The sequence below is a fragment of the Sphingobium sufflavum genome, assembly GCF_021403115.1.
Lineage (GTDB): Bacteria > Pseudomonadota > Alphaproteobacteria > Sphingomonadales > Sphingomonadaceae > Sphingobium > Sphingobium sufflavum.
Map to the genome: position 1 here is coordinate 57,672 of NZ_JAJSSH010000011.1, position 56,783 is coordinate 114,454.

Sequence of the window (56,783 nt, forward strand, 5' to 3'; positions counted from 1 at the left end):
TCCCGCACGGACAGCTACTCGCTGATGAGCGTCGCGGCGGACTTTGGCGTGACGCAGGTCGTGGACGGCACGCAGGGCATCCATTGCCGCATCGAACGTCGCATCTTCCCGGATCGGGGCAGTGTCCTCGATCCTGATTGACGGGCCACCCTGTCCCTCCCGTCGCACAAGGACTAAACCATGACTTATGAACTACTGGACGTGCGGCCGATGACCAAGCGGATCGGTGCCGAGATTTTCGGGGTCGATCTCAGCCAGCCGCTGGGCAATCAGGCCTATAGCGAAATCCATACGGCACTGATGCAGCATCAAGTGATCTTCTTCCGCGATCAGGCCCTGACACATGATGCCCATAAGGCGTTCGCGCGCTCGTTCGGCGACCTTGCGATTCATTCAGGCGTGAAGGGACTGGACGATCATCCCGAAGTGGTCGCCATTCATGCAGATGAGAACAGCAAGTTCGTCGCGGGCGAGAAATGGCATTCCGATCTCAGTTGTGATCCCGAACCGCCGATGGGCAGTATCCTGCACATGCATACCCTGCCCGATCATGGTGGGGACACATTGTTCGCCAGCATGTACGCCGCCTATGACGCTCTTTCGCCGGCGATGAAGCGGTTTCTGGAACCGTTGACGGCGGTCCATGACGGAAACCATGTCTATAAGGCTATCTTCCCGGATTCCACCAAGACCTATCCTTGCAACTCACATCCGGTTGTCCGCACCCACCCGGTGACGGGGCGCAAGCTGCTGTTCGTAAACTCATCCTATACGACCAGGGTCAACGAGTTGTCGAAGGAGGAGAGTCAGGCGATCCTGGCCTTCCTGTTCCAGCATGTGCAAAATCCCAACTTCCATGTCCGTTTTCGCTGGCAGCGGGACAGTCTGGCTTTCTGGGATAACCGTTGCACACAGCATTTCGCGGTATGGGATTATTTTCCCGATGTGCGGTCAGGCTATAGGGTGACGGTGGCTGGCGACAAGCCCTTTTGAGATGACGATGGTGAATCGTCGGGCCATGCTAGGCGCAATCCTATCCTTTCCCGCTCTAGGGGGCGGCAGCAGGACATGGGCAAAGTCCGCACCTTTGTCAGACGCGAGCGAGTCTTTGCACCGGCAATTGTCGGCCATGGTGGACAAAAGGGAAATCCCCAATGCCATCGTTCTGGTGGTGCAGGATGGCCAGCCCCTCCTGTCCGTCCGGGTCGGCTATAGCGATGTCGAGGCCAAGGTGCCCGTAGCCGATGATGCGATCTTCCGTCTCTACTCGATGACGAAACCCATCACCAGTGTCGCCATCCTGATGCTGGTCGAGCAAGGTCGGCTGTCGCTTGGCGATCCGGTGGAGCAATATCTGCCCGAGCTGAGCGCATTGCGCGTCTACAAGAGTGGGGCAGACGAGCGGCTGGAGACAAGCGCCCTCACCCGCTCCGTTACGATCGAGGATCTTCTGCTTCATCGATCTGGGATGAGCTATGAATTCATGGGCAACACGCCGGTCCATTGCTACTATCGGCGCCATGGCGTCAGTCGCTCCACGGCAGTTGCCAGTGGCGCGGATCAGGCCGCTCCGGCGCGTACTTTGGATGAACTGGTCGCACGTCTTGGTCCTGCGCCACTTCTGCATCAGCCGGGGGAACGGTTCAGCTATGGCTTTTCCACGACAGTGTTGGGGGCTGTGGTCGAACATGTGTCGGGCGAAAAACTGGATCAGTTCCTTCACCGGCATATCTTCGATCCGCTAGCAATGCGGGACACCGGATTCGTGGTGGACGAGGCCCGTCTGCCGCGCCTCGTTACAAACTATGTCGCGGCGGAAGGCGGTCTTCAACCCGTCGATCGGCCTGGCTTGTCCGAATATCGCGACACAGGCCGTTTGCTCGACGGCGGTGGTGGTCTGGTGAGCACAATGGAGGACTATCGCCATTTTGCCGAGATGCTGGCAAATAGAGGCCACTGGAATGGGCGCCATATCCTCAAGGCGAGTAGCGTCGATGCGATGTTCACGCCACGCCTGAGAACCGGCGGGTCATCGCAGGAGGATACGCCTTTTGGTTACGGCCTCGCCATAGGAGACGCAGAAACGGAGGCCAGAGGGCTGCTGCCGGTCGGTGCGGGAAGCTGGGGCGGCTCGGCCAACAGCTTCTTCTTTGCCGATCCGGCTCACAGGGCCGTCGCGATCCTGATGACGAACGTGCTGACGCCGGGGTCGTTCAGCGCCCGCACTTATGCCTTGCGAAGGATGCTGACCAGCGCAACTCTCACCGTCATTCGACGATAGCGGCCCTAGCTGGTGAACAGTCCCTTGCGGATGATCGCATGCACGCCGAAATTGCCATTCACCACCTGCGATACGCCAAAGTCCACGCCGACCGAGAGCAATGAGATTGCCTCGTCCTCGCTGAGCCTCTTGGCGGTCATCAGGAAGCGTCGGGCCTTGCGAAAGGCGTCACGCATGGCAGAATCTATAGAGGATTGCTTGTAGACTTCACTTTGTGCGTCCTCTCCCAGTTCCTTCAGATAGTCCGGGTGGCTGAAGCCCATGATAACCCATTCGGTCTCTGTTTCGATCAGCGGGTAATCCAGGTCACGCAAAGGGTCCATGACCGTCGCGGCGCGATGATGGATGATCTGGATCAACCCGGTCATGGAGCATTCGATTGCGGTTCCGCACAACTCAGAATCGCCCTGCGACGCATGGGGGTCGCCCAGAGACAATAATGCCCCGGCAACCTGTACGGGCAGGAAGATGCGCGACCCCGGCCCTGTCCGCCAATTATCCAGATTTCCGCCATAGGCCGCAGGGGGAACACTATCCACCAGCCCGTTATAGGCCGGGGCCAAGGCGATGACGCCGAAATGGGGGCGGATCGGGATTTCCACGTTTCGCAGCACGTCATAATTGCGTTCGATGGTGGCCGGATCGACCGGAACGCCGGGATAGTCGTATCGTGCATGGCGCACACCGGATGGGTCCACCTGCTCGGTCCAGCGATAGGAATAGACCGCATGGGCCGTGGGCGGCCGACCGCCCGCAGCCTCCACCTCATAGATGGTGATGACCTCCCGCTGCTTGGGTTCGGTCAGCAGGTCCTGGTAATGGAAGCCCCAATAGGTCGCGGCATTGCTGCCGAATGTCTTGCCGGCAAAGCGAGGGTTGCCGCTGGGCCGTGGTTTCAGGTCCAATATTCGCACTTCAATCAGGTCGCCAGGCATGGCCCCTTCAATCGCGATGGGACCGGTGCAGATATGAACGCCAAAGCCCTCCCCCGGCCCACGTCCGAAGGCGCTGGCGTCCATAGGTCCAGCCCCGCGCCGATCGACAGCTTTGCCGGTTTCATCCCAGCGGTAAACGCTTTCCGTGCCAGCATCGCCCTCAACCATCCGTTCGGGATCGTCATTGGCGTGGTGGGTCAGTGTCTCGATAGTGACGAAGTCGCCTGACCGTACCTGAAGGACGGGTTTGAGGGAGCGGCTGAAATAGCCCCAGTGGACGCTTTCCGGGCTGGCGGGGAGATGATGATGCCGAACCGGCTGACTGACATCCATGCCATCATAGTCGATGGCGGCGACTTCGCTGTCCGCTTCCTGTTCGCCTTCCAGCAGCGCGGGAAGAGACGGCTCCGCCTGGACGATAGCCCGTTCTGCCTTGGCGGGGCGGCCACGACGCAGCAAGATGGTCTCGTCATTGTCCTGCGGCGGAGCCTTGCGATATTCGCGCGGGGAAATGCCATATTGCTCGCGAAAGGCGCGACTGAAGGAGGCGCTGTCGTTGAAGCCCCATTCGAACAATATGTCCGAAATTGACTTCTGGACATGCAGCGGGCTGCGCAGGTCAAGGCGGCAGCGTTCCAGACGCCGGACCTTCACATAATGGCCGAAGCTGTCCGTGATCGATTCGAACAGTTTCTGGAGGTAGCGGGGTGAAATGCCATGTTCGGCCGCGACCTGCTGATAATTGAGATCGGGATCGCTGAGCCGGATTTCGATGGTTTGGAAGATGCGTTCCAACAATGCGGCGCGCATGCCCGCCGCACCGCCCAGCGCTTTGACCGGGGCATTGTCGAGCAGGCTGGTGACGAGAAATTCGGGGAAAGCCAGTTCGACCGGGCGGGCCTGATCCGTCGTGATGTCGGGCAGCGTGTCCGCCAGCGAGCGCAGCATGCCGGAGAATATCCGCGCCGCGCCCGCATCCGTGGCGATCTTGCGGGAGGCACCCGCGATAGGGGTCTTGAGGCGCTGGCTCAGAACGCTCTGCGGCACCCGCACCACCAGGCTGCGATTGTCACCGGCAAAGGTCAGGTTAGCGGCGCTGTCACCCCTGCCACAGATCATCTCTCCATCCGCCAGCGTCAGTGTCTGCTGCGTATCGCGCATGGTCGCCGACCCGTCGAGGACCATGGCGAGCCAGTAGGAGCCGGGCTGTTCCCGGAAATCGACCGACCAGCCCTGCGGCGTGCCGGTCACGCGGATGAAATCGATCCCGGTGCTGCTGCGGAACTGGATCAGTTCGCCATAGAGCGATGTCTCGTCAGCCTCGTCGAGGGTGAGCGACAATCGCTTCAGTGCGAAGCGCCAGGCGTCCCGCCGTTGTTCCTTGGGATAGGCATTTGTCGTGAAGCGCAAGAGAGACCACCTTGAAACAGAGGGTGGCACCCTTTCCCCGTTTTCCGATCTCTGTCTTGTCGGATACCGTCCAAGCTATTGACGGAACAGGGGAGCGTCAATCGACGCAATCGGGGGACAGGCCGCCCGGATCAAAAGGGTGTCTCATCTCCATACACACTGGTCGCCCCGCTCGCCGCCCCGACATCCGACCCCCGCCCGCATATGGCGAGCATGGTGAGGGCGTAGATCAGCGCGCTTTGCGTCATATCTGCCGGGGTCGGACGCCAGCGCGGCATGCCGGTGGTGACGGCGGGCACGCGGTGCATGTTGAACACATTATGGTCGCGCCACATGCTGGAATAAACGGGATGGGCCCGTTCCAGCGGGGTGCCGCCGGTCGCGAGCCGGGTCGCGGCGTCCACCGCGCCCACGAGGGGGGCGACGGCGTTCGGATCCGCCTCGAAACCATGGCGCACGACCATGGCCTCGACGTCGAACGCCTCCACGTCGACGTCGCGCATCGCGGCCATGATGCCATGATAGGCGTCGGCAGCCTTCTGCCGGGGGTTGAGGTTTACGTCGATGTAGAGTGCGCAAACCTCCGTCCCCGCGCCAAAGTCGAAAGGCATGCCACCGCGCACGGAGGCGATCTGCACCTTGGGAACGGACCGGCCGCCGGGCGTGTCGAGGATGGAATCACGTTCGAACGCCAGGCTCCAGGCGTGGAGAGCGTCGATCACGGGGCCGAGCCGATAGATGGGATTGGGGTGGGCGCGGGCGTCGGCGGGCGCGTCGAGGATGGGGGTGAAGACCCCGCGCCCGAAGAGGCGGACGCGGAACAGCGCATAGCCGCATCCCTGCCATGTGAGGCCGAAATCCGTGCCCTCCGCCGCGATGGCATAATCGGGCGCGACGCCGCCATGGTGGAAGAGATAATGGGCGCCGATGTCCTTGCCATTATAGCCGATGCCGGAAAATTCCTCGATCGGTTCCGGCCCAATCTCGCCGGGGCAGGCGGTCAGCCATGTCTTGCCGGCGAGGCCGATGCCGGCTTTCTTCAGCGCCTTGGCCGCGATCAGGAAGCAGGACATCGGGCCGCGATCATTCGAGATGGGGTAGCCGCGCAACGCGCCATCCTCGATCCAGCATTGCGTCCACTCGGGATCGGCGAGGGTGGAGTCCCGATAGCGGAAGGCGTTCTGCTCCGGCAGGGCGCTGGGGCTTTCGGTGTCGAGGTGGCGGTGAAGAGGAGATTGGCGCCGGGCGCGGTGCCGCCATATTCGCCGATGATATTGGGACGCTCCGGGGTCGCGCCGATGCGGCGGGGGCGGAAGCCCTCCACCGCCATCCAGTCATGGACGAAGGCGGCGGCGGCGGCTTCCTCTCGCGAGCGGCTGGGGATGTTGCCCAGCGTCAGGGCAAGCTGCACCAGTTCGTCGGTGTCGATGGCGGCGGCGATGGCGTCACGCTCCGCCGCGCTGACCGCATAGGGCGCGTGGGCAGGGTCGGAGAAGGCCGGTTCGGGCGCGATTGAGGGCAAGGATGGGGCGCGGTCCGCCATGGTTTTTCTCCCGAAGGTTTTTCAACTGTTACAACCGAATGGGTGTTTTGAACGTGGGGGCGAAGGGGCGGGCGGTTTGGGGGTGGAATGGGGGCCGGAACCGGGGCTGGCTGTTGGATCGGGGCCTGTTGGATCAGTGGGTGGGAAGGATCATCCCCTCCGCCATGGACGCGGTCCGGGCGCCGTAGCGGGGCAGCAGCAGGAGCAGCAGCGCGCCGATGGCGAGGCAGATGCCCGCGACGACCAGCGCATGGCGATAGCTGTGGTGGGCGTCATAGGAGGCGTCCAGCAGGATGGGGGTGATGCCCTGCGCGGCGATGACGGCGGAATAGAGGACGCCGATGATCGCCCCGAACGCCCGCATCCCGAAGTAGCGCGCGACGAAGAAGGGCAGCGCCCCGAACTGCGTGCCCAGCGCAATGCCCAGCAGCGCGCCGCCCAGCATCAGCGCAGGCACCGACCCGCCAAATTCCAGCAGGGCCAGCCCCGCGATGGCCATGGCGTAGAGGGGCACGGCGATGCGCGGCGTGGGGATGACGTCCATGATCCGCCCCATCGCGACCTGCCAGCCCGACGTCACCAGCGCGAAGACGCCGATGACCATGGTGCCGGTCGCCACGCCATGGCCCCGGTCGCCCAGAATGGGCACGACATGGCTGAAGATGGCGGTGGTGACGCCCGCACCCGTGGCGATAGCGACGAGGAGGAGCCAGAAGGTCGGGGTCCGCATCGCCTCCGCCAGGGTCAGCTCGGTCAGGGTCGGGCCGCCCTGCCCCTCCCCCATCGCCGCGCCGCCGACGCCCGCCCGGTCGTGCAGCAGAAACCACAGGATCGGCAGGGCGACCAGCAGCATGACCGCACCGATCCCCAGATAGCCCGCCCGCCAGCCCAGATGGGAGACGAGCGCCGCCGCAATGACCGGGAGCACGATGGAGCCGACGCCGCAGCCCACCCCGCCGCTGATACCCAAGGCGGTCCCCCTGCCCTCCTCAAACCAGTCGGCCACCAGTTTTTGAAAGATGGGGGTTCCGGCCATCGCCCCGAAGGAGGCGATTACCGCGAAGGTCAGGTAGAACTGGATCAGGCTGCCGTTGGTCAGGGCCAGCGCGGCGATGGACAGGGCCAGACCGACCACCCCGACCAGCAGCGTGGGGCGCGCACCATGCCGGTCGATATGGCGGCCGACCAGCGGATAAAGGATCGCGCCGACGACCGCGACGATGCCCAGCGCGACGGAGATGCTGGCCCGCGACCAGCCGAACCCCTGCGACAGGGGCAGCAGGAACAGGCCGAACACGGCATGGACGGCGGGCGTCACGCTGACACCATTGCCGATGGTGCAGGCGAGCAGCACGGCGCCACGACCGGACGCAGGGGCAACGACGGATGGCGGGGCAGAAGACCGGGAGGACGTCAGGACACTGGCCATAGGGAGGGCACCTTCATTCCCGCGCGGGCGAGCACCGCCGCACCGGCGGCCTCCACCTCGGCATAGAGTTTTTCCTCGTCGATCAGGGTCGAGCGATAGTTGTCGACCACCCGCCGGCCATCGACCCAGACGCTGTGCACGCCCCGGCCATCGGCGGAATAGACGAGCTGATTCACGACATTCAGCAGGGGCCGCCATTCGGGCCGGTTGCGGTCGTGGAGGACGAAATCGGCGCGCTTGCCCGGCTCCAGCGAGCCGATGGCATGACCAAGCTGCGCGCCGCGTGCGCCGTTGATCGTCGCCATTTCCAGCACGCGGGTGGCGGGAAACAGGCTGGCGTCGCGCCGGGCATCCTTGAACAGGCCCGCCGTGGCGAACATGGCGCGCATCATATCCGCGCTGTTGCCATTATTGTTGCCGTCGGTGCCGAACTGGATGTTCACCCCCGCCGCCGCCATTTCGGGAAAGAGGCCCGCCGCGCTGGCGCCATAGGCCCCCTTCATCGCGGTCATCGGGCAGTGCGTGATGGTGGTGCCGGACGCGGCGATCATCCCCGCCTCCTCCCCATCCAGAAAGATGGCGTGGGTGAGGGAAAGGTGGCCGCCCAGCACGCCGAGGTCGGCCAGATGGGCGATGGGCCTGCGCCCGGTGGTGGCCAGATAATAGTCGGGATCGGCGGGGTCCGCGCTCATATGGGCGGTGACCCCGGTGCCGGTTTCGCGAGCGAGCGCGGTCGCTTCCCGCCACAGATCGTCGGTCGCGGTGTTGTGGCCGACGAGGCAAGGCCATGCGGCGAGCAGCGGATCGCCCGTCGCCGGATAACGCGCCATCTGCCCCTCCAGCCGGGCGATGGCGGCGGTGGTCAGCGCGGCCTGATCCTCATCGGGCGCGAAGGCCCGGTCCTGTACCCATTGGCCCAGCCGTCCCCGGATGCCGGTGGCGGCCAGCGCGTCCGTCACCGCGCCAAGGTCGAGTATGGTCCCCGCCTCCACGAAGCAGGTGGTGCCGGTCCGCAGCATCTCCAGCGCGGCGAAGGTGGCGGACACGGCCTCCTCCTGCGGGGTCTGGACCATATAGGTGGGGATCAGCCAGTCGAAGACATTGGTGCGCCAGTCGGTGTCGTCGGGCACCACGCCGCGCGTGATCGGCTCCCCGGTGATATGGACATGGCCGTTGACGAAGCCCGGCGTGACGACGAAGCGGTCGCGCCCGTCGATCACCTCCCGCGCGACGACAGCCTGTTCGACCATGTCCGACGGGCCGACCGCGATGATCCGGTCGCCCGCGATCGCCAGTCCGCCGTCGCGGTAGATGCGGCGCTGGTCGTCCATGGTGACGATCCAGGCATGGGTGATGAGCAGGTCGGCGGTCAGCACCGCCGCCCCATCGCCGGGCCGGGCGACTATCGTGTCCATGCGGCCTCGACCGCCGGGGTGGTGGTGAGGAGGACGCAATTCTTCTCCAGCGCGTTCAGGGCGCTTTCGTGCAGTCCCGGCTCATAGGCGGCGCAGGCGTCCGAGACGATGAACACGTCATAGTCATGATGGAAGGCGGCCCGTGCGGTCTGGTCGACGCAGCAATCGGTGCTGAGGCCGCAGACGACCAGCGTGTCGATGCCGCGCGCCTGCAATTGCGCGTCGAAATCGGTGCCGTGGAAGCTGTCGTAGAGCCGCTTTTGCACCTCTATGTCGCCCGGTTCGGGAAAGATGCGGTAGTAATCGGCCCCGGCCTCGTCCGCGCGGCAGATCGCCTCCCCGCCGGGACGACCGCGGCGAGCCATCAGCGTTCTGAGTGCGCGGGAGTCCGTGTCCGCCCGTGTCACCACGCGCATCAGGGCGACGGTGGCGCCCGCAAAGCGCGCGGCGGCGACGAGGCGTTCGCAGCGGTCGATGGCGGCCTCCGCCTCCGACAGGTCCACGCCGACCCGGCCGAGCAGACCCTCCGGCGCGGCGAAATCCACCTGTATGTCCACCACCACCAGCGCGGTGCGGGCGGGGTCGATCATCGGCGGCAGGCTGGCCGCATCGACATGCGGCAGGGCGACGGTCTCCATCAGCTCAGCCATTGGCCATCACCTTGACCTTGCCGGGAAAGCGGTCGCGCAGGACGGGCAGCACCTCGTTACCGAAAATGGGGATGCCGGTCAGATAGTCGGGGAAGATCAGCATCAGGCCGTCGGTCTGCGACACCTCGAACAACTCCGTCAGTTGCTCGATCACCGTGGCGGGCGAGCCGAGGATGTTGGCGGCCATGAAGCCCGACCGGCTCTTCTCGACAAAGGCGTTCTCCTTGCCGATCTCCGCGTCGAGGAAGCCATAGGCGCGCATCATGCCGCGCAGGGCACCCTCGTCCAGCCCCGCGCGATAATGGTCGGCCGTCGCCCTTGCCTCCGCATCCGTCTTGCCAAAGACGATGGTGAGCATGGAGTAAGTGCGGATGGTGCGGCCATATTCGGCGGCGATGTCCTTGGCCCGGCGGCTGGCGGCGGCCAGTTCCACCGCGTTGCCGCCCGACAGGAAGATGGCGTCCAGCTCCTCCGATGTCAGGCGCATCCCCTTTTCGGACGTGCCCGCGCAGACGAGGAAGGGCTTGGTTTCCGGCTTGGGCCAGGACTGGCAGTCGTCCAGCGTGAAATAGTCGCCGTGGCGGGTGACGCTGTCCTGCGTCCACAGCGCCTTGATCGCGCGGATCCATTCATAGGCGAGGTCGTATCGCTGGTCATGGTCGACATGCTCCGGCCAGGCGCCCATCTGCGCGAATTCGCCCTTGTAGGAGCCGGTGACGATGTTGAGGCCCGCGCGGCCGCCGCTGACCTCCTGCAACGTCGCCAGCATCTTGGCCGCGACGCCGGGATTTTGCAGGAGCGTGTGGAGGGTGGTCCAGACCTTCACCCGGCTCGTCACCTCGGCCAGCGCGGCCATCAGGACGATGGGGTCGAGCGAGCTGTTCCAATGGTCCGTCTCGCCGCCATAACCGCGGAATTTCGACATGGACATGATGAAGTCCAGCCCCGCCTCCTCCGCCAGCACGGCGCATTGGCGGTTGTAGGCGTAGGAGCCGTCCAGCACCGGCTTGTTCTTCGAGAGTATCCAGCCGCCGTTGGCGATGGGCAGGAAGATGCCGAGATCCTTGCCGCCGGTGTCGGATGGCAATCCAAAGGGGGCCGGTTGAAACACTGTCATCATCTACTCCTCGTCGGGCATCCCCAGCTTATGGAAGCGTGGCGCGGGGTCTTGATTGCGGGCGCATGTTATGTTGCGGCCCCGGCGAAGCCGGGCGCCAGGCTGGCCTCCACATCCGCGCGGTCGGGCATGGCGGGGGCGGCGCCATGGCCGAGGGTGCAGAGCGCAGCGGCGGCGTTGGCGCGGTGCAGAGCAGGCTCGATCGCCATGCCCTCGTCCAGCAGGGCGGCGAGCGCACCGCAGAAGCAATCGCCCGCGCCGATGGTGTCCACCGGCGTCACGGGCATGGCGGGGATATGGAGGTGCCGGTCGGGCCAGACGGCCACCACGCCGCCCGCGCCCAGCGTGACGATGAGCAACTGGCCGGGACGGACGAGGCGCAGGGCGTGGCCGACGACCGCATCGAGGCCGGCGGGAACCTGCGCCACGCCCGCGAAGATTGCGAGTTCGTGCTGGTTGACGATGAGGATGTCGACATGGTCGAGCAGCGCCGTCGCGGCCAGCACCGGCGGCGCGGCGTTGAGGATGCGCCGCGCGTGCGAGCCGGCGAAGAGCGGCGCGAGAGTCGCCACCGGCACCTCCAGCTGAGCGAGGAGGACGCCGCTCGCGAGGGGTTCGACGGCTGGCAGGTCGGCGTTCGCGCCGGGGGCGACGATGATCTGGTTCTCGCCATGGGCATCGACGGCGATGAAGGCGGTGCCGGTCTGCGCGCCGGGCACCGCGACGACCCCGCCGACCTCCACGCCGGAGGCCGCGAGCTGGCCGCGCATCCATGCCCCCGCCTCATCGTCGCCGACAGCGCCGACCATATGGGTGGCCGCGCCCATGCGGGCCGCCGCCACCGCCTGATTACCACCCTTGCCGCCGGGCAATCGCTCCGTGCGCAGGGCGAGGATCGTCTCGCCGGGCGAAGGCAGCCGCTCCACCGACGCGATGATGTCCACATTGATGGAGCCGACCACATGAACCGCCATCGCTCTCTCCTCCCGTCCCGAACCGGCCGCTACCCAGCATCCAACGCGCCGCCCGATCAAGCGGCATCCGCGCCCATGCGCCAGACGGCAAGAATTGCGACCGTCAGCACCAAGAGCCGCAGCCGTCCCGCCACCTAAGCTGCGCGACGAGGGAGAATGACATGACGACATGGCTTATTACCGGCATCGGCGGCGGGTTCGGGCGCGCGATTGCAACGGCGGCGCTGGCGCGGGGCGACACGGTCGTCGGCACGACGCGCGCGGCGGGCGATGCAGGGTTCGAGGCGCTGGCGCCGGGCCGCGCCCATGCGATCAGCGTCGACCTGCGCGACGAGGCGTCCGTCACCGCCGCCGTCGCCAAGGCGGAGGAACTGACCGGCGGGATCGACCGGTTGGTCAATAATGCGGGCTATGGTCTGGTCGGCGCGATCGAGGAGGTGACGCTGGACGAGGTGAAAGCCCTGTTCGAGATCAACCTGTTCGGCGGGATACGGATGATACAGGCGGCCCTGCCCTTCCTGCGCGCGCGCGGTGCGGGGCATATCGTCAACATCACCTCCGTCAGCGGCCTTGCCCCATGGTCGGGCACGGCGATCTATGGCGCGAGCAAATATGCCATGGAGTGCATCGGCCAGACATTGGCGCAGGAGGTCGCGCCGTTCGGCGTCCGGGTCACCAATGTCGCGCCCGGCGGCTTTCGCACCGGTTTTGCCGAGACGGGGCTGAACATCGCGGCCCGTGAGATCGCGGCCTATGACGGCGGTGCGCATTTCGCGCGGCAGAGCCTGACCGACGGGGCGGGCAAGGAAAAGGGCGACCCCGCGCTGGCCGCCGCCGCGATCCTGACCGTGCTGGACGCGCCGGAGCCGCCGCTGCACTTCCTGCTGGGCGCGGATGCGCTCCATTATGCGCGGGACCAGATGGCATTGCTGGAATCCCAGATTGCGACGTGGGAGGAGCTGTCCCTCTCCACCGCCTATGAACCCGCCTGATGCATAACGTCATGCTGCCCCGCTGGGCCATCGAGCGGGGCAGCGGGGCGAACAGCTTTGGCGCGATAGATCCGGCGACGACGGCGCTGGTGGTGATCGACATGCAGTCCGCCTTTGTCGCGGAGGGTGAGGTGTTCGGCAATGGCCACGCCCGCGACATTGTAGAGCCGATCAACCGGCTGGCGGCGGCGATGCGGGATGCGGGTGCGACGGTGATCTGGACGCGCCAGACGGTGAGCGACACGCCGCCGCTGGCCATGCCGCCCTGGCAATATGACCTGTCCATCCCGCTCGTCCGGCGGGCGGTGGAAACGATGCGGCCGGGCACGTCCACCCATGGGCTGTATCCCGCGATGGCCGTGGACCCCGGCGACCTGCTGATCGACAAATATCGTTATGGGGCGTTCGTCTGCCCGGCGGGAGAACTGCGTGCGGCGCTGGAGGCGCGGGGCGTGGAGATGCTGGTGATGGCGGGGACGCTGACCAATGTGTGCGTGGAGTCCACCGCGCGGGACGGCAATATGCTGGGTTACAAGGTGATCGTGCTGTCCGACGCCACCGCCACGGTAACGGACGAGGAACAGGCGGCGGCCCTGCTGAACCTGCGGCTGCACTTTGCCGATGTGCGCGATGTGGCGGAGGTGGTGGGGATGCTGGCCTCTCGTCCGGGGTGAAGCGGTTTGAGGTGTGGCCCTTCGACAGGTTCACAGTGAACGGTTTTGAGCGCGGGCGATGCCGGCCTCCACCGGGGGCGGAAAGAGGGCAGGTTTCTCGCCCGCCCCCTTGCCTTCGCCCCCTTGCCTTCTTCCGCCCTAGGCCAGCAGCCTCGGCACCGCGCAGGCGCTCACGCTGAAGCGGGCGTCGGGATGCTCCGCCTTGCCATCGCGCGGCGCGATGCGGTGCTGGACCACGCCATTCTTGCCGAAGCCCGGCACCACGGGACGCCCGGAATCCCGGCTGAGCCAGAGGCGGAGCAGGTGGCGGCGGCGCTGCGGTTCCGGATAGTCGTGGAACAGGGTGCGGGAATGGAGCGCGGCATAGTTAGACAGCCACTGGATATCACCGGGCCGGAAATCCATCTCGATCGCCATGCCGGGTTCGTAGGTGATCTGGTCGAACAGCTCCAGCACCTCGATCTGCTGCGGCGTGAGTTGCGGCACGCCGGGATAGGCCTGCGCCGTCAATATATAGAGCGACCCGGCATACATGGAGAAGACGCCGTCGATCAGGCTGACGATGGGCGAGCTGTAGGTGAAGGCGGGCGAATTATGGTCCTGCCGCCGCCAGTCCCAGTGGAAGGGTTCCAGCAGCAGCGGCGCGAGGTCGGGGCGGCGGCGCAATATCTCATTATAGATTTCCGCGCCGGAGACGAGGCAGGACGCGCCGCCGGAGCGGGCGGGGCGCAGGCACATCAGGGCCACGATGTCGGAACTGTCGCTGTGATACACCAGCTTGTCCCGCACCTTGGAGGACAGGGCGGTGGGATCGTCCATCATCTTGTCCGACGTCGCATAGACATGGTCGATGACGTCGCCCATCTCATTCTGGCGGATGGGGTCGCCCATGTGCAGGCCGAGGATATAGTAGATCGCCGCCGACAGCGCGTCGGAATAGAGATGGGTGCGCAGGCCGCGCGCCAGCACGAAGCCCCGGCCATAGTCCACGTCCTGCCCCCAGGCGGCGATGGCGTCGGCGCAGGCGAGCAGAGGATAGTCGGACGCCTGCACGGTGCGAAGGTCCGGGTCATCCTCCACGAAGCGGCGGCCCAGCGCCTCCAGCTCCGCGACCTGCTCCTCCGACAAGCGGTATATCCACTCGTCGGACTGGACGAGCCGGTCGCCCCGCCACGCCGCCTGCGTCGTGACGGGCGGCAAGGCCTCTATAGCGGATGCGCGGGGAAGACCTGCCATGTCGGGTTCCTTCATCTGGGCGTGTGTCATGGCGACAGGCTAGGCCAGGCATCGCGCGATGACTTGTCGTCCAGTGCCGAAACAGTTTCCCAGTCGCGAACGCGCGCGCCCTGCAATCAGGTGGCGGAGGCCGGTTCGGCGCCCTCCTCCCGCTCCGCCGCGGCGGCGTAGCGGCGGGCAAGGACCGCGCAGACCATCAACTGAATCTGGTGGAAGAACATCAGCGGCAGGATGATCGCGCCGACCTGCGCCGCGGGGAACAGCACACCGGCCATGGGCACGCCGGAGGCCAAGCTCTTCTTCGAACCGCAGAATTGCAGGACGATGCTGTCCGCCCGGTTGAAGCCCATGAGGCGCGCGGTCGCATGGCTGGCGAAGAGGACGATGGTGAGCAACAGGCCGGACAGCAGGCCGATCAGGAGGAGGTCGGTAAGCGACACCCGCTGCCACAGCCCCCCCACCACCGCCGCGCCAAAGGCGGTGTAGACGACCAGCAGGATGGAGCCGCGATCCACGACGGTCAGCATGCGCTTCTGGCGCGCCACCCATGCCCCAATCCACGGGCGCAGCAGATGCCCGGTGAGGAAGGGGAGCAGCAGTTGCGCGGCGATCGTCACCACCGAATCCGTCGAGAAACCGCCGGTCTTGCCGGTTATCAGCAAGGCGGTGAGCGCGGGGCTGATGACGATGCCCGCCAGATTGGAGAAGGATGCGCTGCACACCGCCGCCGCCACATTCCCCTGCGCCACGGCGGTGAAGGCGATGGACGACTGCACGGTGGAGGGCAGCAGGGTGAGGAACAGCATGCCGGTGCCCAGAGCCGGGTCCAGCCCCGGAATGGCGCGGATCGCGAGGCCCAGCAGGGGAAAGAGCAGGAAGGTGATGCAGGCGACCGCGAGATGAAGGCGCCAGTGCCGCGCCCCGTCGATCACCGCCTGACGCGACAGGCGCGCGCCGTGGAGGAAGAAGAGCAGGACGATGGCTGCGTCGGCGATCCACCCCACGACCGTCGCCGCCATGCCGCGCGCGGGCAGGATCGAGGCGAGCACGACCATGCCCACGATCATCAGCACATAGGGGTCGATGTTGAAGCGCGCGAGCAGGCGGCCCATGAGATTTCCTTCGTTGCGGCTCCCCTGTCAGGGGACTTGCGCAGCAACAGCGCCTTTGCGGCCCGAAGGCAAGGCCCCACATCGCCTGCCCGGCAAACATGCGCAGGGTGTCAACAAAGCGGGCGTCGATAAGACGGCGATGTTTACTGCGGCTGCTACTGCGGGGTCGTGATCGCGCGCAGTGCGGGAAGGAGGCGTCGATAGGCCTGATCCTTCGGCACGAAGGGATGGTCGCCCGCGCGCGCCGCCATGCTGCCCTGCGGCGGCAGGCCGGAGCACAGCACATAGGGAATGTCGTACAGGTCCAGATCGTCCGCCAGCAGGCCGACGGTCTGGCGGTCGAGTTTCACGTCCAGCACGGCGCAATCGGGAAAATGGTCGGCCAGCGCCGCCACCCCGTCCGACAGGGTGCGGTGGGGACCGTCCACCTCATAATCCGCATCCTCCAGCATTTCGGCAAGGACCGCGCCGACGAGCGGATCATCCTCCACCAGCAGCACCCGCTTGTGCGGATGGGCGTCCGTCGGCGGTTGTGCGGTTGTCGGTATCGTCATCACGCCACGCCCAGATGGGCGCGATAGCGGGCAAAACAGCGTTCGCCACACCGCAGGCGGATCAGCGCACCCTCCGCCATGGCGGTCGCGCGGGCGGGGTCTTCGGTGACGAGGGGCAGGATCGCCTCCGCATTCCAGTCCTGGCTATGCTTGACGTCGAGGACGGCATGCAGGTCGAAATAGCGCCGTTGCGACCCGGACAGGCCGATGCGGCGCAGGCCCGCCGCAGTGGCCGCCGATCGGCCGGGCGCCGTAAGTTCGATGACGCCCAGAGCGCCCACGCTATGCCAGGCATAACGGCGCGCGGTCGCCATCGCGGTCATCGCATTGGCAAGCGCGAGACTTTCCCAGACGGTGGTTTCGATGCGGGAGGCGAGGTCGAGAATATCCACCAGTTGCCCCAACATCGGGCCATGCATCCCCTTGATATTGCCGCGCCCCATCTCGTCCCAATAGTTGCGGGCCAGTTCCAGCTTGGCACGGTCGGGCATCTTGACCTGCGTATAGGCGACAAGATCGTCGAAGCCCGCCTCCCCCGCGGCCTCTTGTCGCAGGAACCAGCGGATGTCGTCGCGGGCTGCATGATCGCGCAGCCATGGGAAAAGCGGATCGCCCTGCCCCGGCCCGGTCTGCTTCAACCCTTCGAACCAGTCGATGAAGCCATGCGGATCGGTGGGAGCGGCGGCGGCTTCTTCCACGACGTCGGCACGCAATTCCTCGATGAAGCGTCCTTCGAGGCGGAGCATCCGATGGTCCCGGTCGAGCGTGTCGAGCCAGCCCTCATCGGGCAGCGCGGGCGCAAGGCGGGTACGGTTCCAATGGCTGAGCGCCTGCTGGAACGACGGTTGGAGAAACTGGGAAACGGGAGCGACGTGAACGGGGTTGGAAGCCATGGATGGAGTCCCTGCATGATCTTCCCTAACAAGCCCCGGCGGTGCCAACCGTTCCCGACAAACTGGCTGATCGAGATCAGTCCGGTGCGGGTGGCGCAGGGCCTTCCACGCCCGTCCCGCCCCTGTTCAGCGCGGTTTTCAGGTGGTGAACATGCCCGTTCCCACGATGGCGATGAAGGCGATGATGACGAGTATCAGGCTGATACCCAACACATAGCGGGTGACATGGGTCGATGCGCCGCTGCGCGCCTCCTCACGCGAGACATGGGTGACGACTTCACCATCTTCGATTTCCTTGTGCATATCATGCTCCTTCTGCGGTTCAGAACGGGGCGGTCACACCACAAGTTCCCGGAGGGGCGGCCGGGGCGGCAGGCTGGTGGAGAACATCCCATGTTTCTACTGCATAAGCCTGATCGAAATTGGTATTAGACAGCATAGCATGTGGCTCCCACTCTTGCGCGACGAGTGAGGGAGGAGATTTGAAAGGCGGTCAGGGACCATGCCCGCGCGGCATCCTGTGATGGGGTGGTATGCGTGTGGCGGCATCCATCCGGCGGGACGTACAGTCCCCGCCTATCCCCGGATTCCCCTGCCCCTTCCCCCTTCCCCGCGCGATCCGCCCCGTCGGCATCCCCGTCCAACGACCTTGGAATAGCAACATGCTCAAACAAATATGTTTTTTCCGCAAGAATCCCAATATGACCATGGACGAGTTCATGGACTATTATGAGAACCAGCATAGTCAGCTGTCCAAGAAGATGGGTCGTTCGCCGTCCATCCCCAACGCGGTGCGCTATGTCCGCCGCTACCTGACGCCGGAGCGTAACCCGGTGACGGGCGAGGTGATCGACCCCGGTTTCGACTGCATCATGGAAATCTGGTGGAACAGCCGCGAGGATTTCGAAAATTCGCAGAAGGTGATCGGCGACCCCGCCCGCCTGCCCGCGATCAAGGAAGACGAGGCCCGGCTGTTCGCCTCCCACAGCAATCCGGTGTGCACCGTGGTCGAATATGACTCGCCCATGGGTCCGAATGGCGAGGCCACGCGGGTCGAAATCGCCCATGGGGACCATGTGGCGTAAAGGAACGGGGGTGGGGTCGCGGTCTGCGACCCCGTTTCGTCAGAAGGCGCTGGCTGTCAAAAGGCGCTGGTGCGGATGACGGGTTCGGCCCCGATCAGATAGCCATAGTTGGCGAGGCCGACACGGGTGCGGCGGATGTGCAGGACAAGCGCCGCCTGCGCCATCTCGACCTCCCGCCGTTCAATGGCGCTGAAGATCATCTGATGCTCCGCCCGCATCACCTTGCCACCGTTGGTCAGCGCCAGCTTGGCATAGGCGCGGCGATAGCTTTGCGTGGTGTCCCAGAGGCGTTCGACGATCTGGGCAAGCTGGGGCACTTCATGCCCGCGATAGGCGATCCAGTGGAATTGCCGGTCCAGCGGCAGGAACGCCTCCACATCGTCCACCTCGACCAGTTGGGTGAGGACGTCGCGCATCTCCTCTATGTCCATGTCGGTGAGGTTGGGGATGCTCTCCGCCAGCAGCATCGGCTCCAGTTGCTCGCGGATGCGGTAGGACATTTCCATGTCGCGCACCGTGACCGCGCTGACCCGCGCGCCCAGGTTGGGCTTGAAGGAGATAAGGCCGCGCGTCGCCAATATGCGCAGCCCGTCGCGCACGGGGATGCGGCTGATGTTCAGCTCGGTGGCCAGCTCGTCCTGCTTGATACGGGTTCCGGGCTTTAACTGGCCCGCCAATATGCGTTCCGCCACGATGTCGGCGACACGCTCGCTGGCGACGCCCGATTGTTCGTTCTGCTTCATTGATGCCCCATGGTTGCCCCGTATCTAGCAAAGATGCGGGGCAAGTCCAACCGCACGCAGCGGGAGCGGGCGCGAAATGGCCGTGCCGGCTTTCTGGACCGCGCTCCCATGATGAGCATGAGCAAAAGAGGCAGGCCCCCGGATCAAGTCCGGGGCGACGATGCCACCCGCCGCTATGCCGCCAGCGGCTTGGCGACGACGGCGGCCTCGCTCCAGTCGATGGCGTCGTGCGCCTCCGCGCCGGACGCGTCGCTCTCCACCATCACATGGCCGCTGCGCTCCAGCTTGCCCCAGCCGACGCGCGGGCCGCTGAGCGCCGAGAAGATTGCGCGGATCACCACGGCGTATAGCAACTGGCGGTAGCCGAACCGCTGCATCAACAGGCGCAGAGCGGGGAAATTCTTCTCCCGCCCGTCGAGGCGATAGGCGATCCAGCCGCAGGCGAGGTCGATGACCGTGAAGGCCAGCCAGAAGCCGAGCATGGTGGCAAGGCTGCCCTGCATGATCGCAAAGCCATGGTTGACCGTCCGCAGCACCATGTCCGCGATGCTGGCGACCAGGGCGAGGTCGATGAGGGGCGAGATGAGGCTGAACAGGATCTGGAACAGCCATGCCTGCGGCATGCCGACACGCGCCAGACCGCGCGGCTGGCCGGTCCAGAGGGCGGCGCGATGCTTCCACAGGCATTGCAGCGTGCCGAACGCCCAGCGATAGCGTTGCTTGAACAGGGCGCGGAACGTCTCCGGTGCTTCGGTCCAGGCGATGGCGTCGATGTCGCAGGCGACCTTCCACCCCGCGCGCTGGATGGCGATGGTCAAATCCTGATCCTCCGCCAGCGTATCGGCGGGATAGCCGCCCACCGCGTCCAGCGCGGCGCGGCGCCAGGCGCCGACCGCGCCCGGAACCACGGTGATCGCGTCGAGCGCCGACAGGGCGCGGCGTTCCAGTCCCTGCGCGGTGATATATTCGACGGCCTGCCAGCGGGTGACGAGATTGACGCGGTTGCCGATCTTGGCATTGCCCGCGACCGCACCGATGCGCGGGTCTGCGAACCAGCGGTTCAGTTTCGCGATGGTGTCCGGTTCGAACTGCGTATCGGCGTCGAGCGCGATGACGATGTCGCCCCGCGCGATGCGCAGGCCCCGGTTGAGCGCCCGCGCCTTGCCCCCATTCTCGACCGTCAGCAACGTCACGCGCGGGTCGATCGCGAAGGCGCGGGACACGATGGCGGAGGTCGCGTCCGACGATCCGTCGTCGATCACGATCACCTCGATACGCGGTCCCGTGCTGGCGAGGATGTGGCGGACCGATGCCTCGATCACCCGTTCCTCGTTGAAGGCGGGGATGAGGACGGAGACGAAGTTCGGCACCAGATGCGCCGGCGGCGTGGGCGCGCGGGCGGTGCGCGCGTTGCGGCAGGCGAGGATGGTGAGGAGGACCGAACGGGCAATGCCGATCAGGATCGCCGCGACGAAGAGCAGGCCGAGGACGCGCCAGCCGCCCGACAGGGTGAGGAACAAGGTGCCCGCCCCCTCCGCCGCGACCTGCTGCGTCCCGGCCAGCGGCGGCATGACCGCATCCCGGCTCAGCCCCGCCAGCCGCGAGACGGTGACGAATTCATAGCCCCTGCCCCGCAATTCGCGGATGATGGCCGGGAGCGCGGCGATGGTCGCGCTGCGGTCGCCGCCGGAATCGTGGAGCAGCACGATCTGGGTAGAACGGTCGCTGGTGCCGGACTCCACCTGCGCCACGGTTTTCGCGACGATGGAGCGGGCGTCGGTGGCGGACCAGTCGAGCGGATCGACGTTGAGGCCGACGGAGAGATAGCCCATCTCCGCCGCGACCCGCGCGGCGCGCAGTTCCTGCGGCGTGTTGGGATCGGCGTCGCCTAGATAGGGCGCGCGGAACAGGCGCATAGACCGGCCGGTATAGCTTTCCACCAGCCGCTGCGTCGTGTTCAGCTCCAGCCGGATCGCCGCTTCGGGCAGGCGGTCGAGGTCGGGATGGGTGGTGGAGTGGTTGCCCAGTTCCGACCCCTCGTCCAGGATACGGCGCAGCAGGTCGGCCTCGCCCAGCGCGCTGGCGCCGGTGACGAAGAAGGTGGCGGGCGCGCCCTGCGCCTTGAGGATGTCGAGTATCCGGGGCGTCCATTTGGGGTCGGGACCATCGTCGAAGGTCAGGGCGACCATGCGGCGATTATTGCCCGCGCGCTGGACGAGGTTGGTGGTGGGCAACGCGGTGTAGCTGGCGGAGCGGATCAGATGATCCGGGCCGGGCACGGCGTCGCGCAGGCCCGGCTGTGCCGCGCTGGCGAGGCGCAGCACCTCCCCCTTGCCCAGAAGCTGGACATTGTCCTGCGTGGGCAGGGTGGCGAATTGCGGGGCCGACCCCTGCGGCGCGGAGAGCGCAGCCCAGAAGCCGGGATCTTCGCTGCCCAGTCGCCACAGGGCGATCCCACCCGCGCCAAGCTGGCGGGCGACCTGCAACTGGTTCCAGCTGCTGATCGCATCCAGCATCCAGACATGATGGCGCACGCCGCCCTGCTCATAGGAGAAATGGCTGTTGCCGCTGGCCTTGTCGAAGACCGGGGCCGAACCGGCGGCGGACGCCTTTGCCCATGCCTGCGCCACGGTCAGCGGTTCCGCCTGCCCCGCGCCCCAGTCATAGGCATAGTTGCCCAGCGCCACGATCGCCTTGTCCGGCCCCACGGCGCGCACGGCGTCGGACAGGGTGCGGGCGAACCATGGCTGGGACGCGATGGCCCCAGCCTCTCCGCCCGGCCAATGCTCGTCATAGGCCATCAGGAAGATGCGGTCGGTCACCGCCGCATAGGCCGCCAGATCCCATGCCGGGTCGCTGACCGGCGCGGCGATGGTGACGAGGAGACCGCGGCTGGCGAAGCGCGTGCGCGCCTCCCGCAGGAAATCCAGATAGGCCGGATGGGCGGCCTCCGGCAGATTTTCCATGTCGAGCACGATACCGGCGGCCCGTTCGGCCAGCGCGGTACGCTCGACCTTGCCGAGGAACTGGCGGCGGGCGGCGGGGTCCGCGAAGAGACGCGCGCTGTTGCGGCCGTCCCAGCGCCCCTGCACATCGACATTCTGGATCATCAGGAGGAGGCGGGCATCGCCCTCCCCCTTGTCGAGAACCTGGCGCAGATGCGCGTCCGGCTCATAGCTCCAGCGATGATCGCGCCCCTCGACACGGGCCAGACCGGCGGCGACCCAGTCCAGTTCCGCGGCATGCGCCTCCAGCGAGCGGCGTCCGGCCTCGTCCCATGGCATGTAGAAACCGACGCTCTCCGCCCTGTGGATTGTCGGGCCAGTCGCGGTCATGGCTATGGCGGCGGGAAGCCATGCGGCGTCACCGGGCGCTGCGGTTCCGGCTGACAGGGCCACGGGCGTCAGCTTCTCGGCCGGTTCGAACCCCTTCAGCGCGGGGGCGACATGATGCTCCATGACGAAGATCGCCGTGAGAAGGACGGCGCAGGCCGCGGCGACCAGCAGGCCGACGGTCCATAGTGTGATACGCACCCGGCTGGCGCGACGGCCGCTCGGATCATGAAAGATCTGGGAATCCACGCGTCCGCCATTCTGCTTTGTTCGTTAAGGCGCGCAATAGGCGAATAATGGATAACGAAGCCCTAACCATAAGCGGAAATGCGCGGATTTTTGCGAAAGAAGCGGTCCAGCGGGACGGAAATCGTCGGGGTTAGCGGGCCTCCTCCGGCCAATAGAGGCGCATCGGATTGTCGATCAGCAATTTGCGCTGCAATTGCGCAGTCGGAGCGATGCGCGGGATCATGTCGACCAGCGCGCCATCGTCGGGGATCGCATCCTGCATATTGGGATGCGGCCAGTCGGTGCCCCACAGCACCCGGTCCGCATAGTCGACGACCAGCGGCGCGACGGTGCGGGCGAAATCATCCCATGGTGAACCCGCCGGATCGAGCCGGTCTGGGCATGTCACCTTCGTCCAGATGTCCGGGCGGCTGTCGAGCAGGGCGCGGAAGGCGCGCATGTCGATACCGTCCGGCCCCTGCGCCACGTCCGGCCGCCCCATATGGTCGATGACCAGCAGCGTGGGGATGGCGTCGAGGAAGGGGCGCAGTTCCGCCAATATACCCGCCTCGAAATAGACGACGACATGCCAGCCCAGCGCCTTGATCCGATGGGCGATTTCGATGAACTTATCCTTGGGCGCGTCATCGACGAGGCGCTTGAGGAAATTGAAGCGCACGCCGCGGATGCCGCCCGCGTGGAGCGTTTCAAGTTCTATGTCGGTGATCGCGGGATCGACCACCGCGACGCCGCGCGCGCGGCCAGCGGAGCGGGCGATAGCGTGGAGCGTCGCGCTGTTGTCCGTGCCATGGCAACTGGCCTGCACGATGACATTGCGGGACAGGCCAAGCCGGTCGCGCAGGGCGAACAGCCGGTCCGGCCCGGCGTCCTGCGGCAGATATTTGGCCTTTGCGCTGAACGGGAACTGCGCCATCGGGCCGAAGACATGGCAATGGGCGTCCACCGCCCCGGCGGGCGGCACGAAGCGCGGCACGGACGGGTCGGCGTGCCAGCTGACGATACGGTCGGTGGTGTCGGCGGTCATGCGAAAATCTCTCCATCCATCAGCTTGCGCGCGGTGCGCAGCATGGCCGCGCTGGTGACATTGCCCGCCGCATCCAGTTCGATGATACAGCTCGTCTCGCCGGTGGAATGCTCGACCGAGAGGGTCTTGCGCGTGCCATCCGGCACCGTGGCGACATCGGCGGCGGGCGATCCCGCGATCAGGCAGGCGGTGGCGACGCTGACCGCGCCCAGCACGCCGATGGAGGCATGGGCGCGGTGCGGGATGAAGCTGCGCACGGTGATGGCGCCGCCGTTGCGGGGTGGCGCGACCAGCATCATCTTGGGCACCGACTTGTCGCACACGTCGCCGAGGTTCATGCGCGCGCCGACGGCCAGCCGGATCGCCTCGATCCGGGCCTTGAGCGCGGTGTCGTTGTCCAGCGTCTCGCGATCCTCATAGCCGGTGATGCCGACGTCCGCCGCCCGCATCACCACGCAGGGCATGCCATTGTCGATCAGGGTGACGGCGACGCCCTCCACCACGTCCACCGCATGGCCGGTGGGGAGCAGCGCGCCGCAGGAGGAACCGGCGGTGTCTCGAAACTCCAGCGGAATGGGCGCGGCGGTGCCGGGCACGCCGTCGATGCGCGCGTCCCCGTCATAGCGCACGATACCGCCGGGGGTGTGGACGGTGGCGACGGCGATCTGGCCGGTGTTCTCCATGAAGATGGTGACGCGAGTTTCGCCATCCGTGGCGGCGACCAGTCCCCGCTCAATGGCGAAGGGGCCGACCCCCGCGAGGATATTGCCGCAATTCTGGGCGTCGCTCACCAGCGACTGATCGACGAAGACCTGAAGGAAGAGATAGTCGATGTCGATCCCCTCCCGCACCGACTTTGCGACCACGGCGACCTTGCTGGTCAGCGGGTCCGCGCCGCCCATGCCGTCGATCTGGCGGGGGTCGGGCGACCCCATGGCGCGCAGCAAGAAGGCATCGCGCGCGGCAGGATCGGCGGGCAGGTCGGCGGCGAGGAAATAGCCGCCCTTCGACGTGCCGCCGCGCATCCACATCACGCGGGCGCAGGGGGTGGAGGGCAGCGGGCGGGCCTCAGACATATTTCAGGCCCATCTCCGCAAGGCGGGGCCGCATGTCATAGATGTCGAGGCCGAGGTCGCCCGCGGCGAGACGGCGGCGCTTGGCCTCCTCATTCGCCTCGCGCGCCTGCGCTATGGCGAGGACCGCTTCGGCATCGGCGCGGGGGACGACGCAGACGCCGTCATCGTCCGCGATCACCACGTCGCCCGGATGGACGAGGGCGCCGGCGCAGACGATGGGCACATTGACCGAACCCAGCGTGTTCTTGACCGTGCCCTGCGCGTGGACAGCCTTCGACCAGACGGGAAAGTCCATTTCCTTCAGGTCGCGGATGTCGCGCACGCCCGCGTCGATGATGAGGCCCCGGCAACCGCGCGCCTGCGCGGAGGTGGCCAGGAGGTCGCCGAAATAACCGTCGGTGCAGGGGCTGGTGGGCGCGAGGATCAGCACGTCGCCCGCCTGCAATTGTTCGATGGCGACGTGGATCATCCAGTTGTCGCCCGGCGCGGCGGAGATGGTGACGGCATTGCCCGCGATGCGCGCGCCGGGATAGATGGGGCGCATATGAGGGGCGAGCAGGCCGGTGCGCCCCTGCGCCTCATGCACTGTCGCCACGCCGCAATGGGCGAGGCCGTCGACGATGGCGAGCGGGGCGCGCTCGATAGTCTGAACCACGATGTTCGCCATGCGCCGATCCTTCTCATGCCGCTGCGTTACAAGATTACCAACCGAACGGGGATGCGCGTTCGACCCGTGGCGGGGCAAATCCGAACTATGCCATGCCCATAAATTTTTGCTAATGAAGGGTCATGCAGGCCGACCAGTTCAATATCCGCCATCTTGCCGCCATGGTCGCGGTTATCGATCAGGGCAGCGTCAATCTGGCGACGCAGACGGTCAACCTGACCCAGCCCGCGATCACGCAGGGCATCGCCAAGCTGGAGGCGCAACTGGGCCTGTCGCTGTTCGAGCGGCGGCCCGGCGGGATGCACCCTACCGACGCCGCGCTGCGCCTGAAACCGCGGGTGGAGGCGGCGCTGCGCCTGATCGGCAGCAACCGGGCGACCGCCGCGCAGATCCGCGCCTTCGTCGCGCTGGCGCGGGCGGGCAGCTATGTCGGCGCGGCGGAGGGAACGGGGATCGCCGTCCCCTCCCTCCACCGGGCGGTCGCGGACCTGAGCCTGGCTCTGGGCTATCGGCTGGTGGACCGGCGGGGGCGCAGCCTGGTGCTGACGCGGCAGGGTGCGGCGCTGGCCCAGCGATTGCGGCTGGCGCTGGCGGAACTGCGCGCGGGGCTGGACGATCTGGCGGAATTGCAGGGGCGCGAGGCGAGCCGGCTGGTGGTGGGGGCGATGCCCCTGTCGCGGGCGCGGCTGTTGCCCGACGCGATCATCGGCTTTCGCGCCCGCCACCCGGAGGTGGACATCGTCATCATCGAAGGGTCGCATGCCGAGCTGGTCGGGCCGCTGCGCGACGGGGAGATCGACATGATGGTGGGGGCGCTGCGCGACCCGGCAACCCATCAGGATCTGGCGCAGCAGGCGCTGTTCATCGACCATCCCACGATCATCGCGCGCGCCGGGCATCCACTGGCGCGTGACGGAACGGCGAGTGGCGGAAACGTGGGGAGCGGAGAAGCGAAGGGCGCAGCGGCGGGCCGGATCACCGCCAGCGACCTCGCCCGCTATGAATGGATATTGCCGCCGGAGGGGACGCCGCTGCGCCAGTTATGGGCGCGGATGGGGGCCGCCCTGCCCGGCCCGCCCGCCGCCGTGCCCATCGAGTGCGGGTCGGTGATGACGATCCGGCAATTGCTGATTCAGGGCGATTTCCTGACCCTGTTGTCGCGCGATCAGGTGGCGCTGGAGCTGGATGCGGGCCTGCTGGCGGAGATCGGCCCCGCGCCGGGCGACGTCAGCCGCACCATCGGCATCACCACGCGCGCCGACTGGCGACCCACCCGGATGCAGGCGGCGCTGCAACAGGCCATCGCGGACAGCGCAAAATCGCTCTATTCGTAATTTCTTATAACATGGCCGGGGATATGATTGGCCCCGCCAAACGCCATGGGCCATTCCATCCGGCATGGAGCAGGATGTCGGACTGATCGGATTTGGCGAGGCGGGCGCGACATTCGCCCGTGCGGGCCGCTGGGCGGCCTCCGCCCGCGTCTTCGACTGCAAGACGGACAGCGCGGCCGAGCGCGCCGCCATGCTGGCCGCCTATGCGGAGGCGGGCGTCTCCCCCGCCCGTTTCATCGAGGATGCGCTGGTCTCCGTACCCATCGTCCTGTCGCTCGTGACCGCCGACCAGGTGCTGGCCGTGGCGCGGATGGCGGCGGACCATATCCCGGCAGGCGCGCTGTATTGCGACTGCAACAGCGTCGCGCCGCAGACCAAGCGGGAGGCCGCGCAGATGGTGGAGGCGGCGGGCGCCCATTATGTCGATGTCGCGGTCATGGCACCGGTGAACCCCGCGCGCATGGCGGTGCCGCTGCTGCTGAGCGGCGGCCAGGCGGACGCGGCGGCGGGCGTGCTGGCCGGGCTGGGTTTTACCCATGTGCGGGTCGTGGGCGATACGGTGGGCCGCGCGTCCGCGATCAAGATGATCCGGTCGGTGATGGTCAAGGGGCTGGAGGCGCTGACCGCCGAATGTGTGCTGGCGGCGGCGGCGGCGGGCGTGCTGGACGAGGTTCTCGCCTCCCTCGACGCCAGCGAGAGGCCCAAGCCGTGGGCGGAACGGGCCGACTATAATCTCGACCGGATGCTGGTGCATGGCCTGCGCCGCGCCGCCGAGATGGAGGAGGTCGTGCGGACGCTCGACGACATCGGCACCGGGGCGGAGATGACGCGCGGGACGGTGTGGCGGCAGCGGTGCATCGGCGCGCTGGGCATCGCCACGCCGCCGGACGGACTGGCGGCCAAGATCGGCGCGATCAACGACAGCAAGACAGACAGAAAGGCCGATGCGGCATGAGCCTGATTATCGACTGCCATGGCCATTATACGGTCCTGCCCAAGGGGCATGACGCCTGGCGCGAGGCGCAGAAGGCGGCGCACAAGGCGGGCGAGGCCGCCCCACCCTACCCCGATATTTCCGACGACGAGATCCGCGAGACCATCGAGGGTAACCAGTTGCGCCTGATCAAGGAGCGCGGCGCGGATATGACCATCTTCTCCCCTCGCGCGTCCGCCATGGCGCCGCATTTGGGCGACGAGGGCGTCGCGATGGAATGGGCGATCCGCTGCAACGACCTGATCGCGCGGGTGGTGGCGATGTACCCCGATGTGTTCGCCGGCGTGTGCATGTTGCCGCAATCGCCCAGGGCCGACATGGCGAACAGCATCGCGGAGCTGGAGCGGTGCGTCGGCATGGGCTTCATCGGGTGCAACCTGAACCCCGATCCGGGCGGCGGCCATTTCACCCATCCGCCGCTGACCGACCGTTACTGGTATCCCTTCTACGAGAAGATGGTCGAGCTGGACGTGCCCGCGATGATCCATGTGTCGGGCAGTTGCAACCGGGCGATGCACGCGACCGGCGGCTATTATATCGCGGCGGACACCATCGCCTTCATGCAGTTGCTGGAGGGCGACCTGTTCGCGGATTTCCCGACGCTGCGCTTCATCATCCCGCATGGCGGCGGCGCGGTCCCCTATCATTGGGGGCGCTATCGCGGGCTGGCGGACATGCTGAAGAAGCCGGACCTTTCCACGCACCTGATGAACAATATCTTCTTCGACACCTGCGTCTATCATCAGCCGGGCATCGACCTGCTGGCGGATGTGATCGACACCAAGAACATCCTGTTCGGGTCGGAGATGGTCGGCGCTGTGCGCGGGATCGACCCAACGACGGGGCAGTATTTCGACGACACCAAACGCTATGTCGATGCGCTGGAGATCAGCGATGCGGCGCGCCATGCGATCTTCGAGGGCAATGCGCGCCGGGTCTTTCCCCGCCTCGACGCCCGGTTGCGGGCGCGGGGCCGGTGATGGCGCAGGGGGATGAACCACAGGGAGGGGAGCCGCAGGGCATCCACGACTATCTGGCCGCGTTCGAGGATATTCCGGGCACGCGCGTCTTTACGGCGGCGCGGGCGCGGCAGGGCTATCACCTCAACCAGTTCGCGATGAGCCTGATGACGGCGCAGAACCGGGAGCGATGGAAGGCGGACGAGGCGGCCTATCTGGCGGACTGGCCGCTGACGGAGGCGCAGAAGGCCGCCGTGCTGGCGCGCGACTATAATGCGCTGCTCGATCTGGGCGGCAATATCTATTTCCTGGCGAAGGTGTTTGCGACCGACGGGCTGAGCTTTGTGCAGGCGGTCAGCACGATGACCGGCCTGTCGGTGGAGGACTATCAGGCGATGATGAACGGCGGCGGGCGATCGCCCAATGGCGTCCGCTCCATCCGGGAGGGGCGCTGACATGGCGCGCATCACCGCCGGCGTCGCGTCGAGCCATGTGCCCCTGCTGGGCGTCGCGCATGACATGGGCAAGGATCGCGACGACTATTTCGGGCCGATCTTCGCCGGATACGACTGGACGCGGGAATGGGAGAAAGCGCAAAAGCCGGACGTGGTGATACTGGTCTATAACGACCATGCCTCCGCCTTCGACATGAAGATCATCCCGACCTTCGCCATCGGGTGCGGGGAACGCTATCGCCCCGCCGACGAGGGATGGGGACCGCGCAAGGTGCCGGATGTGATCGGCCACCCCGACCTGGCCTGGCATGTCGCGCAGAGCCTGATCCTCGACGAGTTCGACATGACGATCATCAACGAGATGGACGTCGACCATGGCCTGACCGTGCCGCTGTCCATGATGTTCGGTTCTGTGGAGCAATGGCCGTGCAGGGTCATCCCGCTGGCGGTCAATGTCGTCACATACCCCCCGCCATCGGGCAACCGCTGCTGGGCGCTGGGCGAGGCGATCGCGCGGGCGGTGGCGAGCTTCCCCGAAGACCTCAACGTGCAGGTGTGGGGCACGGGCGGCATGAGCCACCAGTTACAGGGACCGCGCGCGGGCCTGATCAACGCGCCATGGGACAATGACTTCCTTGACGGCATGATCGGCGACAGCGACCGGCTGCGCCATATCCCGCACATCGAGTATCTGCGCGAGACCGGGTCCGAGGGCATCGAGATGGTCATGTGGCTCATCATGCGCGGCGCGATGGGCCGGGCCACGCGCGCGCTCCACCGCCATTATCACGTCCCCTGCAGCAACACGGCGATCGGGCATCTGGTGCTCGAACCCGTCAGCTGACATCCACAAGGAGAATATCCATGCGTATTGCCCTCGCCGGCGCGGGTGCCTTTGGCGAAAAGCATCTCGACGGCCTGAAGCTGATCGACGGGGTGACGGTCACGTCGCTGGTCGGTCGCGACCGGGAGCCGACGCAGGCCATCGCCGCCAAATATGGCATCGGCCATATCACCACCGACCTGAACGAGACGCTGGCGCGCGACGATGTGGACGCCGTGATCCTGTGCACCCCCACGCCGATGCACGCGGAGCAGGCCATCGCCTGCATGAACGCGGGCAAGCATGTGGAGGTGGAGATACCGCTGGCCGACAGCTGGGCCGACGCGCAGGCGGTGCTGGCGAAGCAAAAGGAGACGGGGCTGGTCTGCATGGTCGGTCACACCCGCCGCTTCAACCCCAGCCACCAGTTCGTCCATAACCGCATCAAGGCGGGCGAAATCGCCGTCCAGCAGATGGATGTGCAGACCTATTTCTTTCGCCGCAAGAATATCAACGCCAAGGGCGAGCCGCGCAGCTGGACCGACCATCTGCTGTGGCATCATGCCGCGCACACGGTCGACCTGTTCGCCTATCAGGCCGGGCGGATCGTGGACGCCCATGCGGTGCAGGGACCGATCCATCCTGACCTTGGCATCGCGATGGACATGTCGATCCAGTTGAAGAGCGAGACGGGCGCGATCTGCACCCTCTCCCTCTCCTTCAACAATGACGGGCCGCTGGGCACCTTCTTCCGCTATATCTGCGACAATGGCACCTATATCGCGCGCTACGACGATCTGGTGAACGGCAAGGAAGAGCCGGTGGACGTTAGCCATGTCGATGTGTCGATGAACGGCATCGAATTGCAGGACCGCGAATTCATCAGCGCCATCCGCGAAGGCCGCGAACCCAACAGCAGCGTCGCCAAGGTGTTCGATTGCTATCGCGTGCTGGGCGAACTGGAAACGCAACTGGCGCGCTGAGCGACAGGACCGGGGCGCGGGACGCGGTGCCCGGCCCCAAGGGTGGAGAGGATCATGAAGACACAGGTTGCCGTCATCGGCGCGGGACCGGCGGGGCTGCTGCTCGCCCATCTGCTGCGGGCGGAGGGCGTGGAGGTGATCGTGGTCGAGCGGTCCTCCGCCGACCATGTGCTGGGCCGCATCCGGGCGGGCGTGCTGGAGCGCACGACGACCGACCTGATGGACCGGCTGGGCCTGGGCGCGCGCATGCATGCCGAGGGACTGCCGCACGACGGATTTCATCTGGCCGATGGCGAGCGGCTGATCCGCATCGACATCGCCAAGCTGACCGGCCAGCAGGTGATGGTCTATGGCCAGACGGAGCTGACCCGCGACCTGATGGCGGCCGCGCCCGAACGGGGCGTCGAGATCATCTATGAGGCCGCCGACGTGGCGCTGCACGATGTGGAGGGCGATGCGCCCTATGTCACCTTCGTACAGGATGGGCAGGAACGCCGCATCGATGCGCGCTTCATCGGCGGATGCGATGGCTTCCACGGGCCGTCCCGCCGGGCGATACCGGAGACGGTCGCGCGCCATTTCGAGCGGGTCTATCCGTTCGGCTGGCTGGGGATATTGGCGGACGTGCCGCCGTGCAACCATGAGCTGATCTATGCGAACCATGCGCGGGGGTTCGCGCTGGCGTCAATGCGGTCGCCCACGCGCAGCCGCTATTATGTGCAGGTGCCGCTTGACGAACGGGTGGAGGACTGGCCGGACGAGCGATTGTGGGACGAGCTGGCGATCCGCCTCGGCCCGGAGGCGGCGGCGCATATGGTGCGCGGCCCCGCCATCGAGAAATCCATCGCGCCGCTGCGATCCTATGTGTTCGAGCCGATGCGCCATGGCAGCCTGCTGCTGGCCGGGGACAGCGCGCATATCGTGCCGCCCACCGGCGCGAAGGGGCTGAACCTGGCGGCGTCGGATGTGGCCTATCTGTCCGACGCGCTGATCCGTTTCTTCATGGCGGGCGACGGGGATGGGGTCGCGGGCTATTCGGACAAGGCGCTGGCGCGGGTGTGGAAGGCGGAACGCTTTTCCTGGCAACTGACCCGGCTGATGCATCGCTTTCCGGAGAATGATGCCTTCGACCGGCGGATGCAACTGGCCGACCTGGACTATATCGCGTCCTCCGTCGCGGCGCAGACGACGATCGCGGAAAATTATGTGGGCCTGCCGCTTTAGATATGGCCCCGGTGATACTGCCCCCGTGGTATTGCCGCTGTGATGCGGTGACGGCGGCGCGGCCTGTTGCGCGCCGCCTTCCGTTGCCGGTCACTCCCCCGACAGCAAGGTGACCGGCCCGATCAGGCCGGAGGGACGCAACGGCGCATCCGGCTGATAGGTGGGCGCCGCGGTGAAGGTGATTTTTTGCGCGCCCGGCTGCGCATCGCCGATCAGGCGGTTGACCCACAGGTTGGCGACCTTCACCTCGATGGTGTTGCGCGCTGCCTTTACGAAGGGCGCGATGTCGAGGCGATAGGGCGCGAACCAGCTCGTCCCCGCCAACCGGCCATTGATGCGGACTTCGGCCACGTCGCCCACCTTGCCGAGATCGAGCCACAGCGGCGCGCCGGGTCGGGCCGTGCGCGGCGCGGTGAAGCTGCTGCTGTAGGTCGCGATGCCGGAGAAATAGCGCACGCCCCGGTCCGCATGGCGGTCCAGCGGCGCGAGGGTGGGCAGGACGATCCGGGGCGGGGCGCCGCGACCCGCCTGAAAGCGGACCGTCCAGGGGGCGGTGAGCGTGGCGACCGGCGTGGGCGACGGGGTGACCACCATTCGGGCGGGCGCGGCGGCGGGTTTGCGGAACAGGATGAAGACGGCATCCTCCGCCCCCATGTCGAGCGGGACGACGGTCTCCGGCCCCTCCGTACGGTAGGAGAGCGGTTCCGCCGTGCCGGTCATGGCGCGCCAGAGTTCCGGCTGGCGGCCCGTCACGCGAAAACGGGCCTCCACCTTCTCCGCCCGGTTGTGGCGGTTGGTGACGAAATAGATGTCGCCGTCCGCCAGTTTGCGATGGACGAAGCGATAGTCGCTGTCCGCCGCGCCGCCAGTGATATGGAAGTCCGGGCCGAGGCCAATCGTCGCCAGCGCGGCTTCCACGTCGGTTCCGGCGATCACCCTGCCCTTGCCGACCGGCGCGCCGCTCCAGAGACGGTCGGCCAGGGCGCGAAACGCCGCAGGGTCATCGCGCAGGCCGGGGCTGCGCTCCGGCTTCGTCCCGATCAGCGTCGCCCCGTCCTCGACCAGCGCGGCGATGCGGTGCAGGGTGGCGAGCGTCATCACCCGTGAGGAACCACCGAGGTAGAGCGCCCGGTAGCGCGCGCCGCCGGTGGCGACCAGTTCGCCATCCTCCACCCGGATGCGGTTGGCGAGGATGTCGGCGTTGACGAAATCATAGGCGTAACGGGTGGGGATGCCGGGCGGCACCCCCTGTTCAAACAGGGCGGTGATCGGCGCATCCTCGCCATGGAAGAAGGCGATGTCGGCGTGGTCGCGGCCCTGCTGGAGCAGGAAGCCGGTGCGCGCCATATAATCGACCCATGGCCGGGCCATCTCCGCCCAGCTTTCATGCCGGTTGAAATATTGGCCAAAGACCATGAGGCTGAGGCCGGGCACCTTGTCATCCACCGGCTGGTGGACGGAGGTGTGGATGATCGGACGGTTGACGCCCGATGCGAACTCCAGGTCGATGACCCGTTTCAGGTCGGAAGGCGCAAAGGCCCATGGGCTGAAGGCGGAGGTCAGGGATTCCGCCGAAACGATATTCTGCCCATAGATATGCGCGACGGAGGCCGCGCCCTTCATGTCGCCGATCAGGGTCGGGCGCGGGGCCGCGCCACGATTATAGGTCCACATCGCCGCCATCGGCACATCGGCATGGGCGCGCAGGGCCAGATCGTCGCCCAGCACGGGGCGGCCATTCTCCAGCGCCTCGCCATAGACGATCAGCCCCTGCTCATGCGCGACCTTGGCGATGGTGCCATAATGGGCGTCGGCCAGCAGGTCGGCCAGCGTCTGGCGGAAATCATGGAGGAAGGCGTCGCTGCGCCGGGCCGATCCCACCAGCGCGCCGGTCAGCGTGGGGAGAAAGGGCGTGGGATCATAGCCGCGCCGCTGGCGAAACTGCGCCACCAGTTGCGGGGTCCAGTTGGACGCCCCCACCTCGATACTGTCGGTCAGCAGGGCGCGGATGCCCTTCTGCCCCATCCATTCCGCGCCCACGGTGTCCCGATACTGGGCCAGATAGGTTTCGAGATAGCGGCGTACGGCGGCGGGGTCATATTTGTCGACCTCCAGCCCCGTCGCCTCCGGCGTGGCGGGGTGGTTGGTCTTGCCGGTCAGCGAATAGCCGAGCCGCAGGATGCGCCAGTCGCTGCCCCTGGGCGCGGTCCAGTCGAGCGTGCCGTCGGGGCGGAGGTGGCCGGTGAGGTCGATGACGCGGGCCGGGTCGATGGCGGCGTCGATGGTGGGGACGTCCTGCATCGTGCCGTCGCTCAGCCGGTTATAGTCGGGGGCGATCGCAAAGCCTGCCTTGGCCTCGAACTGGTCGATCCGCGCCTCCGCGGAAAGGCGCAGGTCACCGATGGCGAGGGTGTCGCTGGCCGGGCGGGCAAAGACGTTCATCATCGTCGCGCCGGGCGCGCCGTCGCCAAGGCCGGGGGATTTGGGGCCGGTGTTGGGCGCGAGGACAAGACGGAACCGCCGTGCGGTGACGGGGGCGAAGGCGATAGTGGTCGCCACCTCCGTCAGGGGCAGCGCGCCGATGCGTTGCCAGCCGCCGGGCGTCTCCGCCTCCAGCAGGGGCCGATAGTCCGGGTCGCCGAAGGGCGGGCGGGCATGGGGGATGAAGAGGCTGGCGGAACGGACGGTGACGGGCTTGCCATAGTCGAGGATCAGCCCGCCGGGCTGCGTGGGCGTGCCCTTGGCGACGGCCGCCGCGCTGTCGAGGCTGGCATCGCCCAGCGGGGCGGCGTCGATGGGTCGGCCGTCCGTCTGCGTCACCACCGGCACCGGCAGGACGCGGGCGACGACCGGATAGGCTAGGACCAGCGCATCGCCGTAGAAGGTGGGACCAGCGGGCACCGGCGCGTCGCCGGCGAGGGGATCGCTATAGGCCACGCTCTGGAACGGGCCGGTGATGGAGGGCGGGACCGGCAGCGCGCCCGTCCACCGCTGTCCCCCGCGCAGGTCCGCCTGCGCCCAGACCAGCTTCTTCATCGCGTGCTGCGGCTTGACCCAGGGGCCGCCCGTCTCGCTCCAGCCGGGGGAGGCGGCGATGGCGAACTCCAGCCCCTTTGCATCCGCCTGCTTCACCGCATGGCGAAAGGCGTCCTTCCAGCCATCCGTCATATAGATCAGCCGTTCCGGCACGATCTGCGGCGTCATCAGGCTGGCGTCGAAATTCTGGACGCCGCCGATGCCCATGCGGGCGAGCCAGTCGAGATCCTTGTCGATCCCGTCCTTCGTCACATTGCCGTTCATCCAGTGCCACCACACGCGCGGGCGGGCGCTTTGCGGCGGGGCGCGGAAGCCGTCGGCCAGATCGTCGGCGCGCAGCGGCGTGGCGAAGGCGGTGCAGGCCAGCAGGGCGGCGAGACGGAAAGAACGCCGGAAACGGGGGGAACGGGGGGTCATCGAAGGATCATCCTCCTGAGCGCGAGGGTCGCGACGGATGCGCCGAGTGCGCCGCCGTAGAAAAGCTTCAAGAGCAATGCCGGGGTCCAGCCGATGGGCGGCGGGGCGGCCATCGTCGCCACCCCGGCGAGCAGCGCGCCGAGCGCCCCTCCCCCCATGGCGAAGGCGAGCGCGCGCAGCAGGACGGTCCGTACCGAGGGCGGCGCGGCCAGCCTGCCCCGCGCGATCAGGCAGGGCACCAGCGCGCTCATCAGGCAGACGGCGAGCGACTGGGGGATGAAGTCCAGCGCCAGACCGCCCGGTGCGCCCCAGTGCAGCGGGCGCGAAGTCAGGCCGAACAGGGCGAGGAAGAAGGCGAGGCTGAGCAGCGCATTGATGCCGAAGCTGATCGCCGCCTCCCGCCGGATGGACAGGCCCGCGCGGGTCGTCATGGCGCGGTCTTCGTGCCAAGCAGGCCGCGCATCGCCATCCAGTCGCGGAACTGCGGCAGCAGGCCCATGGTCGTCGTGCCCGGCTTGCCCATGCCGAAACCATGGTCGCCGCGTTCATAGGCGTGGAACTCGACCGGGCGGCGGGCGGTGCGCCAGGATTCGATGATCGCATAGCTATGGTTGGAGAACAGCGCGTCGTCATTGGCGATGGCGGCGAACATCGGTGGGGCGTCGGCGGGGACATCACGCGCCAGCAACGGCCCATAGATATAACCGATGAAGGCGGGACGGTCGGCCCCCTTCCCCTCCAGCGCGGCGTTCATGGTGGTCATCGCGCCCGCCGAAAAACCGATCATGCCGACGCGGGCGGGATCGACGCCCCATTGCGCCGCGCCCGACCGGATCAGGCGCAGCGCGGCGAGCGCGTCCTGCGTCGCGCGCGGTTCCGTGATGGCCGGCGCGGCATTGGGGTCGCGCAGGGACTCCGCCATGCGCTGGCCCATATAGGCGGCGGCCTGCCCGCTGTCCGCCGGGGTCGGGTTGAGCCGGTATTTCAGGATGAAGGCGGCAATACCATGGTCCGCGAACCAGCGGGCGACCTTCCACCCCTCATGCTCCATCGCCAGCAGCATGAACGCCCCGCCGGGCGCGACGACGACCGCCGCGCCGGTCGCCTTTGCCGGATCGGGCAGGACGGGCGTCAGGGTCGGCACGGTGACGTTGCGGACGACGAGGTCGGGACCGAAACGCATCCAGTTTTCGGTGGAGGCCTTCGGGGCCTTAATCGCCGGATAGAGGGGGAGCGCGTTGGGTTCTGCGGGTGCCTCGGCGGGAACCGGGGCTGGCATCTGCGCCGCGACGGGCGCGGTCAGGAGCAGCGCGGCGGCGAGGGTCAGGCGGCGCAGGGGGATACGGATCATAGCGCGTTCCTCCGCGCGATAGCGGCATAGACGGCGGCGCTGGGCTTCGCCGTACGGGCGAAGGTGACGGGATCGACGCTGTGCAGGCCGAAGGTGGGCTTGTAGCCGAAGATCCATTCGAAATTGTCGAGCAGCGACCAGTGGCAATAGCCCAGCACGGGCACGCCATCGTCCATCGCCGTCTTCAACTCCGCCAGCGCAGCGGGGATGAAGGCCGCGCGGATGCTGTCGTCGGGGGTGCCGACGCCATGTTCGGAGACGAGGATAGGCACGCCGGTCGCGGCATGGGCGAAGCGGACCGCCCCGGCGAGCGAGGGCGCCCATACCTCCGTCCCCGACCAGTTGACCACCGATCCGGGGGGCGTGGGCAGCCGCCCCTTGTCATCCCACAGTGCGCGCTCATAATTCTGCACGCCCAGGAAATCGTCCGCCTTCGCGATCTCCAGCCAGTTGCCGTAAAGCTCCTTGCGCATCCGGTCGCGGATGGAATTCTTCCCCACCGCATGATCGTCCATCATGGCCAGCGACAGGCCGACGGGCAGGTCGGGACGCACCGCCTTGATCGCGGCCTTGCCCGCCTTGTGCGCGGCCTCCAGACCCTGTTGCAGTGCGGGCAGGTCGGCAATGTCCGCCACATTGGCGCTGATGAACTTGGGGACGCCCAGCCGCTTGGCCGCGGTGTCCAGCGTCAGCTTCTGGATAGCCCATACCGGCGGCGGCAGCATGGGCTTGAGCAGCAGCAGGATATTGGGTTCGTTGAAGGTGATGACGCTGTGGACCCCGTCGCCCAGCGCGCGGGTCAGCCGGTCGCAATAGCGGGCGAACAGACTGGCGGACTCCGGGTTGGTCCAGCCGCCCTGCGCGCTGAACCAGCGGGGCGAGGTGAAATGGCTGTAGGTGACGATGGGGGTCAGGCCGCGCGCCCGGCACCCGTCCACGATGGCGCGGTAATGGGCCAGCATCGCCTGTGAGAAGAGGCCCTTTTCCGGCTCAATCCGCGCCCACTCCACGCCGAAGCGATAGGCGTTGAGGCCGAGATTTTTGGACAGGTCGAGATCGGTTTCCCACATCAGGAAACTGTTGCAGGCGTCGCGGGACGGCTGGGCAAAGACGGTGGGCTGCTGGTTCTCCAGATACCAGAGGTCGCTGGCGATATTATTGCCCTCTATCTGGTGTGGGGCCGTGGCGGTGCCCCACAGAAAGCCGTTGGGAAAGGCGGGGCTGGCGGTGGCGCGGCGCGCAGCGTGGGCGGGCGCGGCCATCATCATCGCGCCGGTCGCCATTCCGGTCGCCAGCAAAGTCCTGCGGTCCAACATCCGTCTCTCTCCCGATATGCCTGTGTGTCTGGTGCCCTGTGGGGGCTTATGTGTGTTCGCGCACGAAGGCGCATATCTCGTCAGCCAGCCGCCGGTCGGCGGTGCCCAGATGCATGGGCAGCGAATAATGATTATGGCCGGGCAGGATCAGCGCGCGAGGCAAAGCGCCATGCCGCGTCAGCCGGTCCTGCAACAGGCCGAGGAACTCCGCCTGAAAGCGTGGCGGGTCATGCTCCGCGCAGGCGATCAGCAGGGGCAGGCCGGTCGCCGCCACCGCGTCGCGCGGCATACGGTCTGGGTAGAGGGCGGTATCGCCATAATAGGCGGTGTCGCGCGGATCGAGCGGGGTGTAGCCATAGAGACCTGAGAGCAGGATGGCGGCGCGAACGGTGCCGGCTGCGCCCTCCCCCGCTTCGTCCCCCGCCAGCTTCAGAAAGGCCGCGACATGCACCGCCCCGGCGGAGGTGCCGGCCAGTACGATCCGGTCGGGATCGCCGCCATGGTCGGCGGCATGAGCGCGCAGCCATGCGACGGCGGCGGCGACATCCTGCGCCCCGGCGGGCCAGCCATGGTCGGGCGCGAGGCGGTAGTTGACGACGACGCCGAGGAAGCCCGCCTCCGCCGCCATCCGGCCGACATTGGCGTTGGGCCACTCCGCCGCCGCATCGCCGCCCTTGTCCCCTTTCAGAAAGCCGCCGCCATGGACGAAGACGAGGACAGGCGCCGGGCCGCCTGCGCCGATGGGCGCGTAAAGGTCGAGCCGGTGGCGCTGATGCGGACCATAGACAAGGTCGCGGGCGGCGGGAGGGATGCGGGCGACCAGGGCCTGTTGTTCATCATCGAACAGCGCCTTGCACCGGGTCAGCACGTCCGGGCCAAGGTCTGTACCGATGGCGGCGATCGCATCGCGGATCGACGCCGTGCGGGCCAAGCTGTCCATCATCCTCTCCCCATTGCCGGGACCGCGCACAGGGGGAGGCGCGCGGTCCCGAACATGCGTCAGAAGCGCCCTTCGAGCGACACGCCGAAGGTACGCGCGGCTTCCCGCGTGCGCCAGTTCACATAACCGCCGTCCGAGAAGGGCAGGCCGAGGATCGCCGAGTTGAAATCGACGTCGAACAGGTTGCGCACGAACGCCCCGATCCGCCATGCGCCATCCGCATCGCCCAGCCCGACGTTGAGGTTCACCACCTCATAGCCCGGCTGCACCGTGTTGAGGTCGCCCACCGCATTCTGCGCCTTGCTGCGGTGGGAGATGTTGGCGGAAGCGTCGAAGGTCAGCGTCTCCGTGATCGGCTGTTCCCAGTTGCCGCCGACCACGACGCTATATTTCGGCGAACCGGGCAGAACCTGCCCGGCGGCCTGATAGAGCTGGCCCGCCGTCGCCCCGGCATTGCAGACGCTGTTCGCCGTTCCCGCCTGCACGAACACGCCGGGGCAGGCCGTCAGATAGTCGGTGAATTTGGCGTCGGAATAGGTGAAGGAGGCGTTGAACGAGAGGCCCTTTGTAGGCCGGGCGACCATCTCGACCTCAAAGCCCTTCACTTCCGCGCCACCCGCATTTTCGGTCAGGAATTCCTGGCCGTTGAACACGCTGGTCTGGAGATCCTTATATTTGTCCCAGAAACCGTTGACGTTGACGGTCAGCGTGCGGTTGAGGAACTGCATCTTCGCGCCCACGGTCACGTCGTTCACGGTCTGCGGCGCGACCGAGCTTTTCGTGCCGGTCAGGCCGGAGAAGGTGACGGTCGGGCCGAGATAGCCGCGCGCGTAGGTGGCGTAGAAGAGCAGGTCGCGGCTGGGCTTATATTCCAGGCCCGCACGGCCGGAGATGTCGGTCTTTTTCGCCTGCCCGGTTTGCAGCGCGCGTGCGGTATAGGGTGCCGTTCCCGATGGCGTGAAGCCATTGGCCGGGGACGGCGCGACGAAGGGCGCGAGGTCCGGGTCGACATAGGAATAGTTGCTGGCCTCCACGCTGTCGCGCGTCAAACGACCGCCGCCGATCAGGCTCAACGTGTCGGTCAGATGATATTTGCCGTCGAAGAAGAGCGCCGCGCTGTCCGACCGGGTGCGGGTGACATTATAGCCCGCCGTGATGGAGACGGTGGGGAAGACCGCATAGGGCGCGGCGGGGCGCAGGATGGCGCTCTGGCCACCGCCCAGCCCCGTCTCCTGCCGGGACAGGTAGATGCCCGCGATATATTCCAGCGGACGGCCCGACGGCGAGGTCAGGCGCAGTTCCTGCGAATAGAAACGCTTCGTCTCGCCCTTCGATTTGGCGAAGAATTTGGTGTAGGGCAGGCCGTCGATGGCGTAGGTGAAGGGCTGCTCCCTGAACTGGCGGAACGCGGTGATCGAAGACAGCGTATAGTCGCCCAGCGTCAGGTCCGCCTGCAACGACACGCCATAATTTTCAACGTCGTAGAAGCCTGCCCCATCCTCGATGGACTTGTCATTGTGCAAGCCCGGCGTCACGCCCAGCGCGGCAAGATTGACGAAGGGGACGCCCACGATGCCGCCAGGGGCGGTCTGCGCCGCCGACAGCTTGTTGAGGGTCCAGGTCTGGCCCGGTCCCTTCTGCTTCTGGCGCGAATAATCGCCGATCACATAGAGGGAGAGATTGTCGCTGGCCTCGAACAGCAATTTGGCGCGGGTGCCGTAGAAATGCTGGCCGCCCCAATCCTCGTTGCGGGTGACGTTACGGATGAAGCCGTCATAGGCCCGGTCGAAGGCATAGATGTTGAGCGCGGCCTTCTCGCCCAGCGGGACGTTGACCGCGCCATGGATGTCCCGCTCGTTCAGCGAGGCGTAGGAGCCGAAGATATTGCCGTGGAGCTCGCCCAGTTTGGGCTTTTGCGTGGTGATGTTGATAACGCCGGAGGAGGCGTTCTTGCCGAACTGGGTGCCCTGCGGTCCCTTCAGCACTTCGATCCGCTCCAGATCGCCCAGGCTGTTCACCGGGCTGCCGAAGCCGACGACGACATTGTCCACCACGAGGCCGACGGGCGCTTCGGAAGCGCTGCTGAAGCCGCCCAGCGTGCCGACGCCGCGGACGCGGAAGCCCGCGTCATTGGGCGTGGTGCCGAACTGCACACCGGAGAAAGTGTAGGCGATGTTGGTCAGATCCTTGAAGCCCGTGGCGGCAAGCTGCTCCGCCCCGATGGCCGACACCGCCAGCGGCACGTCCTGCAGGCGTTCCGACCGCCGCGTCGCGGTGACGACGATGTCCTGATTGCTGATCGTGTCGGCGGCCTGTTGCGGCGCGGCTGTCTCCTGCGCCTGGGCGGGTATGGCGAGCGCCGTGGCGCTGACGCTTGCGAGCATCGCAATCGAATGATGGAACCTGTGCATGATAATCCTCCCCTTATGGCTGGGTTTGTTGGTTCGGCTGGTTGTTACGGCTCGTTATTGCTCGTCGATAATCCGGTTGGTGAGGGTGCCGATGGCGCCGATGTCCACCTCCACCTTGTCCCCCGCCTTCATGTAGAGCGGCGGAGTTCGCTTATCGCCCACGCCGCCGGGGGTGCCGGTGGCGATGACGTCGCCCGGCGCCAATGGTGTGAAGGCGGAGATATATTCGATGACGAAGGCCAGATCCCAGATCATGTCCGCGATCGGCTGGTCCTGCACCACCACGCCGTTCAGGCGGGCCTGGACATGGATGGCGCCCAGATCGGCAATCTCGTCCGGCGTCACCAGCGCGGGGCCGAAGCCGCCGGTGCCCACGAAGGTCTTGCCCGGCGTGAACTGGATATTGTGACGCTGCCAGTCGCGGATCGACCCGTCGTTGAACGCGGCATAGCCCGCGATGTGGGACAGGGCGTCGGCCCGCGAAACCTTGTGGCAGGGCTTGCCGATGACGATGGCCAGTTCGCCCTCATAGTCGAACCGATCGCTGACGGCGGGTTTCACCATCGGCTGGCCATCCGCGACGAGACTGTCGGCGTAACGGGTGAAGATGGCAGGATATTCTTTCTGCTCGCGCCCCGTTTCCTTGACATGATCGGCATAGTTGAGGCCGACGCACAGGATCTTGGCCGGGTCGGGAATGACGGGCAGCAACACGATGTCGGCGGCGGCGAAGGCGGCCCCGTCCGGCAGTGTCGCCAGGCTGCCGTCGGTCAGCGCCGCCTTAAGGCTTTGTGGGCCGGCGGGGCTGGCCAGTTCCACGATCCGCGCCCCGTCGAGGCGGCCGAAGCTGGGGGTGCCGTCGGGGCGGCGGAAGCTGACGTAACGCATCAGTGATTATCCTCGGTCAGGGCGTCGAGCGGCTGGGGCTGCCAGTCGCGGCGGTGGCGGAATTTCTGTTCGGCTTCGCGCAGGGCAGCATTGTCCTTGTCGGACAGGCCCCACTGGTCGATGCGGCCGGCCGGCCAGGTCCAGTCCTCCGGCGCGCCGACCCGATAATCCTCCGCCACCTTCTCCACCGCCGTCGAAAATTCGATGACGGGGCCGAAGGGGGCGATGAAATAGGCGAAGACATTGGCGCCGGGACCATGGCGGCCCGGACCCCATGCAGGGGCCATGCCCTGATCGCGCAGGCGGCCGATGCCGCGCATCACGGCGTCCATGTCCGCCATCTCGAACGCGATATGGTTGAGGCTGGCGAAGCCCGCGCGGGCGAAGGCGGTGCTGTGGTGGCTGTCGTTGCAGCGCACGAACACCATCGCCTTTGTCCGGTCGGACACGCGAAATCCCAGCGCGTCCTCCGCCAGATGGCCGGTCGCCTCCGCATCGGCGGCGTTGAACACGACATGGGTCAGCTTGACCGGCAGGTCGGGACCGGCGATCGGCGCGACCTCGCCCGCATCCATAAGGAAGCGCAGCAGTTCGCCCTCCGCCAGTTCGACGATGATGCCATGGCCGGCGCCGGGATCGGTCGATGTGACGGGCGCGGCGACAAGGCCCGCCGCCGTCACGCTGCGCCGAAGCTGGTCCAGACGCTGCGCGGTGCAGGTGAAGGTGGTGGAGCGGACATAGGGTTCCGCCGATTCCTCCAGAGCGACCAGATAGGGAAAGCTGCCCGACCCGCGCAGATAATGGATGTCCCCCTCCACCGCGGCGGGGGCCATGCCCCAGATGTCGGTGAGAAAGGCCGCCGCCTCCGCAGCGTTGGGCAGGGCAAGTTCGATGCTGCGCAATTTCATGCGTTCACTCCATGGGAAAGACCGGCGGCGGCGATGCCGGCCACGGCGCACGCTTCGTCATAATCGCCGGTGTCTCCGCTGATGCCGACCGCGCCGATCACCGCGCCGCCCGCATCGCGGATCAGGACGCCGCCGGGGGAAAAGGCGATGCGACCGCCGGTGACGGCGACGACGCTCTGGAAAAAAGTCGGGTTCTTTTCGGCACGGGCGGCGATGACCCGGCTGTCCGCGCCCAGGCCGAGCGCACCGGTCGCCTTTGCCTGCGCAATGTCGAAGCGGAACAGGCTGGCCCCATCTTCCCGCGCGAAGGCGACGGGGTGCGCGCCGGCATCGAGGATGACGATAGCGAGCGGTTGCGCTTCATGGGCGCGGGCATGGACGAGCGCCGCGTCGAGGATGGTTTGGGCGTGTGACAGGAGGAGGGTCATGCCGCGACCTCCCGGTGGGTGTCGGCAATCAGGGCGTCCCGGCAGGCGATGAGGTCCGCCCCCTCCCCGGTGCCGAACACATAATGATCCGGGCGGACGAGGACGGCATCGGCGCCCCGTGCATCCAGCCATGCCGCGATCGCGCCGTCGTCGGCCAACGTGTCGAGCGGGACGGTGATGACGTCTGCGTCTGTCTCCACCGGACGGCGGGTGAACAGTCGCCAGCCTGCGCCGGTCACATCGTCGAGCAGCCGGTCACCGACGCGCGGCTGGATGAAGCGTTCGCCCGCCCCGGCCGTGCCCCGCGCGACGATGCCGGTGGCGATGGCGGGGATCAGGTCAGCGGCGGTGCCCTGCGGCACGGCCTGCGCCTGCGCCCGCATCCGGCTGTCGCGGGCGGCGGCGGCGGCGGGATCGAGCAGGCAGATATAGCGGCCGGCCTCCACGGCGGAGGAGATGACGGCGCGGACATGGGGGTCGCGTTCCGGCTGATAGGTGGCGAGAAGCGCTTCGGGCGCCGTGCCCCGCGTCACCCTCTCCAGCTTCCACGCCAGATTGGCGACATCGCGCAGGCCGTGGCACATGCCCTGCCCGAAGAAGGGCGGCGTCTGGTGCGCGGCGTCCCCGGCCAGGAAGACGCGGCCCCGCTGCCACTGGCGCGCGATCAGGCCGTGAAAGCGATAGGTGGCGGCGCGCAGGATGCGGTGCGGCACGCCGTCCAGATAGGGCGCGACGAGGGTGGCGACCACATTGGGGGCCATCATCGCCTGATCGTCCTCACCGGGCAGCAGCATGAACTCCCAGCGGCGATGATTGCCGCGCCCCGGTACGACGGTCGTGGGGCGGGCGGGGTCGCAGACCATGACGGACAGGGTCTGGAGATTGGCGGCCGCAGGGACGCCGGACAGGTCGGGGAAGCGGACGGGGCCGTCCACCTCCGCATCGACCACCAGCCAGGGTTCCTCGAAATCCAGGTCGTCCAGCGCGATGTCCAGCGCCTTGCGCACCGCGCTGCGCGCACCGTCGCAGGCGATGACATGGCGGGCGCGGACGGTATCGGTCCCGGCCACTCCGGACAGGTGGAGGGTCACGCCCTCCCCATCCTGCGTCAGGCCCGCAAAGGCGGTGCCGAGGCGCAGTTCGACATGGGGATAGACGCCGAGGGCGTCGCGCAGATGCGCCTCCAGTTCCGGCTGGTAGAAGAAATAATCGTTGGACCAGCTGAACGGGCGGGCGCGGCCGACCGTGCCCATGTAGCGGATGACGCCATGGTCCGCGCCGACGTGCAGATGCCCCTCCGTATCGCGCATGTCCCCGGCGACCCGGTCGATGACACCCGCCGACTGGAACAGGCGCATCATCTCATGGTCCAGATGCACCGCGCGCGGCAGGGGATAGGGCCGCGCCTCCTGCTCGACCACCAGGACCGAGAGGCCGGACTTTCCCAGAAGATTGGCCGCAAAGGCCCCCACCGGCCCGCAGCCGATGATCGCAACGTCGAACATGAGCACGTCTTTCCGGTCAGGCGGCCACGGATTGCGGTGTCGGCGCCTTGTGCATCCGCCCGCCTTGCATAATCATGGTGATAGTGTCGGGGTTCTGGAGGATCGTGACGTCCCGCGTGGGATCACCGTCGATCAGCAGCAGGTCGGCGATATAACCTTCGCGCACCAGCCCCAGTTCATCGCCCTGCCCCATCAACTGCCCGCCCAGCATGGTCGCGGCGCTGAGCGCCTCCGCCGGAGTGAAGCCGAAATGGGTGACGAAATGCTCCAGATCGCGGGCGTTTCGGCCATGGGGGTTGAAGGGAAAGCCATAGTCGCCACCGATCAGCACGCGCACGCCGCGCCGCCGCAGTTCCGGCACCAGTTTCCCCTCCAGCTCCATGCGCTGCGCCGCGCTCGCCTTCATCGCGCCCATGTCGATATGGGGCGGCGGCGTGGCCTCCAGCGCGGCGATGGAGACGCCGGGGCCGGGGGCGTAGAAAATCCGGTCCCGCTGCGCGACCATGGCGTCAATGGCGGCCGCGTCCGCGAAGGAACAATGATAGAGGATGCGGACGCCCGCTTCGAGCGCGAGGTCGATAGCGCGGGGCGTGTAGGCATGGGCGGCGATCCACAGGCCCGCATCCTTTGCCGCCTCGCCCGCCGCCTGCATCTCCGCATCGGTGTACAGGATGTCCTGCGCCGATCCGGGCTTCAGCGCATCCTCACCGGAGATGACCAGCTTGACTGACTTGACGCCTTCAGCGGCGCAATAGGCGATGAAGGCGCGCATGGCCTCCGGGCCGCGACCGTTGAAGACGTCTCCCGTCTCGACACCCTCCTCTCCCTCCGGGCTGCGTTCCAGCGTGGAAGGGATGAGGCGTGGGCCGGGCGTTTCGCCCGCGGCCAGCGCACGGGCGAGATCCGTCTCGATACCGTCGCCGAGCGCGCCCGCCGAATAGAGGCTGGTGAAGCCATGGTCGAGAAGCACCCGCGCGTTGCGCCAGGCGGCGACCTTCAGCTCCTCCGGCGGGAGGATGAACTGATGATAGATTTTCTCGACCGACGAACCCCAGGTGAGATGGGTGTGGGCGTCGACCATGCCGGGCATCAGCGTGCCGCCCTGTCCGTCGATCCGCTCGTCGGCGGCGATGGCCGCGATGGCGAACTCGTCATGCAGCACGGCAGCGATCCGGCTGCCCTCGACGAGCACCGCGCCCGCGACAGGGGCGGCGCCGGTGCCGTCGAATATCGCGATGTTATGGATCAGCTTTCGCACGCGCCTCTCCCAAAGGCTGTAGTTTGTGCGTCAGCTTATGCGCTCGTTTCGGACCCAAGAAAAATAATCATTTTTGGCAACGTCATAGGCTGGGGCTATGCTTGAGGATATCGATCAGCGCCTCGCCCAGCCGGGACTGGCGTGCGCCGACCAGCCTGCGGATGCCGATGCTGCGCTGGAAACCGGCCTCCTTGATGGCGATGGCGCGCAGCACGCCAATGGACAGTTCGGCGGAGGCGACCTGCATCGGCAGGATGGTGACGCGACCGCTGCCCCGCACGATGGCCTTTGTGGTCAGCAGGGAGTCGCAACGGATCGCGTCCTGCGGCACGGAAACGTCGGCGGACATGAACAGGGCGTCGATCTGGCGGCGGAAGGCGCCGCGCGCCTCCGGCAAGACCCAGCGCATGGTCATCATGTCGCGGAGCGAAATTTCATTGGGCAGATGGTCGTTGCGGCGACCGACGATCAGGGCGAAAGGATCGCGCGAGAACGTCATCTCCTCAATCCCCTCCGGCGGCTGTTCTATGCCGGTGGTGACGAAGGCCAGTTCGATCTCCCCCTGATGCAGCATCGCGGTGAGGTCATGATCGGGACGCTCGACCGCGTGGAGGGTGAAGCGGCCCACCTTCTCCTCCAGCACACGAACGGCTGCGGGCAACAGGCTGACCAGCGCGCCAGGGGTGCCGCCGACGCGCAACGGGCCGACCACGCCGGTGCTGGCGAGGCGCATCTCCTCCTCCGCATCGCGCAGCAGGCTGTCGATGGCCTCCGCCCGGCGCAGCAGCACCTGCCCCTCCGGCGTCAGGACGATGCCGGTGCGCGATCGTTCGAAGAGGCTGGTGGCCAGCGTGCCCTCCAACTGGGCGATGGCGTTGGAGACGGACGGCTGGGAGATATTGAGCAAGCGCGCGCCGCCGCTGATCGTGCCGGCGCGGCAGACGGCGAGAAAGACTTTGAGCGACCGGGGATCAATCATCGAAAACCCCTGTGGCGGGCGGACCTGTCCCCCTCCATCGGGGCTGCGGCGCGGGATCGCAAGATTTTTGAGCGGCGGAGCGTCGTGCCGATCGTGCCGTGGAGGTGGTGCCTTATGTCCGGGAGGCAGGCGGATGTTTCGTCATGGAGCACGGCAGGCCCCATCAAGCATCGTCTTTTCAAAATGTTAGGCCCATCACTCCGCTGCAATAGCCTGTCCATGACGCAGACCTGTTCGACACATGCGGCTGGCGGCTGGCGATGTGACCCGACTTATGACGCGGACCGAACGGGGCAGGACTGGCCGCCCTGCCCCGTTCAGGCCGTAACCTGCCTATCCGCGGGCATAGACTCCCAGCGACCGGATACGCCCGGCGTCGTCGAACCGATAATGGTTGGTGGTATGCCGCTCGCTCCCGTCGGGAAGCTGGGCGACGATCTCCACCGCAATGCCCTCCGCCCCGGCAAAGCGCGCGCCAGGATTGGGAAAGGGCGAGCCCGCCGCAAAGACGCTGAGGTGGACCGCGCGAATATCCTCCTTGCCGTTGAAGCTCTTGCCGTTGGGCAGGGTGAAGCGGGCGTCCTCGGCATAAAGAGCCATCAGCGCGTCAATATCCTTGCGCCGCACGGCGTCGAAATAGCCATCCACGGTTTTGTGCGGATCGACCGGCGTCGCGCCGCCCTCCGCCTCCGTGGCGGCGCGGCGGATGCGGGCCAGCATCAGGTCGCAGGACGCGATCAGGCCGGACAGGGCCAGCGTCTCCTGAACGGGCAGGTGGCGGCAATGATCGACATCCTTCTGCAACAGGTCGTGCAGCCCGGAGAAGCTGCCCGTCGCCCCCGTTCCCGTGCGGGGCTGCACCATGCGCGGCCCGACACCCAGCGCATAGCTTTGCGCGGAGCCGGCCATGAAGGCGTCGACAAGCGGCTGCCGGTCGAAGCCCAGGTCCACGCCAACGTCGATGATCGCCGCCGACATGCCATAATTGGCGATGGAGATGAGGTTGTTGAGCAGCTTACCCTCCTGCCCGCGACCGACGGGGCCGAGATGCGACAGCTTGTGGCTGATCGCCTCCAGCCAGGGACGCGCGCGGTCGAGATCGTCGTCCTCGGCGCCCACGAACAGCGACAGCTTGCCCTCGATCGCGGCAGGCCCGCCGCCGGACACGCCGACATCCACGAAGCCGACGCCATAGCCCTTTGCCCGCGCCGCCAGATCCTGCGCCAGCGCCGGGGAGACGGTGGAATGGAGGATGACGGTGCCGCCGTCGCCCAGCGCCTCGAACAGTCGGCCATCCCCGGCGAGGCGCTCCAACTGCTCGTCGGTGCGGACGCAAATGCCAAGCATGTCGGATTGTCGGGCGGTCGCGATCGGGTCGCTCTCCCGGCGTGTTCCGGCCTCGTCGAACGCCGCCAGCATCTCCCCGGAAATGTCGCAGCCGATCACGTCGAAGCCGGACCGCGCCAGCCGACGCGCGATGGGGGCGCCCATGCTGCCCAGCCCGATGAACCCAATCGCCATAGTCGTTTCCTCCGCCCGTGACCGTTCGGCGCTGAGCGCGCGCTTCGCTTTCTGCCACGATGGATGGCTTCATAGAGTATATTTTATGGAGAAATCAATTCGTAAATCAGGCGATTTTGACTGTGAAATGCCTCAAATATAGCTATATTAAGAAAATTGATCGGAGCGAAAGGAAAGTGGCATGGCCGGAAAGGCATCGAAGGACGGTCTGGTCGCGCTGGCGGCGGCACGGATGAAGGACATCATCCTCACCCATGAACCCGGCGCGCCACTCGGCTCCCTTCCCGACATCGCAAAGGCGATGAACGTCGGGGTGGCGACCGTCCGCCAGGCCGCACGGCTGCTGGAGCATGAGGGGTTCCTCAAAGTGCGCCGGGGTAATGGCGGCGGCTTTTTCGCCGCGCGTCCCGATGCGATGGCGGTGGGCCGCGCCGTCGCCGGCTTCCTCGACGTCGCCCGGTCGCATGAGCGTGAGGCGATCGAGATCATGACCCTTCTCGACTGCGACCTGATGGCCGCGGCGGCGCAGGCGAGCGACGAAGGGCTGCGCGCCCGGTTGCGGGAACATGCGGAGCAGATCGACGCCTGCGACAGGCCGGAGCAACGGGCCGCCTTCGTGCAGGAGATGCACAACATCATCTTCAGGATGGTCGACCGGCCGCTGATGGAGATGATGGCCCGGATGTCGATGGAACATTACACCACCCGCACCGGATTTCCCATCTATGACGGGACCGAGGGGGCTGCACGCTGGAAGCAGGAGCGGCATGCGATCATCTATGCGATCCTGCGGCGCGACCCCGACCTCGCCCGGTTCGAGGCGCAGCGACGGCGCGACTATGTGCTTCGGAGCATGGCCGACGCCGGATCGGTAAGCTGAAGGCGCGGCCCTCATCGGGTCGGGTGAGGGAGCGGCCTGCATTGCGCCCAGCGATCCGAAACCCTGACCGTTTTCCACAGGCCCGCACCGACCAGCGCCAGCGCCAACCCTCCACTGATACTGACAAACAGCAGGGCGGCCAGCAGCAACTGGGGGAGGGTCGCATCCACTGCCCGGTTCGCCATGACCAGCCGGTGGAGCAGCCCGGACTCCATCCATGCCGACCCCAGCATAGCCAGCCCGGCGATCCGCAGTCCGATTTTTGCAGCGGGCTTTTCATGCCACCGGCTCATGACGACACCTCATCGAAGCAGGTGCCTCACATACGCAGTCAGGGATAGGAACTCGAGATTGGGAAAGGCGATTTCCCGTTGGAATTGCATAGGAATTTGAAGAAATGCCGCCCGAAGGCCATCATGCGCAACGCCTGATCCGCAGTCCACAGGCGCCGGGGCAAGGGCGCGGGCGATAGGGACAGGTGACGACGGGCGGCGCGCGCCGTCAGCCGCCGCCGGCGGCGAACTCGTCCGTCTCCCCCTCGACATTGAAGCGCAGCCGGTATCCGATACCCAATTCGTTGCCAATGATCCGCGGCCGCTGGGGATCGGTTTCCAGCTTCTGGCGCAGAGTGCGGACCAGCACCCGCAGATATTCGACATGATGCTCCCACTCATGGGGCCAGACATGCCCCATGATCTGGGCATGGGTGATGACCCGACCGGGGAATTTGGCGAGTTGCGCCAGCACCCCATATTCCTTGGGCGTCAGATGCACCTCGCGGCCAGCCTTCGACACCGTTCGGGCGATCAGGTCGATCTCCACATCCCCGGCGCGCACCATGGAGACGCCGCCGTCCTTCGTCATGCGGTTGCGCAGCGCCACGCGCACCCGCGCCAGCAGTTCGTCCGTGTCGAACGGCTTGGTCAGATAATCATCCGCGCCCAGATCCAGCGCGGCCACCTTCTGGTCCGTCGTATCCCGCGCCGACACGATGATGAGCGTGGTGTCGGACTGCTGCTTGAACAGCGGCACCAGCTCCAGCCCGTCGCGATCCGGCAGGCCGAGGTCGAGCAGGCTGATGTCGGGCCGCTCCTCCCGGAGCTTTACGAGCGCCTCCCGCCCGTTTTCCGCCTCGATGATGGCATAGTCGGCGCGGGCCAGCGCCACGTGGATCAGCTTGCGGATATGCGGCTCGTCGTCGACGATCAGAACCTTGTGGCGCACTTTCATAGGATGTCCTCACGCGGCAAGTCGGAAAGGATGAGCGATTGGGGTATGGTGATGGTGAAGCAGGCGCCGACCGGCTCCCCCCTGTTGGCGGCGGAGACGGTCAGGCCCATCGCCTCCGCAAACCCCTTGACGATGGCGAGGCCGAGGCCGGTTCCATGCTTCGCCCTGTCCGATCCCTCCAGACGGGTGAAGGTGTCGAAGACGCGCATCTCCGATCCCGCCGGGATGCCCGGCCCCTCGTCCAGCACCGACAGCAGGATGGCGTCCGGCGTGCGCCGGCCCCGGACGATGACGGGCGTGCCCGGATCGGCATAGCGCCCCGCATTGTCGAGCAGGTTGATGAGGCAGTGATGCAGCAGGGTGGGATCGACGCGGACCAGCGGTATGTCCGGCGATATGTCGACCTTTACCTCATGCCCGGCCAGCGACTGCCGCGTGTCATGCGCCGCCCCCGCGACCGCATCGAACAGGTCGGTCGGCTCGACCAGGAGCGGCAGCGCCCCGGCATCCACCCGCGCCATGTCGAGGAGGTTGGCGACGAAGCGGTTGAGGCGTTGCGCCTCCACCTCCACCGTGTCGAGCAGTTCGGACGGCTGATCGCGCTTCAGTTCATGAATGGCGGAGAGGATCGTGGTGAGCGGCGTGCGCAGGTCATGGCTGACCGACGAGAGCAGCGCGGAACGCAGCCGGTCCCGCTCATGCACCTGCCGCGCGTCCAGCATCTCCTCCTCCAGCGCCATGCGGTCGAAGGCAATGGACGCCTGATCGAGCAGGCTCATCAGCAGGGGTATCTGGTCCGAACGCAGGGGCAGGCCCGCATCCTCCCGCGCCAGCCCCAGAACGCCCAGCACTCCGCGCGTGGTGCGCAGCGGATGGAACAGCCAGTCGGAGGCGGTGAGCGTGGAGGAGCCGCGCCCGGCGGGCTGTTCATAATCCATGGCCCATTGTGCGGCCGCCTTCTCGATATGCTCCAGCCTGTCCTCCGGCGGCACGGCGGCGCGCAGTTGCGGCCCGTCGCGGGAGGGCAGGAGCAGGACGGTGCGGACGGACAGCAGGCGCGACACCTCCGCACAGATGGCCTGCATCAGCTCCTCCTGACTGGCCGATGCGGTGAGCTGGCGCGAGAAGCCCGCGAGCGCCGCATTCTGGCGCGCGCTGGACTGGGCGAGATCGGCCTGCGCGCGGACCCGCGCCGCGAATTGGCTGGTCACGACCGCCACCCCCAGCAGGATGAGGACGCTGATGACATTTTCGGGATTGGCGACGGTCAGCGTGCCCGTCGGTGGCAGAAAGAAGAAATTATAGGCGAGGCTGGACAACAGCCCGGAAAACAGGCCCGCCCGCATACCGAACGTGGCCGCCGCGAACATCACCGGGATGAGGTAGAGCAGCGCGATATTGCCCAAGTCGATCGTCTCGACCAGCAACCGCCCCAGCGCGGTCATGACCAGGATCATCAACGCCGACCAGACATAGTCGATCGGCCTGCCCCAGTTCTGGCCGAGCGCCCTGCCCACCCGCTTCGGCCTGCGCGCGACATCCTCACCGGGCAGGACATGGACGGCCACGTCACCGATTTCCCGGACAAGCTGATCGACCACCGATCCATGGCGCAGTTCGAACCACCAGGATCGGGCCGACTTGCCGATCACGATCTGCGTCGCCCGCACGTCCGCGACATAATGGCGCAGTCCCTCCACGACGGAGGGGGCGGGAATGGTGGCGGTCATCGCGCCGAGCCGGGAGGCCAGCGCCATGGTGTCGGCCAGTTGCTCCCGCTCTTCATGCGTAAAGGCGAGGCTTCGCTGGGTTTCGATATGGACGGCGGACCATGGCGCCTTCAGCGCATCGGCCAGGCGCTTGGCGGCGCGGACCAGCCCCTGCGCGCCCGGCACCTCGCTGATCGCGACGAGGATGCGCTCGCCCGCCGCGAAACTGCCCGCCAGCGCATGGGCGCGCACATAATCGAGCATCTGCGCGTCCACCGCCTGCGCGGCGCGGCGCAGCGCCATCTCCCGCAGGGCGGTGAGGTTCGATTTGGAGAAGAAATGGCCCAGCGCGCGGGTCGCCTCCTGCGGGATATAGACCTTGCCGTCCTTCAGCCGCTCGATCAGTTCGTCGGGCGGAATATCGACGACCTCTATGTCCGCCATTTCCAATATGGAATCGGGCACCGTCTCCCGCACGCGGATGCGCGTGAAGGAGGCGACGACATCGTTCAGGCTCTCCAAATGCTGGATATTGACGGTCGAATAGACGTTGATGCCGGCGTCGAGCAGCTCCTCCACATCCTGATAGCGTTTGGGGTGGCGGCTGCCCGCCGCATTGGTGTGGGCCAGTTCATCGACCAGCGCCAGTTGCGGCCGACGCTCCAATATGGCGTCAATGTCCATCTCGCCCAGCCGGTGGCCCGCATGGTCCACGGTGCGCCGGGCGATAACCTCATGCCCGACCAGCAGCGCCTCTGTCTCCTTGCGGCCATGCGCCTAGACCACGCCGACCACCACATCGACCCCGGCCCTGAGCCGCTGCATCCCGTCGGTCAGCATCTCATAGGTCTTGCCGACTCCCGGCGCAGCGCCGAGGAATATCTTGAGACGGCCACGGCCTTCCTGCGCCGCTTCGCGCAGGAAGGCCTCCGGGTCTCGACGGGTAGGATCGCTCATCAAGGCTTGGTAGCGCCGATCCGGTCGAGGCGTCGATTGATTTCCAGCACATTGACGCGCGGCTCCCCCAACACTCCCAGCAGAGGCCGCTCTATGGACTGTTCGACCAGCCCGCGCACCATGGCGCCGGGGATGCGCCGCGCGGCCGCGACACGCTCCACCTGATAAAAAGCCGCCTCAGGCGTGATGGGGGGATCGAGACCTGAGGCGGAGGCCGTCACCAGATCGGACGGAACGGGGGAATCTGGTGCCGTTTTCTGTAATGTTCTGACGTCGCCCCCCACCCGGTCGGCCAGCGCCTGCGACGTGGGGCCGAGGTTGGAGCCCGACGAGGCGAGGCCGTCATAGCCCTTGCCCGCTGCGGAAGGGCGCGGATGGAAATAGCGGTCGGCGGTGAACGCCTGTCCGATCAGCCGCGATCCGACGATCCGTCCGTCCTGCACGATCAGGCTGCCATTGGCTTGCGACGGAAACAGGATCTGGCCGATACCGGTCAGGGCAAGCGGATAGGCCAGCCCCAGCAGAATGGCGAAGAGGATCGTCATGACCAGAGCGGGCCGGAACGATGTGACTATATCCTTGTACATGTTCAATTCCCCAGAGTTCCATTCTTCAGACGAGGCCCAGGCCGCCCACGGCCAGGTCGATGAGCTTGATGCCGACGAACGGCGCGATGAGGCCGCCCAGCCCATAGATGGCGAGGTTGCGGGCCAGCAGCGGACCGGCGCCAATGGGGCGATAGGTCACGCCCCGCAGCGCCAGCGGCACCAGCAGCGGGATGATGAGCGCGTTGAAGATGATCGCCGACAGGATCGCGCTCTGCGGCGTGGCGAGGCCCATGACGTTGAGCACGCCCAGCCCCGGATAGAGCACCACGAACATGGCGGGGATGATCGCGAAATATTTCGCCACGTCGTTCGCCACGGAGAAGGTGGTGAGCGCGCCCCGCGTCATCAGCAACTGTTTGCCCAGCCCGACGACCTCGATCAGCTTGGTCGGATCGCTGTCGAGATCGACCATGTTGCCCGCTTCCCGCGCGGCCTGCGTGCCGGTGTTCATCGCCACGCCCACGTCGGCCTGCGCCAGCGCGGGCGCGTCGTTGGTGCCGTCGCCGCACATGGCGACCAGCCGGCCGCCCTCCTGTTCCTTGCGGATCAGGGCCAGCTTGTCCTCCGGCGTGGCCTGCGCGAGGAAATCGTCCACGCCCGCCTCCGCCGCGATGGAGGCGGCGGTCAGCGGATTGTCGCCGGTAATCATCACCGTGCGGATGCCCATCTGGCGCAGTTCACCGAACCGTTCACGGATACCCGCCTTCACAATATCCTTGAGGAAGATCGCGCCCAGCAGTTCACCGTCCTGCGCCACGGCCAGTGGCGTGCCGCCCGCGCGGGCAATTTCGTCAGTGATGCGGCGCAGATCGTCTGCCGTCCCGGTGCCGCCCACGCCAGGCAACGCCTTCAGGATGGAGTCCACCGCCCCCTTTCGGATGGTCGATCCGTCGATGGTCACGCCGGACACGCGGGTCTGCGCAGTGAAGGCGATGATCTCCGCATCCGCTGGCAGCGCCTGCACGGTCTGGCCGAATTTCTCGCGCGCCAGCAGGACGATGGAGCGGCCCTCCGGCGTTTCGTCGGCGAGGCTGGCGAGCAGCGCGGCCTCCGCCAGCCGGGCGGGGGTCGCGCCGCCCACGGGGCGAAACTCGGTCGCCTGCCGGTCCCCCACGGTGATGGTGCCGGTCTTGTCCAGGAGCAGCACATCGATGTCGCCCGCCGCCTCCACCGCGCGGCCCGACTTGGCCAGCACGTTGAAGCGCACCAGCCGGTCCATGCCCGCAATGCCGATGGCGGACAGCAGCGCCGCGATGGTGGTGGGGATGAGCGTGATGAGGAGCGCGGCGAGGATCGACACCGGGATCGAGCCGCCCGCATAGCTGGCGAAGCTGGGGATGGTGGCGACCGCGATCAGGAAGATGATGGTCAGGCCGACGAGAAGCAGGGTGAGCGCGATCTCGTTGGGCGTCTTCTGCCGCATTGGTGACGTCTTCCGCCGCCAAGGCCGCGGAGGTCTGGACAATGATCGCAAGAGCCGATGCCGTTGCCAGCACCTGTGCGGACCCAATTGTGTTTTTCATGAAATTCCCCCTGATATCCGGTCGCAATAAACACGATTGCGGAATGATACAACATATCATTTGTTGTAATATGTGGCTGTCGGCGTGGTCGCACTTAACGCCTTTGCTTGCCTGCGGTCCTGCGCAGCCTATCGAGCACATTTGCTGCGCCAACGAACAAGACCAGTTATGAAGAGAATTGCTGGCACCAGCCCCAAGAAGGCAACTAAGCTACGCCCGATCAATCCGAATGCCTCTCCGCCATGCAGCGGATAGAGCCAGAGCACGATGCGATCACTGACAGAGCCTTGCGGCGCGTTATGGATCGCCAGCACGCGGCCATTATATTGATCGATCCAGACGCTGCTTTTGGGAAAGCGCCTGCTCGGTTCGCCAGTTTGCCAGAAGCGGACGACATAAGCGTCTTCGCCTTTTGACGGCACCTTGACCCATCGCAGATTGCCATCGGGCACCACTGCGCCCGCGATTGCCAGGACGCGATCGACATTCAATCGCCGTCCGCCGTCTGTCGATCCGGAGACGGGATCAGGCATGCGGGATAACGGCGAGGCCATCGCCAGTAACGGCCTCACCTGCTTGGGCAAACTCATGGCAACCGCTGTTAATGCGCTCAGGACCAGGAGGATCAGGCTCGCAAGCCCGATGAGGCGATGCGTGTCGTAGATCTTGCGCTGCCCTGTCCCTTGAAAGCGGAAAGCGAGGCGGCTGATGACCTCGATCCGGCCCATCTGCTGATCTCCCTATGGAGTCCAGAA

Annotated in this window: 49 protein-coding genes and 3 pseudogenes (1 of these 52 only partly in view); 14 read left to right on the plus strand and 38 right to left on the minus strand. The window is 66.7% G+C overall.

From position 1 onward, the window contains the following. The 3 genes from LWE61_RS15775 to LWE61_RS15785 form a co-directional block, all read left to right on the plus strand. Window positions 1-141, plus strand: partial view of an acetamidase/formamidase family protein gene (locus tag LWE61_RS15775; protein WP_234151613.1) — the 3' end only. The gene continues 954 nt to the left of window position 1, outside the view; the window shows 141 of its 1,095 coding nt (coding positions 955-1,095); its start codon lies beyond the left edge, outside the window; it ends in the stop codon at window positions 139-141. Window positions 142-180: 39 nt separating this feature from the next. Beyond that, a complete protein-coding gene (locus LWE61_RS15780) occupies window positions 181-993 on the plus strand; it encodes a TauD/TfdA dioxygenase family protein (protein WP_234151614.1) in 813 nt (270 codons plus the stop codon). A 136-nt stretch (window positions 994-1,129) separates the two neighbouring features. Continuing rightward, a complete protein-coding gene (locus LWE61_RS15785) occupies window positions 1,130-2,281 on the plus strand; it encodes a serine hydrolase domain-containing protein (protein WP_234151685.1) in 1,152 nt (383 codons plus the stop codon). A gap of 5 nt (window positions 2,282-2,286) precedes the next feature. On the opposite strand, the gene LWE61_RS15790 is transcribed toward LWE61_RS15785, so the two are convergent. The 8 genes from LWE61_RS15790 to LWE61_RS15825 all read right to left on the minus strand — a co-directional run bounded on the left by LWE61_RS15790 (window position 2,287) and on the right by LWE61_RS15825 (window position 11,754). Continuing rightward, window positions 2,287-4,626: an acetamidase/formamidase family protein gene (locus tag LWE61_RS15790; protein ID WP_234151615.1), complete on the minus strand. Its 2,340-nt coding sequence runs from the start codon at window positions 4,624-4,626 to the stop codon at window positions 2,287-2,289. A 131-nt stretch (window positions 4,627-4,757) separates the two neighbouring features. Further along, a complete protein-coding gene (locus LWE61_RS15795) occupies window positions 4,758-5,699 on the minus strand; it encodes a zinc-binding metallopeptidase family protein (RefSeq protein WP_234151616.1) in 942 nt (313 codons plus the stop codon). Then, window positions 5,684-6,169: a hypothetical protein gene (locus LWE61_RS15800; protein WP_234151617.1), complete on the minus strand. Its 486-nt coding sequence runs from the start codon at window positions 6,167-6,169 to the stop codon at window positions 5,684-5,686. The genes LWE61_RS15795 and LWE61_RS15800 overlap by 16 nt, the downstream gene beginning before the upstream one ends. 133 nt (window positions 6,170-6,302) lie before the next feature. Then, on the minus strand, window positions 6,303-7,598 hold the full coding sequence (locus tag LWE61_RS15805) for an MFS transporter (protein ID WP_234151618.1): 1,296 nt from the start codon (window positions 7,596-7,598) through the stop codon (window positions 6,303-6,305). Then, entirely contained in the window at window positions 7,583-9,013 is a 1,431-nt protein-coding gene (locus LWE61_RS15810) for an amidohydrolase family protein (protein WP_234151619.1), read from the minus strand. Before LWE61_RS15810 ends, LWE61_RS15805 begins: the two co-directional genes overlap by 16 nt. Continuing rightward, window positions 9,001-9,663: a cysteine hydrolase family protein gene (locus tag LWE61_RS15815; protein ID WP_234151620.1), complete on the minus strand. Its 663-nt coding sequence runs from the start codon at window positions 9,661-9,663 to the stop codon at window positions 9,001-9,003. The genes LWE61_RS15810 and LWE61_RS15815 overlap by 13 nt, the downstream gene beginning before the upstream one ends. Beyond that, window positions 9,656-10,780, minus strand: a complete 1,125-nt coding sequence (locus tag LWE61_RS15820; RefSeq protein WP_234151621.1) for an LLM class flavin-dependent oxidoreductase — start codon at window positions 10,778-10,780, stop codon at window positions 9,656-9,658. The genes LWE61_RS15815 and LWE61_RS15820 overlap by 8 nt, the downstream gene beginning before the upstream one ends. A 68-nt stretch (window positions 10,781-10,848) precedes the next feature. After that, window positions 10,849-11,754: a ribokinase gene (locus LWE61_RS15825; RefSeq protein ID WP_234151622.1), complete on the minus strand. Its 906-nt coding sequence runs from the start codon at window positions 11,752-11,754 to the stop codon at window positions 10,849-10,851. A gap of 161 nt (window positions 11,755-11,915) precedes the next feature. Here LWE61_RS15825 and LWE61_RS15830 point away from each other — a divergent pair, with 161 nt between their 5' ends. Both LWE61_RS15830 and LWE61_RS15835 read left to right on the plus strand, forming a co-directional pair. Continuing rightward, on the plus strand, window positions 11,916-12,746 hold the full coding sequence (locus LWE61_RS15830) for an oxidoreductase (protein WP_234151623.1): 831 nt from the start codon (window positions 11,916-11,918) through the stop codon (window positions 12,744-12,746). Further along, the gene (locus LWE61_RS15835) at window positions 12,746-13,420 is read left to right on the plus strand and encodes a cysteine hydrolase family protein (RefSeq protein WP_234151624.1); all 675 of its coding nucleotides are present in this window, start codon (window positions 12,746-12,748) and stop codon (window positions 13,418-13,420) included. Before LWE61_RS15830 ends, LWE61_RS15835 begins: the two co-directional genes overlap by 1 nt. 138 nt (window positions 13,421-13,558) lie before the next feature. Here LWE61_RS15835 and LWE61_RS15840 read toward each other — a convergent pair whose 3' ends face one another. The 5 genes from LWE61_RS15840 to LWE61_RS15860 all read right to left on the minus strand — a co-directional run bounded on the left by LWE61_RS15840 (window position 13,559) and on the right by LWE61_RS15860 (window position 17,518). Beyond that, the gene (locus LWE61_RS15840) at window positions 13,559-14,656 is read right to left on the minus strand and encodes a TauD/TfdA family dioxygenase (RefSeq protein WP_234151625.1); all 1,098 of its coding nucleotides are present in this window, start codon (window positions 14,654-14,656) and stop codon (window positions 13,559-13,561) included. 116 nt (window positions 14,657-14,772) lie between these two features. Further along, window positions 14,773-15,768 (minus strand): bile acid:sodium symporter family protein, encoded by a 996-nt coding sequence (locus tag LWE61_RS15845; RefSeq protein WP_234151626.1) that lies wholly within the window; start codon window positions 15,766-15,768, stop codon window positions 14,773-14,775. A 155-nt stretch (window positions 15,769-15,923) separates the two neighbouring features. Then, the gene (locus LWE61_RS15850) at window positions 15,924-16,322 is read right to left on the minus strand and encodes a response regulator (protein ID WP_234151627.1); all 399 of its coding nucleotides are present in this window, start codon (window positions 16,320-16,322) and stop codon (window positions 15,924-15,926) included. Next, window positions 16,322-17,215 (minus strand): iron-containing redox enzyme family protein, encoded by an 894-nt coding sequence (locus LWE61_RS15855; protein WP_234151628.1) that lies wholly within the window; start codon window positions 17,213-17,215, stop codon window positions 16,322-16,324. Before LWE61_RS15855 ends, LWE61_RS15850 begins: the two co-directional genes overlap by 1 nt. A 138-nt stretch (window positions 17,216-17,353) precedes the next feature. Further along, on the minus strand, window positions 17,354-17,518 hold the full coding sequence (locus LWE61_RS15860) for a hypothetical protein (protein ID WP_234151629.1): 165 nt from the start codon (window positions 17,516-17,518) through the stop codon (window positions 17,354-17,356). Window positions 17,519-17,916: 398 nt separating this feature from the next. On the opposite strand from LWE61_RS15860, the gene LWE61_RS15865 reads away from it, so the two are divergent. Further along, complete coding sequence (locus LWE61_RS15865; protein WP_234151630.1) at window positions 17,917-18,300, plus strand: EthD domain-containing protein; 384 nt, start codon at window positions 17,917-17,919, stop codon at window positions 18,298-18,300. A 56-nt stretch (window positions 18,301-18,356) separates the two neighbouring features. On the opposite strand, the gene LWE61_RS15870 is transcribed toward LWE61_RS15865, so the two are convergent. The 5 genes from LWE61_RS15870 to ligK all read right to left on the minus strand — a co-directional run bounded on the left by LWE61_RS15870 (window position 18,357) and on the right by ligK (window position 25,391). Next, entirely contained in the window at window positions 18,357-19,043 is a 687-nt protein-coding gene (locus LWE61_RS15870; protein ID WP_234151631.1) for a GntR family transcriptional regulator, read from the minus strand. 173 nt (window positions 19,044-19,216) lie between these two features. Then, window positions 19,217-22,624 (minus strand): glycosyltransferase, encoded by a 3,408-nt coding sequence (locus LWE61_RS15875; RefSeq protein ID WP_234151632.1) that lies wholly within the window; start codon window positions 22,622-22,624, stop codon window positions 19,217-19,219. Between the two features lie 130 nt (window positions 22,625-22,754). Further along, window positions 22,755-23,648 (minus strand): amidohydrolase family protein, encoded by an 894-nt coding sequence (locus tag LWE61_RS15880; RefSeq protein ID WP_234151633.1) that lies wholly within the window; start codon window positions 23,646-23,648, stop codon window positions 22,755-22,757. Continuing rightward, the gene (locus LWE61_RS15885; RefSeq protein WP_234151634.1) at window positions 23,645-24,724 is read right to left on the minus strand and encodes a 4-oxalomesaconate tautomerase; all 1,080 of its coding nucleotides are present in this window, start codon (window positions 24,722-24,724) and stop codon (window positions 23,645-23,647) included. The genes LWE61_RS15880 and LWE61_RS15885 overlap by 4 nt, the downstream gene beginning before the upstream one ends. Beyond that, entirely contained in the window at window positions 24,717-25,391 is a 675-nt protein-coding gene (gene ligK / locus LWE61_RS15890; RefSeq protein WP_234151635.1) for a 4-carboxy-4-hydroxy-2-oxoadipate aldolase/oxaloacetate decarboxylase, read from the minus strand. The genes LWE61_RS15885 and ligK overlap by 8 nt, the downstream gene beginning before the upstream one ends. Before the next feature lie 122 nt (window positions 25,392-25,513). Here ligK and LWE61_RS15895 point away from each other — a divergent pair, with 122 nt between their 5' ends. From LWE61_RS15895 to pobA, 7 genes are all read left to right on the plus strand, one after another. Continuing rightward, window positions 25,514-26,725, plus strand: a complete 1,212-nt coding sequence (locus tag LWE61_RS15895; RefSeq protein WP_234151636.1) for a LysR substrate-binding domain-containing protein — start codon at window positions 25,514-25,516, stop codon at window positions 26,723-26,725. Window positions 26,726-26,789: 64 nt separating this feature from the next. Beyond that, window positions 26,790-27,680 (plus strand): NAD(P)-dependent oxidoreductase, encoded by an 891-nt coding sequence (locus tag LWE61_RS15900; protein WP_234151637.1) that lies wholly within the window; start codon window positions 26,790-26,792, stop codon window positions 27,678-27,680. After that, entirely contained in the window at window positions 27,677-28,699 is a 1,023-nt protein-coding gene (locus LWE61_RS15905; RefSeq protein ID WP_234151638.1) for an amidohydrolase family protein, read from the plus strand. The genes LWE61_RS15900 and LWE61_RS15905 overlap by 4 nt, the downstream gene beginning before the upstream one ends. Continuing rightward, window positions 28,699-29,133 (plus strand): protocatechuate 4,5-dioxygenase subunit alpha, encoded by a 435-nt coding sequence (gene ligA / locus LWE61_RS15910; RefSeq protein WP_234151639.1) that lies wholly within the window; start codon window positions 28,699-28,701, stop codon window positions 29,131-29,133. Before LWE61_RS15905 ends, ligA begins: the two co-directional genes overlap by 1 nt. Before the next feature lies 1 nt (window position 29,134). Further along, the gene (locus LWE61_RS15915) at window positions 29,135-29,977 is read left to right on the plus strand and encodes a class III extradiol dioxygenase subunit beta (RefSeq protein ID WP_234151640.1); all 843 of its coding nucleotides are present in this window, start codon (window positions 29,135-29,137) and stop codon (window positions 29,975-29,977) included. 20 nt (window positions 29,978-29,997) lie between these two features. Next, window positions 29,998-30,939: a Gfo/Idh/MocA family oxidoreductase gene (locus LWE61_RS15920; RefSeq protein ID WP_234151641.1), complete on the plus strand. Its 942-nt coding sequence runs from the start codon at window positions 29,998-30,000 to the stop codon at window positions 30,937-30,939. A 54-nt stretch (window positions 30,940-30,993) separates the two neighbouring features. Further along, entirely contained in the window at window positions 30,994-32,163 is a 1,170-nt protein-coding gene (gene pobA, locus LWE61_RS15925) for a 4-hydroxybenzoate 3-monooxygenase (RefSeq protein WP_234151642.1), read from the plus strand. A 90-nt stretch (window positions 32,164-32,253) separates the two neighbouring features. Here pobA and LWE61_RS15930 read toward each other — a convergent pair whose 3' ends face one another. The 14 genes and pseudogenes from LWE61_RS15930 to LWE61_RS20810 form a co-directional block, all read right to left on the minus strand. Beyond that, entirely contained in the window at window positions 32,254-35,616 is a 3,363-nt protein-coding gene (locus LWE61_RS15930) for a glycosyl hydrolase (RefSeq protein ID WP_234151643.1), read from the minus strand. Continuing rightward, window positions 35,613-36,047, minus strand: coding sequence for a hypothetical protein (locus LWE61_RS15935; RefSeq protein WP_234151644.1), 435 nt, complete (start codon window positions 36,045-36,047; stop codon window positions 35,613-35,615). Before LWE61_RS15935 ends, LWE61_RS15930 begins: the two co-directional genes overlap by 4 nt. Beyond that, window positions 36,044-36,967: an alpha/beta hydrolase gene (locus LWE61_RS15940; protein WP_407696250.1), complete on the minus strand. Its 924-nt coding sequence runs from the start codon at window positions 36,965-36,967 to the stop codon at window positions 36,044-36,046. The genes LWE61_RS15935 and LWE61_RS15940 overlap by 4 nt, the downstream gene beginning before the upstream one ends. Continuing rightward, complete coding sequence (locus tag LWE61_RS15945; protein WP_234151645.1) at window positions 36,964-38,283, minus strand: family 1 glycosylhydrolase; 1,320 nt, start codon at window positions 38,281-38,283, stop codon at window positions 36,964-36,966. Before LWE61_RS15945 ends, LWE61_RS15940 begins: the two co-directional genes overlap by 4 nt. 46 nt (window positions 38,284-38,329) lie before the next feature. After that, window positions 38,330-39,223, minus strand: a complete 894-nt coding sequence (locus LWE61_RS15950) for an alpha/beta hydrolase (protein ID WP_234151646.1) — start codon at window positions 39,221-39,223, stop codon at window positions 38,330-38,332. A 59-nt stretch (window positions 39,224-39,282) separates the two neighbouring features. Next, the gene (locus tag LWE61_RS15955) at window positions 39,283-41,634 is read right to left on the minus strand and encodes a TonB-dependent receptor (protein WP_234151647.1); all 2,352 of its coding nucleotides are present in this window, start codon (window positions 41,632-41,634) and stop codon (window positions 39,283-39,285) included. A gap of 54 nt (window positions 41,635-41,688) precedes the next feature. Beyond that, window positions 41,689-42,522, minus strand: coding sequence for a fumarylacetoacetate hydrolase family protein (locus LWE61_RS15960; protein ID WP_234151648.1), 834 nt, complete (start codon window positions 42,520-42,522; stop codon window positions 41,689-41,691). Beyond that, complete coding sequence (locus LWE61_RS15965; RefSeq protein WP_234151649.1) at window positions 42,522-43,430, minus strand: VOC family protein; 909 nt, start codon at window positions 43,428-43,430, stop codon at window positions 42,522-42,524. The genes LWE61_RS15960 and LWE61_RS15965 overlap by 1 nt, the downstream gene beginning before the upstream one ends. Further along, on the minus strand, window positions 43,427-43,858 hold the full coding sequence (locus LWE61_RS15970; RefSeq protein WP_234151650.1) for a GlcG/HbpS family heme-binding protein: 432 nt from the start codon (window positions 43,856-43,858) through the stop codon (window positions 43,427-43,429). Before LWE61_RS15970 ends, LWE61_RS15965 begins: the two co-directional genes overlap by 4 nt. Beyond that, window positions 43,855-45,363, minus strand: coding sequence for a bifunctional 3-(3-hydroxy-phenyl)propionate/3-hydroxycinnamic acid hydroxylase (locus tag LWE61_RS15975; protein WP_234151651.1), 1,509 nt, complete (start codon window positions 45,361-45,363; stop codon window positions 43,855-43,857). Before LWE61_RS15975 ends, LWE61_RS15970 begins: the two co-directional genes overlap by 4 nt. A 16-nt stretch (window positions 45,364-45,379) precedes the next feature. Then, entirely contained in the window at window positions 45,380-46,621 is a 1,242-nt protein-coding gene (locus LWE61_RS15980; protein WP_234151652.1) for an amidohydrolase family protein, read from the minus strand. A gap of 82 nt (window positions 46,622-46,703) precedes the next feature. Then, window positions 46,704-47,600, minus strand: coding sequence for a LysR family transcriptional regulator (locus LWE61_RS15985; protein WP_234151653.1), 897 nt, complete (start codon window positions 47,598-47,600; stop codon window positions 46,704-46,706). A 333-nt stretch (window positions 47,601-47,933) separates the two neighbouring features. Further along, window positions 47,934-48,578, minus strand: coding sequence for a YybH family protein (locus tag LWE61_RS20805; RefSeq protein WP_326490656.1), 645 nt, complete (start codon window positions 48,576-48,578; stop codon window positions 47,934-47,936). A gap of 78 nt (window positions 48,579-48,656) precedes the next feature. Further along, window positions 48,657-49,139, minus strand: a pseudogene (locus LWE61_RS20810) (NAD(P)-dependent oxidoreductase); the annotation flags it as partial. A 163-nt stretch (window positions 49,140-49,302) separates the two neighbouring features. Between LWE61_RS20810 and LWE61_RS15995 the strand changes: the two are divergent. Next, on the plus strand, window positions 49,303-50,001 hold the full coding sequence (locus LWE61_RS15995; protein WP_234151655.1) for a FadR/GntR family transcriptional regulator: 699 nt from the start codon (window positions 49,303-49,305) through the stop codon (window positions 49,999-50,001). 11 nt (window positions 50,002-50,012) lie between these two features. On the opposite strand, the gene LWE61_RS16000 is transcribed toward LWE61_RS15995, so the two are convergent. The 6 genes and pseudogenes from LWE61_RS16000 to LWE61_RS16025 all read right to left on the minus strand — a co-directional run bounded on the left by LWE61_RS16000 (window position 50,013) and on the right by LWE61_RS16025 (window position 56,756). Continuing rightward, complete coding sequence (locus LWE61_RS16000) at window positions 50,013-50,294, minus strand: hypothetical protein (protein WP_234151656.1); 282 nt, start codon at window positions 50,292-50,294, stop codon at window positions 50,013-50,015. A 208-nt stretch (window positions 50,295-50,502) separates the two neighbouring features. Next, the gene (locus LWE61_RS16005) at window positions 50,503-51,231 is read right to left on the minus strand and encodes a response regulator (RefSeq protein ID WP_234151657.1); all 729 of its coding nucleotides are present in this window, start codon (window positions 51,229-51,231) and stop codon (window positions 50,503-50,505) included. Continuing rightward, window positions 51,228-53,897: pseudogene (locus tag LWE61_RS16010) on the minus strand (DUF4118 domain-containing protein). Before LWE61_RS16010 ends, LWE61_RS16005 begins: the two are co-directional and overlap by 4 nt. Beyond that, the gene (kdpC, locus tag LWE61_RS16015; protein ID WP_234151658.1) at window positions 53,897-54,484 is read right to left on the minus strand and encodes a potassium-transporting ATPase subunit KdpC; all 588 of its coding nucleotides are present in this window, start codon (window positions 54,482-54,484) and stop codon (window positions 53,897-53,899) included. The pseudogene LWE61_RS16010 and the gene kdpC overlap by 1 nt, the downstream one beginning before the upstream one ends. Before the next feature lie 25 nt (window positions 54,485-54,509). Beyond that, window positions 54,510-55,925: pseudogene (gene kdpB, locus LWE61_RS16020) on the minus strand (potassium-transporting ATPase subunit KdpB); the annotation flags it as partial. A 231-nt stretch (window positions 55,926-56,156) separates the two neighbouring features. After that, window positions 56,157-56,756 carry a PepSY-associated TM helix domain-containing protein gene (locus LWE61_RS16025; RefSeq protein ID WP_234151659.1) on the minus strand — a complete coding sequence of 200 codons (600 nt, stop codon included), beginning with the start codon at window positions 56,754-56,756 and terminating at the stop codon, window positions 56,157-56,159. Between the last annotated feature and the right edge of the window lie 27 nt (window positions 56,757-56,783).

Excerpts from the sequence above, each read along its gene's own strand:
- ligA (WP_234151639.1), top strand. The coding sequence starts at position 28,699 with ATGGCGCAGGGGGATGAACCACAGGGAGGGGAGCCGCAGGGCATCCAC.
- LWE61_RS15920 (WP_234151641.1), top strand. The coding sequence starts at position 29,998 with ATGCGTATTGCCCTCGCCGGCGCGGGTGCCTTTGGCGAAAAGCATCTC.
- LWE61_RS15930 (WP_234151643.1), bottom strand. The coding sequence starts at position 35,616 with ATGACCCCCCGTTCCCCCCGTTTCCGGCGTTCTTTCCGTCTCGCCGCC.
- LWE61_RS15850 (WP_234151627.1), bottom strand. The coding sequence starts at position 16,322 with ATGACGATACCGACAACCGCACAACCGCCGACGGACGCCCATCCGCAC.
- LWE61_RS15820 (WP_234151621.1), bottom strand. The coding sequence starts at position 10,780 with ATGACAGTGTTTCAACCGGCCCCCTTTGGATTGCCATCCGACACCGGC.
- LWE61_RS15915 (WP_234151640.1), top strand. The coding sequence starts at position 29,135 with ATGGCGCGCATCACCGCCGGCGTCGCGTCGAGCCATGTGCCCCTGCTG.
- LWE61_RS15945 (WP_234151645.1), bottom strand. The coding sequence starts at position 38,283 with ATGTTGGACCGCAGGACTTTGCTGGCGACCGGAATGGCGACCGGCGCG.
- LWE61_RS15970 (WP_234151650.1), bottom strand. The coding sequence starts at position 43,858 with ATGACCCTCCTCCTGTCACACGCCCAAACCATCCTCGACGCGGCGCTC.
- LWE61_RS15985 (WP_234151653.1), bottom strand. The coding sequence starts at position 47,600 with ATGATTGATCCCCGGTCGCTCAAAGTCTTTCTCGCCGTCTGCCGCGCC.
- LWE61_RS16005 (WP_234151657.1), bottom strand. The coding sequence starts at position 51,231 with ATGAAAGTGCGCCACAAGGTTCTGATCGTCGACGACGAGCCGCATATC.
- LWE61_RS15975 (WP_234151651.1), bottom strand. The coding sequence starts at position 45,363 with ATGTTCGACGTTGCGATCATCGGCTGCGGGCCGGTGGGGGCCTTTGCG.
- LWE61_RS15965 (WP_234151649.1), bottom strand. The coding sequence starts at position 43,430 with ATGAAATTGCGCAGCATCGAACTTGCCCTGCCCAACGCTGCGGAGGCG.
- LWE61_RS16000 (WP_234151656.1), bottom strand. The coding sequence starts at position 50,294 with ATGAGCCGGTGGCATGAAAAGCCCGCTGCAAAAATCGGACTGCGGATC.
- LWE61_RS15845 (WP_234151626.1), bottom strand. The coding sequence starts at position 15,768 with ATGGGCCGCCTGCTCGCGCGCTTCAACATCGACCCCTATGTGCTGATG.
- LWE61_RS15810 (WP_234151619.1), bottom strand. The coding sequence starts at position 9,013 with ATGGACACGATAGTCGCCCGGCCCGGCGATGGGGCGGCGGTGCTGACC.
- LWE61_RS15935 (WP_234151644.1), bottom strand. The coding sequence starts at position 36,047 with ATGACGACCCGCGCGGGCCTGTCCATCCGGCGGGAGGCGGCGATCAGC.
- LWE61_RS15940 (WP_407696250.1), bottom strand. The coding sequence starts at position 36,967 with ATGATCCGTATCCCCCTGCGCCGCCTGACCCTCGCCGCCGCGCTGCTC.
- LWE61_RS15860 (WP_234151629.1), bottom strand. The coding sequence starts at position 17,518 with ATGCACAAGGAAATCGAAGATGGTGAAGTCGTCACCCATGTCTCGCGT.
- LWE61_RS16025 (WP_234151659.1), bottom strand. The coding sequence starts at position 56,756 with ATGGGCCGGATCGAGGTCATCAGCCGCCTCGCTTTCCGCTTTCAAGGG.
- LWE61_RS15805 (WP_234151618.1), bottom strand. The coding sequence starts at position 7,598 with ATGGCCAGTGTCCTGACGTCCTCCCGGTCTTCTGCCCCGCCATCCGTC.
- LWE61_RS15880 (WP_234151633.1), bottom strand. The coding sequence starts at position 23,648 with ATGACCGCCGACACCACCGACCGTATCGTCAGCTGGCACGCCGACCCG.
- LWE61_RS20805 (WP_326490656.1), bottom strand. The coding sequence starts at position 48,578 with ATGTCGGCGGCGATCATCGACGTTGGCGTGGACCTGGGCTTCGACCGG.
- pobA (WP_234151642.1), top strand. The coding sequence starts at position 30,994 with ATGAAGACACAGGTTGCCGTCATCGGCGCGGGACCGGCGGGGCTGCTG.
- LWE61_RS15830 (WP_234151623.1), top strand. The coding sequence starts at position 11,916 with ATGACGACATGGCTTATTACCGGCATCGGCGGCGGGTTCGGGCGCGCG.
- LWE61_RS15800 (WP_234151617.1), bottom strand. The coding sequence starts at position 6,169 with ATGGCGGACCGCGCCCCATCCTTGCCCTCAATCGCGCCCGAACCGGCC.
- LWE61_RS15895 (WP_234151636.1), top strand. The coding sequence starts at position 25,514 with ATGCAGGCCGACCAGTTCAATATCCGCCATCTTGCCGCCATGGTCGCG.
- ligK (WP_234151635.1), bottom strand. The coding sequence starts at position 25,391 with ATGGCGAACATCGTGGTTCAGACTATCGAGCGCGCCCCGCTCGCCATC.
- LWE61_RS15995 (WP_234151655.1), top strand. The coding sequence starts at position 49,303 with ATGGCCGGAAAGGCATCGAAGGACGGTCTGGTCGCGCTGGCGGCGGCA.
- LWE61_RS15900 (WP_234151637.1), top strand. The coding sequence starts at position 26,790 with ATGGAGCAGGATGTCGGACTGATCGGATTTGGCGAGGCGGGCGCGACA.
- LWE61_RS15785 (WP_234151685.1), top strand. The coding sequence starts at position 1,130 with ATGGTGGACAAAAGGGAAATCCCCAATGCCATCGTTCTGGTGGTGCAG.
- LWE61_RS15840 (WP_234151625.1), bottom strand. The coding sequence starts at position 14,656 with ATGGCAGGTCTTCCCCGCGCATCCGCTATAGAGGCCTTGCCGCCCGTC.
- LWE61_RS15780 (WP_234151614.1), top strand. The coding sequence starts at position 181 with ATGACTTATGAACTACTGGACGTGCGGCCGATGACCAAGCGGATCGGT.
- LWE61_RS15835 (WP_234151624.1), top strand. The coding sequence starts at position 12,746 with ATGCATAACGTCATGCTGCCCCGCTGGGCCATCGAGCGGGGCAGCGGG.
- LWE61_RS15795 (WP_234151616.1), bottom strand. The coding sequence starts at position 5,699 with ATGTCCTGCTTCCTGATCGCGGCCAAGGCGCTGAAGAAAGCCGGCATC.
- LWE61_RS15870 (WP_234151631.1), bottom strand. The coding sequence starts at position 19,043 with ATGAAGCAGAACGAACAATCGGGCGTCGCCAGCGAGCGTGTCGCCGAC.
- LWE61_RS15885 (WP_234151634.1), bottom strand. The coding sequence starts at position 24,724 with ATGTCTGAGGCCCGCCCGCTGCCCTCCACCCCCTGCGCCCGCGTGATG.
- LWE61_RS15815 (WP_234151620.1), bottom strand. The coding sequence starts at position 9,663 with ATGGCTGAGCTGATGGAGACCGTCGCCCTGCCGCATGTCGATGCGGCC.
- LWE61_RS15960 (WP_234151648.1), bottom strand. The coding sequence starts at position 42,522 with ATGCGTTACGTCAGCTTCCGCCGCCCCGACGGCACCCCCAGCTTCGGC.
- LWE61_RS15855 (WP_234151628.1), bottom strand. The coding sequence starts at position 17,215 with ATGGCTTCCAACCCCGTTCACGTCGCTCCCGTTTCCCAGTTTCTCCAA.
- LWE61_RS15955 (WP_234151647.1), bottom strand. The coding sequence starts at position 41,634 with ATGCACAGGTTCCATCATTCGATTGCGATGCTCGCAAGCGTCAGCGCC.
- LWE61_RS15905 (WP_234151638.1), top strand. The coding sequence starts at position 27,677 with ATGAGCCTGATTATCGACTGCCATGGCCATTATACGGTCCTGCCCAAG.
- LWE61_RS15950 (WP_234151646.1), bottom strand. The coding sequence starts at position 39,223 with ATGGACAGCTTGGCCCGCACGGCGTCGATCCGCGATGCGATCGCCGCC.
- LWE61_RS15865 (WP_234151630.1), top strand. The coding sequence starts at position 17,917 with ATGACCATGGACGAGTTCATGGACTATTATGAGAACCAGCATAGTCAG.
- kdpC (WP_234151658.1), bottom strand. The coding sequence starts at position 54,484 with ATGTACAAGGATATAGTCACATCGTTCCGGCCCGCTCTGGTCATGACG.
- LWE61_RS15825 (WP_234151622.1), bottom strand. The coding sequence starts at position 11,754 with ATGGCGGTTCATGTGGTCGGCTCCATCAATGTGGACATCATCGCGTCG.